This window comes from Rhodococcus phenolicus, from assembly GCF_001646785.1.
Classification (GTDB): domain Bacteria; phylum Actinomycetota; class Actinomycetes; order Mycobacteriales; family Mycobacteriaceae; genus Rhodococcus; species Rhodococcus phenolicus.
In genome coordinates this window covers 1-52,293 of sequence record NZ_LRRH01000054.1, presented here as the reverse complement: position 1 = coordinate 52,293, position 52,293 = coordinate 1, and the positions used below count along the sequence as shown (strand labels likewise).

46 protein-coding genes, 3 tRNA genes and 1 pseudogene are annotated in these 52,293 nt (G+C 68.4%); 23 read left to right on the top strand and 27 right to left on the bottom strand.

Annotated features, from left to right (window positions below):
* A partial coding sequence (locus A8G15_RS15600; RefSeq protein WP_068161168.1) for an arabinosyltransferase domain-containing protein occupies positions 1-3,023 on the bottom strand: 3,023 nt, incomplete at its 3' end.
* A gap of 64 nt (positions 3,024-3,087) precedes the next feature.
* Entirely contained in the window at positions 3,088-6,381 is a 3,294-nt protein-coding gene (locus tag A8G15_RS15595; RefSeq protein WP_068161166.1) for an arabinosyltransferase domain-containing protein, read from the bottom strand.
* A gap of 114 nt (positions 6,382-6,495) precedes the next feature.
* On the opposite strand from A8G15_RS15595, the gene A8G15_RS15590 reads away from it, so the two are divergent.
* Positions 6,496-9,339 (top strand): FAD-binding and (Fe-S)-binding domain-containing protein, encoded by a 2,844-nt coding sequence (locus A8G15_RS15590; protein ID WP_082899932.1) that lies wholly within the window; start codon positions 6,496-6,498, stop codon positions 9,337-9,339.
* A gap of 175 nt (positions 9,340-9,514) precedes the next feature.
* The gene (locus A8G15_RS15585) at positions 9,515-9,934 is read left to right on the top strand and encodes a DoxX family protein (RefSeq protein WP_068161163.1); all 420 of its coding nucleotides are present in this window, start codon (positions 9,515-9,517) and stop codon (positions 9,932-9,934) included.
* Here the strand turns inward: A8G15_RS15585 and A8G15_RS15580 are convergent.
* Positions 9,912-11,945 (bottom strand): galactan 5-O-arabinofuranosyltransferase, encoded by a 2,034-nt coding sequence (locus tag A8G15_RS15580; RefSeq protein WP_082899931.1) that lies wholly within the window; start codon positions 11,943-11,945, stop codon positions 9,912-9,914. The genes A8G15_RS15585 and A8G15_RS15580 overlap by 23 nt on opposite strands.
* A 111-nt stretch (positions 11,946-12,056) precedes the next feature.
* Between A8G15_RS15580 and A8G15_RS15575 the strand changes: the two genes are divergently transcribed.
* Complete coding sequence (locus A8G15_RS15575) at positions 12,057-12,377, top strand: hypothetical protein (protein ID WP_068161160.1); 321 nt, start codon at positions 12,057-12,059, stop codon at positions 12,375-12,377.
* 57 nt (positions 12,378-12,434) lie between these two features.
* On the opposite strand, the gene dprE2 is transcribed toward A8G15_RS15575, so the two are convergent.
* The 3 genes from dprE2 to A8G15_RS15560 are packed head-to-tail and all read right to left on the bottom strand — an operon-like array spanning position 12,435 to position 15,045.
* On the bottom strand, positions 12,435-13,196 hold the full coding sequence (gene dprE2, locus A8G15_RS15570; RefSeq protein WP_068161158.1) for a decaprenylphospho-beta-D-erythro-pentofuranosid-2-ulose 2-reductase: 762 nt from the start codon (positions 13,194-13,196) through the stop codon (positions 12,435-12,437).
* Positions 13,196-14,617 carry a decaprenylphosphoryl-beta-D-ribose oxidase gene (gene dprE1, locus A8G15_RS15565; RefSeq protein ID WP_068161180.1) on the bottom strand — a complete coding sequence of 474 codons (1,422 nt, stop codon included), beginning with the start codon at positions 14,615-14,617 and terminating at the stop codon, positions 13,196-13,198. The genes dprE2 and dprE1 overlap by 1 nt, the downstream gene beginning before the upstream one ends.
* A gap of 50 nt (positions 14,618-14,667) precedes the next feature.
* Positions 14,668-15,045 carry a VOC family protein gene (locus A8G15_RS15560; RefSeq protein WP_068161154.1) on the bottom strand — a complete coding sequence of 126 codons (378 nt, stop codon included), beginning with the start codon at positions 15,043-15,045 and terminating at the stop codon, positions 14,668-14,670.
* Between A8G15_RS15560 and A8G15_RS15555 the strand changes: the two genes are divergently transcribed.
* Complete coding sequence (locus A8G15_RS15555) at positions 15,044-15,589, top strand: GtrA family protein (RefSeq protein WP_082899930.1); 546 nt, start codon at positions 15,044-15,046, stop codon at positions 15,587-15,589. The two genes, A8G15_RS15560 and A8G15_RS15555, sit on opposite strands and share 2 nt — an antisense overlap.
* Here the strand turns inward: A8G15_RS15555 and A8G15_RS15550 are convergent.
* The 3 genes from A8G15_RS15550 to rfbA form a co-directional block, all read right to left on the bottom strand.
* Positions 15,586-16,461 (bottom strand): DUF559 domain-containing protein, encoded by an 876-nt coding sequence (locus A8G15_RS15550; RefSeq protein ID WP_068161149.1) that lies wholly within the window; start codon positions 16,459-16,461, stop codon positions 15,586-15,588. The two genes, A8G15_RS15555 and A8G15_RS15550, sit on opposite strands and share 4 nt — an antisense overlap.
* Before the next feature lie 95 nt (positions 16,462-16,556).
* Positions 16,557-17,138, bottom strand: coding sequence for a dTDP-4-dehydrorhamnose 3,5-epimerase (gene rfbC / locus A8G15_RS15545; RefSeq protein ID WP_068161174.1), 582 nt, complete (start codon positions 17,136-17,138; stop codon positions 16,557-16,559).
* On the bottom strand, positions 17,138-18,013 hold the full coding sequence (gene rfbA / locus A8G15_RS15540; RefSeq protein ID WP_068161147.1) for a glucose-1-phosphate thymidylyltransferase RfbA: 876 nt from the start codon (positions 18,011-18,013) through the stop codon (positions 17,138-17,140). The genes rfbC and rfbA overlap by 1 nt, the downstream gene beginning before the upstream one ends.
* A gap of 33 nt (positions 18,014-18,046) precedes the next feature.
* Between rfbA and rfbB the strand changes: the two genes are divergently transcribed.
* From rfbB to A8G15_RS15525, 3 genes are all read left to right on the top strand, one after another.
* The gene (rfbB, locus tag A8G15_RS15535) at positions 18,047-19,054 is read left to right on the top strand and encodes a dTDP-glucose 4,6-dehydratase (RefSeq protein ID WP_068161145.1); all 1,008 of its coding nucleotides are present in this window, start codon (positions 18,047-18,049) and stop codon (positions 19,052-19,054) included.
* A gap of 155 nt (positions 19,055-19,209) precedes the next feature.
* Positions 19,210-21,114 carry a glycosyltransferase gene (locus A8G15_RS15530; protein WP_068161142.1) on the top strand — a complete coding sequence of 635 codons (1,905 nt, stop codon included), beginning with the start codon at positions 19,210-19,212 and terminating at the stop codon, positions 21,112-21,114.
* 3 nt (positions 21,115-21,117) lie between these two features.
* Positions 21,118-22,650 (top strand): glycosyltransferase family 39 protein, encoded by a 1,533-nt coding sequence (locus tag A8G15_RS15525; RefSeq protein WP_068161139.1) that lies wholly within the window; start codon positions 21,118-21,120, stop codon positions 22,648-22,650.
* Here the strand turns inward: A8G15_RS15525 and wzm are convergent.
* The gene (gene wzm, locus A8G15_RS15520; protein WP_068161135.1) at positions 22,638-23,486 is read right to left on the bottom strand and encodes a galactan export ABC transporter permease subunit Wzm/RfbD; all 849 of its coding nucleotides are present in this window, start codon (positions 23,484-23,486) and stop codon (positions 22,638-22,640) included. The two genes, A8G15_RS15525 and wzm, sit on opposite strands and share 13 nt — an antisense overlap.
* Positions 23,487-23,667: 181 nt before the next feature.
* On the opposite strand from wzm, the gene A8G15_RS15515 reads away from it, so the two are divergent.
* Entirely contained in the window at positions 23,668-26,145 is a 2,478-nt protein-coding gene (locus A8G15_RS15515; RefSeq protein ID WP_068161130.1) for an ATP-binding protein, read from the top strand.
* Positions 26,146-26,205: 60 nt separating this feature from the next.
* Here the strand turns inward: A8G15_RS15515 and A8G15_RS15510 are convergent, their stop codons facing one another.
* Positions 26,206-27,987 (bottom strand): AMP-dependent synthetase/ligase, encoded by a 1,782-nt coding sequence (locus A8G15_RS15510; protein WP_068161127.1) that lies wholly within the window; start codon positions 27,985-27,987, stop codon positions 26,206-26,208.
* A gap of 329 nt (positions 27,988-28,316) precedes the next feature.
* Here A8G15_RS15510 and A8G15_RS15505 point away from each other — a divergent pair, with 329 nt between their 5' ends.
* Positions 28,317-28,739, top strand: coding sequence for a hypothetical protein (locus A8G15_RS15505; RefSeq protein ID WP_156665419.1), 423 nt, complete (start codon positions 28,317-28,319; stop codon positions 28,737-28,739).
* Between the two features lie 47 nt (positions 28,740-28,786).
* On the opposite strand, the gene glfT1 is transcribed toward A8G15_RS15505, so the two are convergent.
* The 3 genes from glfT1 to A8G15_RS15490 all read right to left on the bottom strand — a co-directional run bounded on the left by glfT1 (position 28,787) and on the right by A8G15_RS15490 (position 31,182).
* Positions 28,787-29,683, bottom strand: coding sequence for a galactofuranosyltransferase GlfT1 (gene glfT1, locus A8G15_RS15500; protein ID WP_068161171.1), 897 nt, complete (start codon positions 29,681-29,683; stop codon positions 28,787-28,789).
* Positions 29,676-30,533 (bottom strand): galactan export ABC transporter ATP-binding subunit Wzt/RfbE, encoded by an 858-nt coding sequence (wzt, locus tag A8G15_RS15495; RefSeq protein WP_156665421.1) that lies wholly within the window; start codon positions 30,531-30,533, stop codon positions 29,676-29,678. The genes glfT1 and wzt overlap by 8 nt, the downstream gene beginning before the upstream one ends.
* Positions 30,534-30,612: 79 nt before the next feature.
* Positions 30,613-31,182 (bottom strand): bacterial proteasome activator family protein, encoded by a 570-nt coding sequence (locus A8G15_RS15490; protein WP_068161121.1) that lies wholly within the window; start codon positions 31,180-31,182, stop codon positions 30,613-30,615.
* Between the two features lie 155 nt (positions 31,183-31,337).
* Here A8G15_RS15490 and A8G15_RS15485 point away from each other — a divergent pair, with 155 nt between their 5' ends.
* Positions 31,338-32,543, top strand: coding sequence for a cysteine desulfurase-like protein (locus tag A8G15_RS15485; protein WP_068161120.1), 1,206 nt, complete (start codon positions 31,338-31,340; stop codon positions 32,541-32,543).
* Between the two features lie 12 nt (positions 32,544-32,555).
* Here A8G15_RS15485 and A8G15_RS15480 read toward each other — a convergent pair whose 3' ends face one another.
* Complete coding sequence (locus A8G15_RS15480) at positions 32,556-33,539, bottom strand: NAD(P)H-quinone oxidoreductase (protein WP_068161116.1); 984 nt, start codon at positions 33,537-33,539, stop codon at positions 32,556-32,558.
* A 238-nt stretch (positions 33,540-33,777) separates the two neighbouring features.
* Here A8G15_RS15480 and A8G15_RS15475 point away from each other — a divergent pair, with 238 nt between their 5' ends.
* Positions 33,778-34,182: a MarR family winged helix-turn-helix transcriptional regulator gene (locus tag A8G15_RS15475; protein ID WP_082899933.1), complete on the top strand. Its 405-nt coding sequence runs from the start codon at positions 33,778-33,780 to the stop codon at positions 34,180-34,182.
* Positions 34,183-34,207: 25 nt separating this feature from the next.
* Positions 34,208-34,292 (top strand) — tRNA-Ser (locus A8G15_RS15470).
* A gap of 84 nt (positions 34,293-34,376) precedes the next feature.
* Here the strand turns inward: A8G15_RS15470 and A8G15_RS15465 are convergent.
* Positions 34,377-35,156: an enoyl-CoA hydratase/isomerase family protein gene (locus tag A8G15_RS15465; RefSeq protein WP_068161110.1), complete on the bottom strand. Its 780-nt coding sequence runs from the start codon at positions 35,154-35,156 to the stop codon at positions 34,377-34,379.
* Between the two features lie 218 nt (positions 35,157-35,374).
* Here A8G15_RS15465 and A8G15_RS15460 point away from each other — a divergent pair, with 218 nt between their 5' ends.
* Positions 35,375-36,358 carry an alpha/beta hydrolase gene (locus A8G15_RS15460; RefSeq protein WP_068161107.1) on the top strand — a complete coding sequence of 328 codons (984 nt, stop codon included), beginning with the start codon at positions 35,375-35,377 and terminating at the stop codon, positions 36,356-36,358.
* Here A8G15_RS15460 and A8G15_RS15455 read toward each other — a convergent pair.
* Both A8G15_RS15455 and hisC read right to left on the bottom strand, forming a co-directional pair.
* A complete protein-coding gene (locus tag A8G15_RS15455; protein WP_068161105.1) occupies positions 36,345-38,030 on the bottom strand; it encodes a bifunctional metallophosphatase/5'-nucleotidase in 1,686 nt (561 codons plus the stop codon). The two genes, A8G15_RS15460 and A8G15_RS15455, sit on opposite strands and share 14 nt — an antisense overlap.
* Positions 38,031-38,138: 108 nt before the next feature.
* The gene (gene hisC, locus A8G15_RS15450) at positions 38,139-39,218 is read right to left on the bottom strand and encodes a histidinol-phosphate transaminase (protein WP_068161102.1); all 1,080 of its coding nucleotides are present in this window, start codon (positions 39,216-39,218) and stop codon (positions 38,139-38,141) included.
* A gap of 9 nt (positions 39,219-39,227) precedes the next feature.
* Here hisC and A8G15_RS15445 point away from each other — a divergent pair.
* From A8G15_RS15445 to A8G15_RS30685, 6 genes and pseudogenes are all read left to right on the top strand, one after another.
* A pseudogene (locus A8G15_RS15445) lies at positions 39,228-39,990 on the top strand (dienelactone hydrolase family protein).
* A gap of 76 nt (positions 39,991-40,066) precedes the next feature.
* A tRNA-Ser gene (locus tag A8G15_RS15440) sits at positions 40,067-40,158 on the top strand.
* A 43-nt stretch (positions 40,159-40,201) separates the two neighbouring features.
* Positions 40,202-40,274 (top strand) — tRNA-Arg (locus tag A8G15_RS15435).
* Between the two features lie 276 nt (positions 40,275-40,550).
* A complete protein-coding gene (locus A8G15_RS15430; RefSeq protein ID WP_169833897.1) occupies positions 40,551-41,267 on the top strand; it encodes a RelA/SpoT domain-containing protein in 717 nt (238 codons plus the stop codon).
* On the top strand, positions 41,264-41,491 hold the full coding sequence (locus A8G15_RS15425) for a hypothetical protein (RefSeq protein ID WP_068161094.1): 228 nt from the start codon (positions 41,264-41,266) through the stop codon (positions 41,489-41,491). The genes A8G15_RS15430 and A8G15_RS15425 overlap by 4 nt, the downstream gene beginning before the upstream one ends.
* A gap of 513 nt (positions 41,492-42,004) precedes the next feature.
* Positions 42,005-42,208 (top strand): hypothetical protein, encoded by a 204-nt coding sequence (locus tag A8G15_RS30685; protein WP_156665418.1) that lies wholly within the window; start codon positions 42,005-42,007, stop codon positions 42,206-42,208.
* 101 nt (positions 42,209-42,309) lie between these two features.
* On the opposite strand, the gene A8G15_RS15415 is transcribed toward A8G15_RS30685, so the two are convergent.
* On the bottom strand, positions 42,310-43,203 hold the full coding sequence (locus A8G15_RS15415; RefSeq protein ID WP_068161089.1) for a TIGR03619 family F420-dependent LLM class oxidoreductase: 894 nt from the start codon (positions 43,201-43,203) through the stop codon (positions 42,310-42,312).
* Here A8G15_RS15415 and A8G15_RS31110 point away from each other — a divergent pair.
* The 4 genes from A8G15_RS31110 (at position 43,175) to A8G15_RS15400 (ending at position 46,214) form a co-directional block, all read left to right on the top strand.
* Positions 43,175-43,312, top strand: a complete 138-nt coding sequence (locus tag A8G15_RS31110; protein ID WP_169833896.1) for a hypothetical protein — start codon at positions 43,175-43,177, stop codon at positions 43,310-43,312. The two genes, A8G15_RS15415 and A8G15_RS31110, sit on opposite strands and share 29 nt — an antisense overlap.
* A gap of 155 nt (positions 43,313-43,467) precedes the next feature.
* Entirely contained in the window at positions 43,468-44,700 is a 1,233-nt protein-coding gene (locus A8G15_RS15410; protein WP_068161086.1) for an acyl-CoA dehydrogenase family protein, read from the top strand.
* Positions 44,700-45,848 carry an acyl-CoA dehydrogenase family protein gene (locus A8G15_RS15405; protein ID WP_068161082.1) on the top strand — a complete coding sequence of 383 codons (1,149 nt, stop codon included), beginning with the start codon at positions 44,700-44,702 and terminating at the stop codon, positions 45,846-45,848. The genes A8G15_RS15410 and A8G15_RS15405 overlap by 1 nt, the downstream gene beginning before the upstream one ends.
* Positions 45,849-45,905: 57 nt before the next feature.
* Entirely contained in the window at positions 45,906-46,214 is a 309-nt protein-coding gene (locus tag A8G15_RS15400) for a DUF2510 domain-containing protein (protein WP_082899928.1), read from the top strand.
* A gap of 27 nt (positions 46,215-46,241) precedes the next feature.
* On the opposite strand, the gene A8G15_RS15395 is transcribed toward A8G15_RS15400, so the two are convergent.
* From A8G15_RS15395 to A8G15_RS15360, 8 genes are all read right to left on the bottom strand, one after another.
* Positions 46,242-46,664, bottom strand: coding sequence for a very short patch repair endonuclease (locus A8G15_RS15395; RefSeq protein WP_068161078.1), 423 nt, complete (start codon positions 46,662-46,664; stop codon positions 46,242-46,244).
* Between the two features lie 12 nt (positions 46,665-46,676).
* Positions 46,677-47,822: a DNA cytosine methyltransferase gene (locus A8G15_RS15390; protein WP_068161076.1), complete on the bottom strand. Its 1,146-nt coding sequence runs from the start codon at positions 47,820-47,822 to the stop codon at positions 46,677-46,679.
* Between the two features lie 97 nt (positions 47,823-47,919).
* On the bottom strand, positions 47,920-48,678 hold the full coding sequence (locus A8G15_RS15385; RefSeq protein WP_068161074.1) for an ESX secretion-associated protein EspG: 759 nt from the start codon (positions 48,676-48,678) through the stop codon (positions 47,920-47,922).
* Positions 48,675-50,141 (bottom strand): hypothetical protein, encoded by a 1,467-nt coding sequence (locus tag A8G15_RS31105; RefSeq protein ID WP_068161071.1) that lies wholly within the window; start codon positions 50,139-50,141, stop codon positions 48,675-48,677. Before A8G15_RS31105 ends, A8G15_RS15385 begins: the two co-directional genes overlap by 4 nt.
* A 3-nt stretch (positions 50,142-50,144) precedes the next feature.
* Positions 50,145-50,516 carry a hypothetical protein gene (locus A8G15_RS15375; protein ID WP_156665417.1) on the bottom strand — a complete coding sequence of 124 codons (372 nt, stop codon included), beginning with the start codon at positions 50,514-50,516 and terminating at the stop codon, positions 50,145-50,147.
* A gap of 11 nt (positions 50,517-50,527) precedes the next feature.
* Positions 50,528-51,061 (bottom strand): DUF3558 family protein, encoded by a 534-nt coding sequence (locus A8G15_RS15370; RefSeq protein ID WP_068161065.1) that lies wholly within the window; start codon positions 51,059-51,061, stop codon positions 50,528-50,530.
* Positions 51,062-51,126: 65 nt separating this feature from the next.
* Entirely contained in the window at positions 51,127-51,498 is a 372-nt protein-coding gene (locus A8G15_RS15365; protein WP_068161063.1) for a hypothetical protein, read from the bottom strand.
* A 14-nt stretch (positions 51,499-51,512) separates the two neighbouring features.
* A complete protein-coding gene (locus tag A8G15_RS15360; RefSeq protein ID WP_068161058.1) occupies positions 51,513-52,046 on the bottom strand; it encodes a DUF3558 family protein in 534 nt (177 codons plus the stop codon).
* Positions 52,047-52,293 lie beyond the last annotated feature (247 nt).

The following is a 52,293-nucleotide window of genomic DNA, read 5'->3' as shown; positions in this document are numbered from 1 at the left end:
CCGTAGCGGTGGTCGAACGGACGCTGGCACGGGAACTGCAGGCCCACGGCCCAGTCCAGCAACACCGGCTGCTCGGAGCCGACGACCGAGTTCAGGGTCTCGAGGGTCGGCACACGCGGCGGGGTGAACGCCAGCCACTGGTCACCGGTCAGGTTCGGGTCGTTCGCGACGATCCGCACCACGTCCGTGTTCTCCGGCAGATCCGCCAGCGGCACCCGCAGGTTCCGCCACGTCGGTGCCGGACCGATGTCGCGCGGCAGGTAGGTGCCCTGGACCTCGACCGTTCCGTCCGGCTGCCGGGTGCCGTACTCCACGAGCAGCGACTGCCCGTACGTGGTGGCGCCGGTGTCGTCGACCGACCAGATGCGTCCGGCCGCGGAGATCACGATGAGCGGTGCGTCGTCGCTGCGTTCGGGCAGCCGGTACCAGCTCGACGTGAGCTTCGCCGGTTCCTGGACGCCCGTCTGGTAGCTGCCGAGGATCGGCGTCACGGCGGGATCCAGGCCGAACGGCAGCTTCGCGGTGCTGCCGTTGACGGTGACGGCACCGGAACCGCCGGTGGTGCCACCGCCCGCGCCGGTCTCGAACCGCGGACCGATGCTCTGGCTGTCGGTGTTGCCCTGCCCCGGCTTGACCTCGACATAGTCGGCGGTCAGATCGGAGGGCACCCCGTCGGGGCTGAAGCCACGCGGTGCGCCACCGGCCAGCGCATCACCGTTCTGCGGCGGGACGGCCGGGTCGATGATCGGTTCGAGCCTGCCCTCGTTCGGATCGACCTCGACGAGCACGTCGTTCGCGAGCCCGCACGTCTGCCCGGCGAGCGCGCCGATGTTGGATCGCGCCAGCGAGTACGCCGGATACTGCGACACCGCACCCTTGACCAGGGACAGCACCTCGAACAGCACCATCGCACCGGCGACGACGGTCAGCGGTGCCGCGGCGAACGCCCGGATGCGCCTGCCCTTCGGCGACGACGGCTTCTCCGGTGGTGGTGCGTAGCCTTCGCGCAGGTACTGCCACGCGACGAGCGCGAGGGACAGCGCGAACAGCACCAGGAACAGCGAGCTGGACTGGTTGCCGTTGAGCGAGACCGTCTTGTCGAACCACGGAATGCCGTAGCTCGACACGTACCACCAGCCGTTGATGCCGGCGAACGACACGGCCAGCACGAACAGCAGACCGGCCAGGAAGATCGTGCGGTTGCGCCGCGACCGCAGCGCACTCGCGGACACCACCACCGCGGTCAGGGCGCCGAGCGACCCGGCGATGCCCGCGTACGCCCCGAAGTGGTGGGTCCACTTCGTGGGGTTGAACATCATGAAGAAGATCGTCCCGAAGACGATGCCGAGGAGCCGCCACGACGGGCTCACCGCGACACCCGGGATGCGGCGGCGGCGCAGCAGCACCAGCAGGCACGTGAACAGGCACAACAGCATCACGAGGAACGCGAAGCGGCGCGACAGCGACCCGTCGACGGTCTGCACCATCAGGTAGTAGTAGCGGAGGAAGTCGTTCCACCACTCCTCGTTGGGGCCGATGATGGTGCGCACGCGGGTGGCCTCGAGGACCGACGCGAGGGTCTGGTCGGAGAACACGACGACGAGCACCAGGGTGCCGGCCGCGGCGATCGGCGCCAGCAGCGGCAGGGTGCCGACCTGACGGTGCCGACGCACGACGATCCGCGTCATGGGCCGGATGCCGGCGAGCAGCGCGGCCACACACATCAGGCCGGTGGGGGCGGCGGCGAGCGTGAACGCGCCGATCAGCACTGCCGTCGCGGCGGGCAGCAGCCTGCCGGTGGCGATGGCCCGCTCGATGGAGCACCAGGTCAGCAGGGCGCCGAGCGCGACGATCGGCTCGGGCCGCAGGCCGTTGTTGTAGGGCAGCCAGAACGCGAGGAACACCAGGCCGCCGGTCCACAGCGCGATCCGGTTGGTGCGCACCGCACGGCCGAGACGCGGCACGACCTCGCGGCTGATGACCATCCAGCACAGGATCGCGGCGATCAGGGCGGGCAGGCGCATCCACGGGCTGGCGGTGGAGATCTTCGCGAACACCGCCAGCACGTCGTAGTACCAGCCGAACGGGGCTTCGGGGACACCGAACCAGCGGAAGTAGTTGGCCATGTAGCCGGAGTGCTCGGACACCCGCGCCATCGTCAGCAGGTAGCCGTCGTCGGAGGTGTTCGCACCGAAGAAATGCCAGCCGATCAGCGTCGCGACGACCACGATGTCGACGCCGGTGAACTTCCACCACCGGGCGGGCAGGAACCGGCGGTGCCCGCGGCCGTCCGTGCCGTCGAGCTTGGCGAGCGCGCCCAGGGCCAGCGCCGTGAACAGCACCGCCAGGATCATCGCGAGCAGTTTCACGACCGTCGGCGACGACGAGAACCGCGAGTCGACGTCGATGGACACGTTCAGCCCCGGCACGTCGGTGCGCAGGTCGCTGAACACACCGACGACGAGTGGCCGCAGGTCGCCGCTCAGTTCACCGGCGCGGGGGTTGCCGTTCTCGTCGCTGAGACCGACGAACTCGGCGGTGGTGCGGTCGACGTCGGACGAGATGGTGATCTCGCTGCAGGCGCCGGACTCGACCTCGCTGCGCGGGGCGGTCGCGACCACGACGTTGCGGTCCAGGACGTCGACGTTCTCGTCGCCGACCCGCACGAACATCGCGTTGAGCGCGGCGCTCTCCCCGTCGGCGGGCGCGGTCGAGAGCAGCATGCCGCCACCGGCGGGCAGTTCCGCGACGGCGGAGCACGGCACGGTCGCGGAGAGTCGCAGCGGGACCTGCGACATCAGCGGAGAGGTGACCGCTCCGGTCGAGCCGTTCTGCGGCCACGTCACGGTCGCTTCGGTGACACGCACCGGCAGGAACGGGGTGGCCACGGCGAGCAGCACACCCAGTAGACCTGCGACGACGGCGACGAGGCGCGCAGTGCGGAACTGCGCGCGCAGGTCGGTCGCGACCGGTGGCCGCTGGGCGGCAGGAGGAGCGGTGGTCGTCGTCACGTCGTCGGGCACGATTGTCGATGTTATCTGCATGTGACCTGTGACGACACGCCCCCTTACCCGTGCGTAGCCTGGGTCACTCGATCAATTTCGGAACACCGTCGCGAATCGGACCGGGCGACCACAGCCCGGAACGGGTGACCTCGGCGACCTGGATGTCGGCGGTCGTCGCGGTCGGATCGATCGGGGTGTACCGCTCCAGCGAGCCCCAGTCGCGATCCCAGTCGTGGTTCAGATAGGTGGGCATCGTCTGCGCGTTCAGCAGCAGCGGGATCCAGCCGAGCGGACCTCCCCCGATGTGGTCCTGCCAGCCGTTGGTGGCGTCCGCGCCGACCCGGTCCGGCAGGATCCGGAAGTCGGGGACCTCGGCGACCCCGTAGCGGTGGTCGAACGGACGCTGGCAGGGGAACGCCAGCCCCACCGACCAGTCCAGCAGCACCGGCGCCTGATCGCCGACCACCGTGTTCAGCGTCTCCAGCTGCGGCATCCGCGGGGGCGTCACCGCGACCCACTGGTCGGGCGCGAGATCGCCGTCGGTGACGACCAGGCGAACCGCGTCCGCGTCGGCAGGGATCTGTTCGCGCGGTACCCGCAGGTTCCGCCACGACGGGGCCGGCCCGATGTCGATGGGCGCGACCTCCGCGATCGGTTCGACACCGCCCTGTCCGGCACCGCCGCCGGTCCGGCCGAATTCGAGCCGCACGTCCTGGCCGGGGCTGATCACCCCGTCCGGGTCGACGTACTTCACGCGGCCGGCCGCGGTGACGACGAGCAGCGGCGTCGCGTCGGTGCGTTCGGGCAGCGCGTACCAGCCGGATTCGAGTTCCGCGCTCTGTTGCGCGCCGGCGCGGTAGCTGCCGAGGACCGGGGTGGTCGCCGGGTCCAGCCCGAACGGAAGTGCCACCGTGCTGCCGTTGACACCGGCCTCACCGCGTCCGCCGCCGGTGCCGGCGCCGGTCGAGGTCGTGGTGCCGCCTTCGTCGGGGTCGATGGTGTTGGCGCCACCGCTCGTGGTGGTTTCCGCGTCGGCGGTCAGGTCGAGGGCCACCCCGTTCGGGGTGAACCCTTCGTCCCGGCCCGCGCCGAGCGCGTCCGCGACGGACCCGTCGAGCGGAACCAGCGCCGTCGCGTTCGGGTCGGATTCGACGAGCACGTCGTCGGCGAGACCGCAGTTCCCGGCCAGCGACGCGAGGTTGGACCGGGCGATCGAGTAGGCCGGCCCCTGCGCGACCGCGCCCTTGAGCAGCGACAGCACCTCGAACAGCACGACGCACGCCGCGACCACGGTCAACGGTGCGGACGCCAGGGCCCGGATCCGGCCGTCGCGGTCCGGCTTCGGGGTGGTGAACGGTTCGCGCAGGTGGAACCAGGCGGCGAACACGAGCGCGACACCGGTCAGCGCGAGCAGCGCCGTGGAGAACGCGTGGCCGGAGATCGACGGCGGCTTGTCCCACCACGGGATGCCGTAGCTCGAGACGTACCACCAGCCGTTCGAACCGGTGAATGCCATCGCCAGCACGAACAGCACCCCGGCCGTGAACAGGGCACGGTTGCGGGGCGAGCGGATCCCGGCAGCGCCGACACCGACCGCGGCGAGCGCCGCCACCGACCCGGCCAGGCCCGCGTACACCCCGAAGTGGTGGGTCCACTTGGTGGGCGTGGCCATCATCAGCAGCAGCGACGCGAACACGATGCCGAGGATCCGGCGCGACGGACCGATCGCGGTACCCGGGATGCGGCCCTTGCGCAGGATCAGCATCACGCACACGACCAGGCACAACAGCATCACGAACACGCCGAAGCGGCGGGCCAGCGATCCGTCCGGTGACACGGTGAGCAGCGCGTCCCAGCGCAACCGCTCGTCGAACCACGGCACGTTCGGGCCGACCGCGGACCGCACCCGGGTCGCCTCGAGCACCGAAGCGAGGGTCTGGTCGGCGAACACCGCGACCATCACCACCGTCCCGGACGCGAGGATCGGAGCGAGCGGCGCGAACCACCCCACCAGCCGCCGCCGCGCCACGAGCACCTTCACGAGCGGGCGGGCACCGGCGATCAGTGCCGCGACCGCGATGAGCCCGGTCGGGCCGGCGGCCAGGGAGAACGCGGCGATCAGCACCGCGATCGCGGCGGGCAGCATGCGGCCCGTCGCGATGGCCCGCTCGATCGAGCACCAGGTCAGCAGGGCACCGAGCGCGATGATCGGTTCGGGGCGCAGACCGTTGTCGTAGGGCAGCCAGAACGCGAGGAACACCAGCCCGGCCGTCCACAGCGCGATCCGGTTCCGCCGCACCGCGACGCCGAGACGCGGGATGACCTCGCGGCTGATGACCATCCAGCAGGCGATCGCCGCGATCAGCGCCGGCAGCCGCATCCACATGCTCGCCGTCGACACCTTCGTCATCAGCACGAGCACGTCGTAGAACCAGCCGAACGGGGCTTCCGGCACCCCGAACCAGCGGTAGTAGTTGGCCATGTAGCCGGCGTTCCCGGACACCCGGGCCATGTTGAGGATGTAGCCGTCGTCGGAGGTGTTCGCCCCGATCACGTGCCACACCAGCAGGGTGCCGACGACCGTGACGTCGGCGAGCGTGACCCGCCACCACCGGGCGGGAAGCACCCGGCGGGCACCACGGCGATCCACGCCGTCGAGACGGTGCAACGCCACGAGGGAGAGCAGCGTCGACAGGACGCACGCGATCATCGCGACGAGCTTCACGGTGGTCGGAGTGGAGGTGAACCGCGAATCGAGTTCGGCGCGCACCGACAGCCGCTCCGCATCCGGCCCGGTCGTCAGGTCCCGGGGGGCGCCCTGAAGGTCGGAGAAGATCCCGACCATCTGGGGGCGCACATCGCCCTCGACCGTGGTGACGGGCTGGTTCTCTTCGGGACCGACGATCTCGGCTGCCGTCCGCTCCGCGTTGGACGCGACGGTCACCGCCGTGCACGGCCGATCCACCGGCGCCGACACCAGCACCGAATTCCGCAGGACCGCCTCGATGGTGTCCGGTGCGCCGTCCCGGCCGGGCACCGACCGGATCAGCAGCGCATTCTCGGTGGCGTCGGGCGCGTCCGGCGGGACGGTCGAGACGAGAACCCCGCCGTCGTCGCCGAGCAGTTCGACCGCCGAACACGGGACGCTCACGCGCAGTTCGAGCGGTGAATACGTGACGAGGGGAACCTCGAGATTGACGAGACTGTCGTTCTGCGGCCAGCTCACACTCGCCGATTCCTGCTTCACCGGCAGAAACGGCAACGACAGGGCGAGGACGAACCCCAGCAACCCGGTGACGATCGCGACCAGGCGTGCCGTCCGCACGGTCACAGCGGCAGAAGCGGTCGTTTCGGGCGAACGGGAATCGGCGGGCACAAGGCTCGATGCTAGGCGAGTACACGGCCGACGGTGCCGACCCCGTCCGGCCCGGCCGTTTCGGCTTCGCGGTCCGGGCTTCGGCGGCCGGTCGCGGGACTAGCATCGTCGGGTATGGCCCGCGCGACCGAACCCGTCGACGCAGTGCGCTCCGGAGGTGTGGTCGCGGCACTGCACGCCGGAGGTGTGGTCGCGGCACTGCGGGCCGCCGGGGTGAGCGACGTGAAGGGCGACACGACCACCCGGGCCCTGTACTCGTCCGACGCCTCCCTCTACCGGGTTCCCCCGCTCGCGGTCGTGCGGCCACGGGCCACCGACGAGGTCGCCGCCGTCCTCGCGGTGTGCCGCGACCAGGGTGTGCCGCTGACCGCGCGCGGCGGCGGCACATCCGTCGCGGGCAACGCCGTCGGCCCCGGAGTGGTGATGGACTTCTCCCGGCACCTGAACCGGGTGCTCGAGGTCGACCCGGCCACGCGCACGGCGCGGGTGCAGCCGGGCGTCGTGCAGGCCCGGTTGCAGCGCGCGGCGACCCCGCACGGATTGCGGTTCGGGCCCGACCCGTCGACCCACAACCGCTGCACCATCGGCGGGATGATCGGCAACAACGCGTGCGGCGCCCGCACCCTCGGCTACGGGCGCACCGTCGACAACGTGGTCGGGCTCGACGTGATCGCCGGGACCGGGGACGTTCTGTCGCTGCCGGGGCCGGGGTCGCTGCTCGAGCAGTTGCGGACGGTCGCGGGCGCTCATCTCGCGACGATCCGCACCGAGTTCGGCCGGTTCGGGCGGCAGGCGTCCGGTTACGCCCTCGAACACCTGGCGCCGGAGAACGGCTTCGACGTGCGCCGCATGTTCGTCGGCAGCGAGGGCACGCTCGGTGTGATCACCGAAGCGACCGTGCAACTGGTCGCCGACCCGCCGGTGCGGATACTGGTCGCGCTCGGCTACCCGGACATCGCGACCGCCGGCGACGCCGCGCACACTCTGCTCGCGTTCGGCCCGACCGCGTGCGAGGGGCTCGACTCGCGGATCGTCGACGTGGTGCGTGCCCGGCGCGGTCCCGGGGCGGTGCCGCCGCTGCCGCGTGGTGCGGCGTGGCTGTTCGTCGAACTGTCCGGCGACGAGGCCGGTGAGGTTCGCGAGCGCGCTGCGTCGCTGGAACGGGCTGCGGGGGCTGTCGATTCGCTGATCGTGGAGGACACGCAGCGGGCGGCGGCACTGTGGCGGATCAGGGAGGACGGCGCGGGACTGTCCGGGCGGAGTCCGGCCGGGCTCCCCGCGCACGCCGGCTGGGAGGATGCCGCGGTCCCGCCGCAGCGGGTCGGAGCCTATCTGCGCGAATTCGAAGTGCTGCTCGAGGGTTACGGGATCACCGGGTACCCGTACGGGCACTTCGCCGACGGCTGCCTGCACATCCGGCTCGACATCCCGCTCGAGGTTCCCGGGCTGCTTCGTGAATTCCTGTTCGCGGCAGGTGAACTCGTCGCGTCCTACGGGGGCTCGATGTCGGGGGAGCACGGCGACGGCCGTGCCCGCAGCGAACTGCTGCCGCTGATGTACTCGCCGGCGGCGCTGCGGTTGTTCGGTGCCGTGAAGGCGGTGTTCGATCCCGACAACATCCTCGGGCCCGGGGTCCTCGTCGACCCGGCGCCCGTCGACCGGGATCTGAGAGTGCCGGCCGCCCAGATCGTCCGGAAGAACCTGGCGTTCCGGTACGAGGACGACGACGGTGACTTCACCCGTGCGGTGCACCGCTGCACCGGTGTCGGCAAGTGCCGCGCCGACATCACCGCCACGGGTGGCGTGATGTGCCCGTCCTATCTGGCGACGCGCGAGGAGAAGGACTCCACCCGGGGGCGCGCGCGGGTCCTGCAGGAGATGCTCAACGGCGGTCTGGTCACCGATTCGTGGCGGTCCCGCGAGGTGCACGAAGCGCTCGACCTGTGCCTGTCCTGCAAGGGTTGCGCGTCCGACTGTCCCACCGGTGTCGACATGGCGACGTGGAAATCCGAAGTGCTGTACCACCGTTACCGGCACCGTCCACGTCCGGCCGGGCACTACACGCTGGGCCGGTTGCCGCGCTGGGCGGCATGGGCGAGCCGGGCACCGCGTGTGGTCGACGCCGTCACCCGGATACCGGGCGTCGCCGCGGCGGGACTCACGATCGCGGGACTGGACCGGCGGCGCCACATCCCGCGCTTCGCTCCGCGCACCTTCCGCCGTTGGTTCGCGGACACGGCGGCCGGGCGGTCCCGGAACGGCGACCCGGTGCTGTTGTTCGTCGACACCTTCACCGACTTCTTCACACCGGAGGTCGGGGTCGCCGCCGTGCAGGTTCTCGAGGCGGCCGGGTTCCGGGTGCGTGTCACCGACCGGCGGCAGTGCTGCGGTCTCACCTGGATCACCACCGGACAACTCGACGCTGCACGAAAGATCCTGGGCCGCACCGTATCCGAACTTTTCCGGACCGGAACGCCGATCGTCGGGCTCGAGCCGTCGTGTACCGCGGTGCTGCGGTCCGACGCCGTCGAACTGCTCGGGTCGCAGCCGGCGCAGGTCGTCGCGCAGTCGACAGTGACGCTCGCCGAACTGCTCGCCGACCGCCCGCTGCCGTCGCTGTCCGGCACCACCGTCGTCGCACAGCCGCACTGCCACCACCACGCCGTCATGGGCTGGGGAACCGACGCGGACCTGCTGCGGCACGCCGGTGCCGACGTCACCAGGCTCGGTGGATGCTGCGGCCTCGCAGGGAATTTCGGCGTCGAACGCGGTCACTACGAAGTGTCCGTCGCGGTCGCCGGACATCAGCTGCTGCCGGCGGTCGAAGCGGCGGCGGAGGATCACATCGTCCTCGCCGACGGCTACTCGTGCCGCACCCAGATCGCCGACCTCACCGATCGCCGCGGTGTCCACCTCGCCGAACTCCTCGCCTCCCGCATCCCCCCGCCCTCCGGGTGATGGGAACCAGTATTCGGTCCATCCGGCCGAAGGTTCCCATCACCCGGGGCGGAGGTCGCCGGCGGCGTCGGGCAGATCGGCCCCCGCCGGGGACGAGAGCGCGGGAACGATGAGTTTCCGTATGCGACCCGGTCTGTATCCCCGACACCACTGCTGCGACTCTGGGGAGACCGTCATGACCACAACCACCGTGTCCACCACCACGACCGCCCCGTCGAAGGGCGCCCGTACCGCCGGGCTGATCGTCAGCGGCCTTGTCGTGCTGTTCCTGCTCTTCGACTCCGTGATCCATCTGCTGAACACGTCCCAAGTGCAGGAAGCCATGGCCGATCTCGGTTTCGATCCCGGCCTCAACCGCGTGTTCGGTGTCGTGCTGCTCGTGTGCCTGATCGCGTACGTGGTCCCGGCGACGTCGATCCTCGGCGCCGTGCTGCTCACCGGCTACCTCGGCGGGGCGGTCGCGACGAACCTGCTCACCGAACAGCCCGTCGTGAGCACCACACTGTTCCCGATCTACACCGGCATCTTTGTGTGGGGCGGCCTGTGGCTGCGCGACCTCGAGGTCCGGCGGATCATGCCGCTTCGGCGCGGGTGACCACGACGAACGGACCGACCTCGGTCACGATGAATCGCGGATCGTCGAACAGTGCCTTCGGGAATGTGACCGTGTAGCGGCGCACGTTCGGGTCGTTCGGGTACACGTCTTCGGCAAGCCGGAGCGTGTACCCTTCGGCGTTCTGCCGGAACACCACCGCGTCGGGTGCGCGCCACGGTGCGGCGTCCCACGCGGCGAGCAGTTCGTCGGGAGTGCCGAGTTCCGACCATTCCGCGATGGCTGCGGCCCGCGCCGGGAAATCCGCCAGCGGGTTCGCGTAATGCGAAGTGAGAGCCTGGAATCCGTAGTACGGGTAGTACGCGAGGAAGGTGGTGTCGGCGGTGAGGACCACGATGTCGTCGCGGTCGCGGCCGAGTTGCGAGGTGATCGTCTCGTCCACCTCAGCGAAGTACGACGCCGCGCCCGGCGGCCGCTGGTCGGCGCGTTCGCCGTTGCCGTCGGTGTCGGTGTAGGCGAGGGTGATCTCGCCGGTGAGGACCTGCGGGATGTTCTGGGTGAACGCGAGAGCGCCGAGGGCTCCGACGGTGACGAGGGACCACCGGACACGACGGTTCTCGCTCGTGGTCAGCACGATCCAGCGGGTGAAATCGACGAACGCGAATGTGCCTGCGGCGCCGAGCAACACCAGCAGGATCACTTCGAGCCGGAACGCCAGGAGTGTCGTGCCGATCGCGGTCACCGCCATCGATGCCAGACACCACAGGTACACGGCGACGACACCGAGCCCGAGCGCCTGCGCCCGCCGCGACGACGATGCCCGGCCGACGAGCCACACGGTGCCGAGCAGGCAGAGCAGTCCGATGAGCGAGGCGTGGAACATCGGCAGCGGCAGACGTGCCCCGGCGTCGGGAAGGTAGTGGGTGGCGGTGCCGGACCCGGCGAGCGACGCGCCACCGAGCACATCGAGCGCGAACGGCAGCCAGACGATCAGCGCCACCAGCACCGAGATCGCAGCGATGACGGCCAGCCGGATCAGGACGGGAATCGTCGCACGCCACGTTCCGGCGGCGCGCCACGCGAGCGCGCCCGCGACGACCGCCATCACCACCACCGCGAACGCGGCCAGCCCCAGGTAGAGGGTGTAGAAGGTTGCGGCCAGGCCGAGGAACAACCCGGTGCCGACCACCGCCCCCCACCCCTGCCGTGCGCGTTTCCGGTAGCGGTCGCTACCGGAAACGCGCACGGGAGCGAAGGCGCCCCACGCCAGTACCAGTGCGGCGGGCAGCAGCAGCGCGATGACCGCGCCGTACGGCTCGGGGGAGCCGTACGCGAGCACGATCGCGGTCGTCGCGGTCGTGACCAGCACGGCCAGATCCGACCGCACCAGTTCCGACCACAGCACCGCGGCGATCGCCGCCGCGACCGCGAGCGACGCGATCGCGTACGGCTTGAACGCCTCCCAGCCGTCCATGCCGAGCACGTTCGCGACGCGCCCACCCACCCAGAACCAGCCCGCCGGATAGAACGGGGGCAGGTCCGTGTACGTCATGTCGTGCAGTGCAGCCGAATCCGTGAACCGCGTCAGGTACTCGGTGCGGAACTCCTGGTCGACGGAGATGCCGTGCAGATACAGCTTCGTCGCAGCCAACGGCATGCCCAGCGTCACCGTCACCAGAGCGGACAGGCCCGCCCACGACAACACCCGAGCCGCCAGCGGCCATCGGTGCCGGCGCAGCATCCACACCGACACCGCGAGCACCGCCAGCGCCGCGACCTGCAGCACCGTCGTGATCGCCTGTGTCACGTTCGACGAATTGAACGCCGGCCACTGCACCCGCGCGAACGCGAACAGTCCGACACCCGCGACCGCTGCGGCGACGACCGCAGCGCACACGAACTGCACGAGCGTCGAGAGGACGCGGCGTGCGGGGGCTACTTCGGAGGCGGTGAGCACCACCCGAGCATAGGGGGGTGCGCGATGCCGGCCACGGCGCGGCAACCCGGATTCGAGTAGTGCAGACACTGGCACTTCCACCCCTGCGCCCCGCATGCTTGACGGAAGCGACGGTGGCCGCAGGTGCCACCGACAGGAGCAGGGTCGCCATCGCGTCGGGGGTCACCCGGAAATGCCGGGTGAAGTCGAACGGAAGGCTGAACACTCATGACACGAACGTCGGTTCGCGCGTTGTTCGCTGCCCTGATGGCAGCACCGCTTCTCGTGGTCGGGGCCGCACAGGCCGCGGCGGACCCGGTGATCCTGCCGGGCGATCCCGGAGGGCCGATCGACGGACAGTTGTCCGACGACGAAGACGTCGAGCCGTATCAGTGTGTCGTCGTCGGTCAGCCCGGCGCCGGCTACGCGTCGAACGAAGCCGGGGAAAGCGGCGACGTGAACGGCGTGTTCACCAACGAGGGCTACGTCAACCACGCGTGTTATGGGCCGAACGACGGCTTCTCGACCGGAGTCGGCTACCTGCAGTAGCGACGCGGCTGCCCCGCCGGATCGGGAACCCGGCGGGGCAGCGGCGGATGCGGGACCCTAGACCGGCAGCTTGCGGAAGATCGCCCGCGGGATGTGCCGCAACGCGATCATCACGAAGCGGAACGGGCCGGGCGCCCACACGATTTCCTTGCCCTTGTCGGACGCGGCGACGGCGAGCGCAGCCACGTCCTCCTTGTTCACGGTCAGCGGTGCTTCCTTGACGTGCGCGCTGAACTTGGTGCGCACCATGCCCGGTCGCACGACGGTCACCTTCGGGCCGAACGGCGCAAGCGCCTCGCCGAGACCGAGGTAGAAACCGTCGAGGCCGGCCTTCGTGGAGCCGTAGACGAAGTTGGCGCGCTTGACGCGCTCACCGGCGACCGACGACATCGCGATGATCCGGCCGAAGCCCTGCGCCTTCATCTTCTCGCCGACCAGCACACCGACCGACACGGCCGCGGTGTAGTTGACGTTCGCGACGAGCACGGCCTTGCGCTGGTTCTGCCACAGTTCCTCGGCGTCGCCGTCGAGCGCGAACGCGACGATGGCGATGTCGACGTCGCCACCCTGCCACGCCTCGTCGATGACCTTGGGGTGGTTCTCGGTGTCGAGGGCGTCGAAGTCGACGAGGTCGACCTTCGTGGCGCCCGCGGCCCGCACCTGCGCGACCGCGGCCTCGCGCAGCGGATCGTTCGGCAGCGCCGCGAGGATCACGCGGGCCGGTGCCTTGCGCAGGTACTCCTCGACGATGGCCAGGCCGATCTCGGAGGTGCCACCGAGCAGCAGCAGGGTCTGGGGGTTACCGACGGCATTGATCATCAGTGCAGTTCCAACCTTCTGGACATATCGGAGGCGAAGACGTTGGTGGGGTCGACGGAGCGGCGGACCTTGAGCCACTCACCGATCCGCGGGTACATCGCGTGGAACGTCTCGGCGGTGGTGCGCGAATCCTTCGCCGTGTAGAGGCGACCGCCGAATTCGAGGACGCGCTTGTCGAGTTCGGTGACGAACTCGTTGAGGCCAACCTTGATCGGGAAGTCGACGCAGATGTTCCAGCCCTTCATCGGGAAGCTGAGCGGCGCCTTGTTGCCCTCACCGAACACCTTGAACACGTTGAGGAACGAGACGTGCCCCGATGCCTGGATGTCGTGGATGATCTTGCGGAATTCGTCGACGGCCTCCGGCGGCACCACGAACTGGTACTGCAGGAACCCCTTCGAACCGTAGGCGCGGTTCCATTCACCGAACAGGTCGAGCGGGTGGTAGAACGCCGTCAGATTCTGGACCTGACCCGTCGCGTTCTTCGTCTTCCGGTAGTACAGCTCGCCGACGATCGTGAAGTCGAACTTGTTCGCCAGACCGTTGGGGAAGATGTCGGGGAACGTCAGCAGCGTCGAGCCGGAGAAGCGCAGCGGGTCCTTCTGCAGCTTCTTCGGCAGCTGGTCGAGCTTGGCGAGGCTGCCTCGCGACACGGCTGCGCGACCGAGCTTCGGCGGCGCGGAGATCGCGTCGAACCACGCGCTGGAGTAGTCGTAGTTGTCCTCGGAACCGTCGCTGTGCAGAGCGATCGTTTCGTCGAGCGACTCGGTCCGCACACTGTCGGCGATGAAGTACGCCGTCTCGGTCGGCGTCATCTCGATGGTCGCGCGCAGGATGATGCCGGTCAGGCCCATGCCGCCGACGGTCGCCCAGAACAGCTTCGCGTTGCGACCGCCGGGGGTGATCGTCCGGACCTGCCCGTCGGCGGTGAGCAGGTCCATCGAGCGCACGTGGTTGCCGAAGCTGCCGGCGCTGTGATGGTTCTTACCGTGGATGTCGGAGCCGATGGCACCGCCGATCGTGACCTGCCGGGTGCCCGGCAGCACCGGAACCCACAGACCGAACGGCAGCGCGGCCTTCATCAGCTGGTCGAGGGTGACGCCGCCGTCCACCGTCACCAGGCGCGTGTCCCGGTCGATGGTGTGGATCTTGTTCAGTGCCGTCATGTCGACGACGAGACCACCGGCGTTCTGCGCGGGGTCGCCGTAGGAGCGGCCGAGGCCACGGGCGATGACGCCGCGACGCAGGTGCGCCGGCTTGGACTCGTTCTGCTCCGCGACCCGAGCGACCGCTGAGGCGATCAGCTCGACGTCGGGGGTGGACAGCACTTCCGCGGTGGTCGGCGCGGTGCGCCCCCAGCCGGTCAGGGTGCGGGTCTGGGTGGGGAGCGGCGCAGGCGCCGGCTCTGCAGTCGTGGACATCGGCATAGAGGCTACCCGCGCGTACGGGCAGGTCCGCAAGATGCCGTTTGTCACCCGCCGTACGGTCGCGTGAGGATTTCGAGGCTGTGACCGTCCGGATCCGACCAGTACACGCCCCGGCCGCCGTCGTTCGTGTTGATCTCGCCGGGGCGTCGATGTCCCGGATCGGCCCAGTGGTCGAGGCCGCGCTCGCGGATGCGTCCGAAGATCTCGTCGAACTCGGAGTCGCCGACGAGGAACGCGTAGTGCTGGGGCCGGACGGGTCCGCTGCCGCCCATGAAGTCCAGGGAAACGTCGTTGTCGACCTGCACGACCATGAACGGACCGAACGGTTTCGGAGCGGCAAGCCCGAGGATGTCGGCGAGGAACCGTGCGGAGGCGTCCCGGTCGGTGGCGTGGACGATGGTGTGGTTCAGTTCGACGGCCATGAACCGATCCTGCAACCTCGAGTCGGCTCGAGGTCAAGGCCCGCGCGACCTGGGCGTTACTCTCGACGTCGTGCCCGAAACCCACGACGTGTCCGAGCCCGAGCACCGGGCGCCGCTGCCGGTCGAGATTCCCGTCACCGAGAACACCGCGGACGACGCTCTCGACCTGAAGACCCAGGTCGTGCGGTTCGTGCTCACCGGCGGACTGTCGGCGGTCGTCGACTACGGCCTGTACGTGCTGCTCATGGCGTTCGGCGTCACCCGCGACCTCGCGAAGGCGATCTCGTTCGTGGCAGGCACGACGACCGCGTACCTCATCAACCGCCGCTGGACGTTCAAGGCGGAACCGAGCCGGGCGCGGTTCGTCGCGGTGGTCGCGCTGTACGCCGTCACATTCCTCGCGCAGGTCGGCATCAATCGGGTGCTCAACGAGTCGCTGCCCGACGAATGGTGGCGCGTCCCGTTCGCGTTCGTGGTCGCGCAGGGCACGGCGACGGTCATCAACTTCGTGGTGCAGCGCGCGGTGATCTTCCGGATCCGCTAGCCGCGCACGCCCAGCGCGGCCCGGATCTGTTCCAGCACGCCGTCCGGGTCCCGGGTCAGGGAGTGCCAGGTGAATCGCAGCACGTGCCAGCCGGCGTTGACGAGTACGTTCTGTCGTTCCGTGTCGCGGCGGTGACGATGCGCGTCGCGGTGCCACGCCCACCCGTCGACCTCCACGGCGACGCGTTGCGTCTCGAACGCCACGTCGATCTCGTAGCCGCAGCTCCACACGTGGGCACGCCACCCGGTCAGGCCCGCCTCGCGGAGCAGTCGGTGCAGGATGCGTTCGGCCTCCGAATGACCGCCGGCGCCGGCCGAGCACAGCAGCAGCGACGCCGAGCGCGCACCGTGCCGCCGGGAGTTCCGGCGATGCACGCGCTGGAGGACCTCCAGCGACGTGTGCCGTTGCAACGCCCGGTCCATGAGAACCGGTCCGTCGGGTATCTCGACCGCGGCCTCGAGGACGGTGAGCGGCAGCGCCGTCACATGCAGGCCCCGGACCAGGACCACGTCCTTCCAGTGCAGGTCACGGCGGCGGAGGCGGATGTCCCGACCGCGCGGACGGGTCCGGTGCCTGGGAACGGTGACGTAGTGCCGGGCCGGCGGGTGTTCGAGGATGCCGTGCCACCACGCGGCGCTCGGACCCCAGGCCACGGCGTCCGGTCCGGCACCGTAGACGGCGGCACGCAGCATCACCGCCTCGGTGCGTTCCCGATCGGCTCGCAGATAGACGCCCGGTTCGAGCGTCGTCCACTCGCCCGTGGCGAGCTGCCGCGTCACTGTCGACGGGCTCATCCCGTGCTCGAGTGCCTGCGCGCGGGTGACGACCCCGTCCTGGCGGGCCATGATCGCGTGGATTTCCGTCCGGTCCATGCCTCGTTGGACGCGAGCCGGCCGGGTCCGGTTCCGGGCCCGCATCTTCTGTGTGGATTCGTGTTCGCGTGGCGGACGAAAATCCACACAGAACGTCAGAACCTCGGGAGCCGGCCGCCGTCCCTGGCCTCTGCGAGGGTGGGCGCGGCCCGGTCCTTCGCCGACAGCTCGTACTCGAGCGGCCTGCCGTCGGGCCCGGTCGTCGGCCACTCGATGCCGATCGCCGGGTCGAGGGGATGCACCTCGTGTTCGCGTTCCGGGTCGTAGCCCGTGGAGCACAGATAGACGACGGTCGCGTTGTCCTCGAGGGCGAGGAATCCGTGACCGAGACCCTCGGACAGGAAGATCGCACGCCGGTCGACGGTGTCGAGCAGCACCGAATCCCACCGCCCGAACGTGGGGGAGCCGACCCGCAGGTCGACGACCACGTCGAGCACAGACCCCGACACACACGTCACGTACTTGGCCTGCCCGGGCGGCACGTCCGCGAAGTGGATTCCGCGCAGCACCCCGGCCGCCGACACCGAGCAGTTCGCCTGCTGCAGGTCCAGCGACCGTCCGGTGGCCTCGGTGAACGTGGGGTGCTTGAACCACTCGAGGAACACCCCGCGGTCGTCGCCGAACTGTTTCGGCGTGATCTCCCACGAGCCGGGCACGCTCAGTTCGCGGTACTGCATCACAGGTCCTTCCCGCGTTCGATCAGATCGAGCAGATAGCCGCCGTATCCGGATTTGAGCAGCGGGTGGGCGAGGGCGGCGAGCTCGTCGTCGGTGATGTAGCCGCGCCGCCACGCGACCTCCTCGGGTGCGCCGATCTTCAGGCCCTGCCGGTCCTCGATGGTCCGCACGTAGTTGGAGGCGTCGAGCAGCGAGTCGAAGGTGCCGGTGTCGAGCCAGGCCGTACCCCGCGGGAGCACCTCGACCTGCAGTTTCCCGGCGTCCAGGTAGGCGAGGTTGATGTCGGTGATCTCGTATTCGCCGCGCGCGGACGGGCGCAGCCCCTTGGCGATCTCGACGACGTCGTTGTCGTAGAAGTACAGCCCGGGCACCGCGTAGTTCGACTTGGGGTCGGCGGGCTTCTCCTCGAGCGACAGTGCGCGACCGTCCCCGTCGAATTCGACGACGCCGTACGCGACCGGATTGGACACGCGGTACGCGAACACGGCACCGCCGTCGATCCCGTCGAAGCGGGTGAGCTGGGTGCCGAGCCGGGGGCCGTGGAAGATGTTGTCGCCGAGGATCAGGGCGGCGGTTTCGCCGCCGAGGTGGTCGGCGCCGAGAACGAAGGCCTGCGCGATGCCGTCGGGTCGTTCCTGCACCACGTAGCTCAGGTTCACCCCGTACCGGGAACCGTCGCCGAGCAGCCGCCGGAACTGCTGTGCGTCGTGCGGGGTCGTGATGACGAGGATGTCGCGGATGCCGGCGAGCATCAACGTGGAGAGCGGGTAGTAGATCATCGGTTTGTCGTGGACCGGCAGCAGCTGTTTGCTCACCGCGAGGGTGAGGGGATGCAGTCTCGATCCGGTACCGCCCGCCAGGATGATTCCGCGCATGCCGGTCAGTGTCCCATGAGTAGGGTTGGCCGAATGAGGCTGCTCGTCACCGGTGGGGCCGGATTCATCGGCGCGAACTTCGTGCACCGGACCGTGGAGGACCGCCCCGACGTGCGGGTGACCGTCCTGGACAAGCTCACCTACGCGGGCAACCGGGCGTCCCTGCAGCCGGTCGCCGACCGAATCGAGTTCGTGCACGGAGACGTCGCCGACGCCGGGCTCGTGGATCGGCTCGTCGCCGACAGCGACCTGGTGGTGCACTTCGCGGCGGAATCCCACAACGACAACTCCCTCCGCGACCCGTCCCCGTTCGTGCACACCAACGTCGTCGGGACGTTCACGCTGCTCGAGGCGGTGCGCAGGCACGGGGTGCGCTACCACCACATCTCCACGGACGAGGTGTACGGCGACCTCGAACTCGACGATCCGGCGAAGTTCACCGAGTCGACGCCCTACAACCCGTCGAGCCCGTATTCGTCGACGAAGGCCGGCTCGGATCTGCTGGTGCGCGCGTGGGTGCGGTCGTTCGGGGTGGCCGCGACCCTCTCGAACTGCTCGAACAACTACGGCCCGTATCAGCACGTCGAGAAGTTCGTGCCCCGCCAGATCACCAATGTTCTCGACGGCGTGCGTCCCCGTCTCTACGGGACCGGCCGCAACGTGCGCGACTGGATCCACGTCGACGACCACAACAGCGCGGTGTGGACGATCATCGAGAAGGGTGAGATCGGCCGGACCTATCTGATCGGGGCGGACGGCGAGACCGACAACCGCACCGTCGTCGAAACCGTTCTCGAGCTGTGTGGCCGCGACCCCGGCGAGTTCGATTTCGTCACCGATCGTCCCGGACACGACCTGCGCTACGCGATCGATTCGTCGCGGTTGCGCACCGAACTCGGGTGGGAGCCGCGGTACCGCGATCTCCGCTCCGGACTGGCCGCGACCGTCGAGTGGTACCGCAGCAACGAGGACTGGTGGCGACCGCAGAAGGACGCCACCGAACGTGCCTACGCTCGCACGGAGACGATCGTCCGACCCTGACCAGCGCAAACCGAGGCTTTCCGGCAAAATGCGCAATTCGGAAATATTCCGGTGGGCGGACCGTCGGGTCGGCGCGCGTCCTGCAGGTATCCCGGTTGGGCGCTGATACTGTCGCATCCGGACCGCATCAGGATCGACCACACGGGAGTAGCTCGATGGAGCAGGCGACGGCCGGCGACACGACACCGATCGACAGCAACATCGACGCCCTCGAGGACGTCCTCACCGAACCCGCCGGCCGCGACCGCCTGATCGTTCAGCGTGGACTGTTCGCCTCCCTGTCGCCGCGGGTGCCGGAGAAGATGTACGTCTTCACCAAGGGTGCCGCTGCCGCCGACCGCACCGGCCTGCAGCTCGCCGACGGCGCGTCCGCACACACCAACACGTATTTCGGCCGGTTCCCCGCGAGCTTCTGGCAACGCTGGACCGACGTCGACACAGTCAACGTCGAGCTGTCCTACGCGTCGTCGGGATCGGCCACGTTCTCGGTGTGGGCGTCCGACGCCCGCGGCCGTGAACGCCTCGTCACCGTCGAGAAGGTCTCCGGGTCGGGGGAGCTCGACCTCGATCTGACCATCGAACGCTTCGTCGACGGCGGAGCCCTGTGGATCTCCGCGGAGGCCACGTCGGGCTCGCTGAACATCTCCGACGTGCGCTGGACCGTCGCCGCTCCCGAGCACCTGCGCCCCGCCGCCGTCGTCATCTGCACCCACAACCGCGCCGACGACTGCTCCGTCACCGTCGGCACGCTCGCCTCCGACGAGGGCGCGATGGCCGACATCGATGCGGTGTGCGTGGTCGATCAGGGCACCGACCAGGTGCAGACGCGCGCGGCGTTCCGCGACGTCGCCGACCGTCTCGGCAGCAAGCTCATCTACATCACCCAGCCCAACCTCGGTGGCGCCGGCGGTTTCTCCCGCGGCATGTACGAGATCACGGGTTCGCCGAACTCGGCGCACGCCAACGTCATCCTCATGGACGACGACATCCTGTGCGAACCGGAATCGGTGCTGCGCATGAACGCGTTCGCGAACATGACCGTCGAGCCGACGATCGTCGGCGCGCAGATGCTGTCGCTGAGCAACCCGCAGATGCTGCACGTCAGCGCCGAACGCGAGGTGCTCGACGAGATCAAGGCCGGCGAGCTGACCCCCGGTGCGCGCATGGGCATCGACCTGATCAAGAAGAAGCAGGACGCGCGTTTCGACGCCGGCTGGAACGGCTGGTGGACGTGCCTGCTGCCCGCCGAGATCATCGCCGACTGCGGTCTGCCGATCCCGCTGTTTTTCCAGTGGGACGACATCGAATACGGCATCCGCGCACGGTTCGCCGGCCACCCCACGGTCACCCTGCCCAACGCCGGTGTGTGGCACGCCGACTTCTACCTCAAGGACTACGACGACTGGGCGCGGTACTTCAGCATCCGCAACGGCCTCATCGTCTCGGCGATCTACGGCCGGTTCGACGCGAACGACATCTCCAAGTACCTGTTCCGCAAGATCAGCGAACTGATCGTGTCGATGCAGTACGGCCTGGCGGCGACGTTCATCAAGGCCGCCGAGGACTTCCTGACCGGGCCGGACTTTCTGCACGACGGGGGCCAGGCGGTGCTCGGTGAGCTGCGCGAGCTGCGCGCCCGCTACCCGGAGACGCAGCCGCAGTCCGCGGCGAAGGTCGGGGCCGCCTCCGATCCGCACACGCAGATGTCGGTGTGGCAGTTCGAGCCGCAGAAGGACCGCGAGGGTCTCGTGTTGCTCAAGCGCGCCGTGCAGCAGTTCACCGGTCGGGTCGAGCGTCGCCCGGTGACCGTGCCCGCCCACTTCGCGGACTGGTGGCACGTCTCGTTGTTCGACAACGCCGTCGTCACCGACTCCTCGCAGAACGCGGTGCGGGTCCGGCGCCGTGACAAGGACACCGCGATCGACCTGACCAAGCAGGCGGCGAAGGTGTGCTGGCGGCTCCGCAAGGAAGCGCCCCGGATGAAGTCGGTGTGGCAGGAAGCCCTCCCGCAGCTCACCAGCCGCGAGAACTGGGCGCGGCTGTACGGCATCGCGGAGTAGCCCGTGCGTGCGTGGCCGGTGCCCGTGGTCGTCGGCATCGGTACTGCGCTGATCGGAACCGCCTTCTCGTGGGTTCCGTCCCTGTGGTGGGACGAGGCCGCCACCATCTCGGCCGCGAATCGTCCCCTCGGCGAACTCGCCGACGTGCTCGCCGAGTGGGACGCCGTCCACGGCCTGTACTACCTGGTGATGCACGGCTGGTTCCAACTCGTCGGCATCAGTGAATTCACTGCCCGGCTGCCCGGCGCGCTGATCCTCGGTGTCGGGGGTGCCGCGGTCGCGGCCGTCGCACAGACGCTCGCCGGCACCAGAGCCGCGGTTGCGGCGGGGGTCGTGTTCGCGGTGCTGCCGCGCGTGACGTGGGCAGCTACCGAGGCCCGCTCGTATCCGTTCGTGATCGCCGGCGTCGCCGTGCTGTCGTGGTTGCTCGTCGTCGCGCTGCGCGCCCGGACGACACCGAAGCTGATCCTGTGGTGGACGCTGTACGCCCTGGTCGCGGCGCTGGCGACGGTGATGTTCCTCTACAGCGTCACCGTGCTCGCCGCCCACGCCGTCACGGTGTGGGCGGCCCCGGCCCGCGACGGCCGACGCTGGCGCGCCCGCAGCGGATTCGTGCTCGCCGCGGCGGTCGCGTCGGTGATCTCCGCGTCGTTCGCCGCGCTCGCGATCGCACAGTCCAAGCAGGTCTCGTGGATCCCGCCGATCGACCGGACCGTGGTGAACGTCGTCCTCGTCGAACAGTGGTTCCCGCAGGCGCCGTGGCTGGCGGCGATGTGCGGTGTGCTCGTCGCCGCCGGGGTCGCGACGCGGCGCGCGCTGTCGCCGGGGGAGCGAACCCTGCTGTGGCTCGCGGTGCCCGGCTTCGCGGTCCCGATGATTCTGCTGCTCGCGTACTCGCTGTTCTTCCGCAACGTCTACCTGGACCGCTATCTGTCGTTCACAGCGCCGGCCGCGGCGTTGCTCGTCGGCTGGGCGGTCGCGCGGATCGCGCGGCGCTGGTGGGCGGTCGTCGCCGTCCTGACCGCGACCGCGGTCGCCGCGGCACCCGCCTACGCGCAGCAGCGCCAGCCGTTCGGCAAGGCCGGCGGCATGGACCACAGCGCCGTGGCCGACCGGCTGATCGAGGTGTCGCAGCCGGGCGACTGTGTGGCGTTCGAACCGACCATCTCGTGGCAGCCGACCTCACCGCGGTCGATCGCCGATGCCCGGCCCGACGCGTTCGCCGGCCTCGTGGACATCGGTCTCGACCGTACCGCCGTCGAACGGGACCTGCTGTGGTCGACGGACGTGCCGCCGGACGTGCTCGCCCGTCGGGCGGCCGGCTGCACGCGGCTGTGGGTGATCGCCGACGGTGAGCGCGACCACGAGTGGTCGCTGCTGCATCCGAACAACGTGTCGTGGCGGTTCGCGCCGTACCGGTTCACCGACACCGAGACCTTCCGGGCGCTGGCGGCCGCGGGATTCGAGATCACCGGGCGTGAACGCACCCACCGCATGCAGATCGTGCGGCTGGAACCGGCGGATCAGACCCAGTAGGCGACGCGCGAGCGGTAGTTGCGCAGCGCGAGCAGCGCCAGAGTCCAGCCGACGACGGTCACGGCCAGCACGATCACCCAGTGGTAGAGCTGCTGGTCGCCGCCGAGCAGCGGGGTCCGCACGATGTCGAGGAAGTGGTACAGCGGGTTGATCTCGGCGATCCGGGCGCGGCCCTCGTTGCCGGTGCCCTCGAGGGTCTTCTCGGTCCAGATGATCGGCGTCATGAAGAACAGCAACTGCACGATGCTGCCGAGCAGCGGCGCGATGTCCCGGTAGCGGGTCGCGAGGATGCCGAACACCAGCGACACCCACACCGCGTTGATCGCGATCAGGGCGAGCGCCGGGATCGCGAAGATCGCCGTCCACTTCAACGGCTGCGGGAAGATGATGAGGATGACGAAGTAGATGACGATGTTGTGGGCGAACAGGATCATCTGCCGCCACACCAGCCGGTACACGTGCACGCTCAGCGGCGTCGGCAGCTGTTTGATCAGGCCCTCGTTGGACATGAACACGTCCGCGCCCTCGAGGATCGATCCCTGGATCAGATTCCAGATGATGAAGCCGAGCGTGACGTACGGCAGGAACTCGGCGATGTCCAGGTTGAACAGCGTGCCGTACAGCAGACCCATCGCGACCGCCGATACAGCGGTCGCGATCGTGATCCAGAACGGGCCGAGCACCGAACGCCGGTACCGCTGCTTGATGTCCTGCCATCCGAGGTGGAACCACAGCTCACGATGGTTGAAGCCCTCGCGAAGATCCTGGAGCGCACGCTTGAAGGTGCGCGAGGACGATTCGATCGGGGCTTCGTCGACGACGAGTGGGGCAGACACGGGTACCGAGGGTACTCGGGGCGCGGCCGCCCCCGATCCGGAGAGGGCGCGGTGAGCGCGCTCGCGTGGCGTTCTGTGTGGATTCGTGCCCACCTGACGAACACGAATCCACACGGAAACGATCGGCATCGGTCAGCCCGATGCGGGGTACAGTCCGGCAGGACGAGCGGAGGAGCGCACCTTGGAATCGGAACCCCCGCACTGCGGCTGGACCGCCGAACGGCTGTTCGCCGGTCCCGGAGATGCCCGCGAGCGGCACCGGAACACCGATTGGTCGGCGACCGCGCTCGGACCGGTCGAGACCTGGCCTCCGGAACTGCGGATGGCCGTGAACACCGTACTGCCGTCGGAAGTGCCGATGCTGGTGTGGTGGGGACCGGAACTGATCCAGATCTTCAACGACGCGTTCGTCCCCATTCTCGGCGACAAATATCCCGCCGCGGTCGGGCAGCGCGCGGCGGACTGCTGGCGCGAGATCTGGCACGAGGTCGGTTCCCTCGCCGACGAGGCGTGGGCCGGCCGGGCCACCTTCACCGAGAACGAACAGCTGTTCCTGCAGCGCCACGGTTTCGTGGAGGAGTCGTACTGGACGTTCTCCTACAGCCCGATCTTCGACGACACCGGAGCGGTGGCGGGGGTGTTCGTCGCCACCGCCGATACGACCCTCGCGGTGCTCGGTGATCGCCGACGCGAAGCGATGAGCAGCCTCGGCACCGTCGAGATCGCCGATGCCGGCAGCTCCGTCGCCGACATCTGCCGCAAGGCACTGTCGGTCCTCGAACCGAGCCGGTTCGACGTTCCCCTCGCGGCGATCTACCTCGATTCACACCTCGACGACCCCGATCGGGCCGCATCACCCGCCTGGGATCCGGTCGCGGTCCTCGGCACGACCGTCGACGGGGCCGGCCGTCTTCTCGGGCCCGACACCCGGCGCGTCCTCGGCGACGCGGCGGTGAGCACCGAGCCGGTGGTGTTCACCGGCGTCGCCGAGCATTCCTCCGACGTCGTCGATCCCACGCGGCTGCCCCACGAGCAACAGCTCGACACGGTGGTGCTGCTTCCGCTGACCGTTCCCGGCTGCGACACCGCGCTCGGTGTGCTCGCGGTGGGGCTGAACCCCAACCTGGCGTTCGACGCCAACTACTCGGCGCTCGTCGAATTGATCGCCGCGAGAATCTCGGGTCTGCTGCGCGACAGCATCGCCTTCGATGCCGAACGTCGCCGCGCCGACGCGCTCGCCGAGGTCGACAAGGCCAAGACCCGTTTCCTGGAGACGGTCGGTCACGAGTTCCGGACCCCGTTGATGTTGCTGCTCGGGCCACTGCAGAGCGTCCTCGCCGACGACGCCGCCCTCACCGACGAACAGCGCGAATCCCTCGAGACGGCGCGGCGTGCCGTGGTGCGCTTGCAGCGCCTCGTCGACGTGCTGCTGGAGGCGACCCGTGCCGAGTCGTATCAGTTGCGTCCGCGTCTGCAGCCGTCCGACGCGGCAGCCCTGACCGCGGCGTGTGTCGAACTGTACGAGCCGGTCGTCCACCGTGCCGGGCTGGACCTGACGACCCGGATCGCCGCTGCGGCCGCCGAGCCGACCGATCTCGACGCCGAGATCTGGTCGCACATCGTGTTCAACCTGCTGTCCAACGCCGTCAAGTACACGCCCGCCGGGTCGATCACCGTCGAGTTGCGTGCCGACAGCGACCGGCTGGCGCTGACGGTGACCGACACCGGTGTGGGGATACCTCCGGACGAGGCCCCCCGGATCTTCGAACGGTTCCACCGGGTGGAGGGCACCTCCGGCCGCAGCGGCGAAGGCGTGGGCCTGGGTTTGTCGCTGGTGTCGGATTGGGTGCACGCACTCGGCGGGACGGTCGGGGTGACGAGCGAACCCGGCGTCGGGAGTACGTTCACGGTCGCTGTGCCCCGCGGTGCGAGTGGTGCGGAACCTGTGGCAGTGGACGGTGTTCCGGTCGCGCTGAGCGGGGCGTATCTCGCGGAGAGCGCGCAGTGGGCGGACGAGCCGGCCGACCCCGCCGCGGCGGGCAGCGGCGGCGACCGGCCCCGCATTCTCGTGATCGACGACAACGCCGACCTGCGGAACTACCTGACCAGGTTGCTGCGTCGGCAGAACTGGCACGTCGAGGCGGTTGCCGACACCGGCACCGCGCTGCAGCGCATTCAGGAGTCGCCGCCGCATCTCGTTCTCAGTGACGTGATGTTGCCCGGCCCCGACGGGCTGGACCTGCTCGAGCAGGTGCGCAACGATCCCGCGACCGCCCGGCTGCCGGTGATTCTGCTGACCGCGCGCGCCGGAACGTCGGCGACGGTCGGCGGTCTGCAGGCCGGCGCCGACGATTACATCACCAAGCCTTTCGAACCCGACGAACTGATCGCCCGGGTGCGGGTCAATCTCGAACTGTCCCGGTTGCGGGAAGAGCTCATCGCGACGAAGGAACGCGAATCCGGCCAGCTGCGCTCGGCGCTGGAGAGCAGAACCATGCTGAGCGAGGCGGTGGGTCTGATGATGGCGACCTTCCGGTGCGACGCGGACACCGCGTTCGAGAAGCTCGTCGCCTTCTCGCAGCACCGCAACACGAAGCTGCGCGTGATCGCGGCGGAGATCGTCGAGTCCCACACCTCGTCGCTGCACGAGACGAAATGACATCGTTCTGTGTGGATTCGTGCCCGCTCAGCGAACACGAATCCGCACAGAACGCGTGCGTCAGGCGTTCGTGTACAGCTTGCCGATCTCCTCCGCGTATTTCGCGTCGATCGGCTTGCGCTTGAGCTTCATCGTCGGGGTCAGTTCGTCGCCGGACGGTTCCCAGACGTTCGGCAGCACCGCGTACTTCTTGATCTGTTCGACGCGGGACAGTTTCGCGTTCGCGACTGCCACGGCCTTCTCGATCGTGTCGACGACGACGGGGTCCTTCGCCAACTCCTCGTGCGTCCCGGTCAGTCCGTGTTCGGCAGCGAACGCGGTCAGCGCGTCCGGGTCGAGGGCGAGCAGGGCGACGTTGTAGGGACGGTCGTTGCCGATCGCGACGGCACCGCCGAGCATCGGACACGCGGCACGCAGAGCGCCCTCGATGTTGGCGGGTGACATGTTCTTGCCTGCCGCGTTGACGATCAGCTCCTTCTTGCGGTCGATCAGCCGGACGTAGCCGTCGGCGTCGATCTCCGCGATGTCGCCGGTGTGCAACCAGCCCGCGGCGTCGACGGCCTCGGCGGTTTTCTCCGGGTCGTTCCGGTAGCCCTTCATCAGCAGGGGACCGCGGACCAGGAGCTCACCGTCCTCGGCGATCTTGATCTCCACACCGGGCACGGCCTGACCGACGGTGCCGATGCGGATGGCATTCGGCCGGTTGAGAGTCACCACGCACGACGTCTCCGACATACCCCACACCTCGGAGCAGGGGATGCCGAGGGCGAGGACGAATTCGAGCACCTCGGGGGAGATGGCGGCGGCCCCGGTGACGGCAGCCCGCACCTGGTCGAGCCCGAGCTTCTTCCGGATCGCGGACAACACCAGCCTGTCGGCGAGCGCGTGCTGGAGCTCGAGCGTCTTCGGGACCGGTTTTCCGTCCGACATCAGTCGTGCACGTCGGCGCCCGACGTCGATCGACCACAGTGCGAGCTTCTTCTTGACGGCACTGGGTTCGTCGGCGAGGGTCTTGTCGATTGCCGCCTTGAGCTTGTACCAGACCTGAGGCACCGCGCCGAAGATCGTCGGCCGCACGGTCGGCAGAACCGCGATGGCCTGCTTGAGGTCGTCGAGGGTGGTGATCTGCAGGCCCGTGTAGATGTTCGTGTAGTGCGCACCCCACCGGTTGGCGATGTGGGCGTCCGGCAGATACGACACGATGCGGTCGTCCGGGCCGGGTTCGAGGATGGGGGCGGTCGCTTCGATCTCCGCGATGAGGTTGGCGTGGGTGAGTTCGACACCCTTGGGCGGTCCCGTGGTGCCGGAGGTGTAGATCAGCGTCAGCAGATCCGACGGTTGCACCGCCTGCCACGTCGCGTCGAAGTCGAACGACGGGTCGGCGGCGGCCTCGACGTCGTCGAGCGTCACGGTGCCCTCGGGGTTCCCGTCGATGCACACCAGTTTCTCGATGGACGTACCGGGAATCGCCTGCTGCAGCACCGGGACGAACTGCTTTTCGCAGATCATCACCTTGTTGCCGGCGTTGCCCAGCACGAACGTGATCTGTTCGGCGGTGAGCGAGTTGTAGATCGAGAACGGCGCGGCCCCGGCGTGCATGGCGGCGGTGTCGACGAGATGGAACTCGGGCCGATTGGTCAGCATCAGGCCGACGGTGTCGCCCGGCTTCACGCCGAGCCCGGCCAGGCCCGCGGCGAGCGCGCGGACCTTGTCGGCGTAGGCGCGCCACGTGTAGCTGACGGAGTCGTCCGGGGTGCGCAGGGCAACCCGATCGGGATACTTCGCGGCGGTCGCCTGGAACGCCTGGCAGAGAGTGGTCGGTGCGGCATTGCGTGAATTCATCGGAATTCCCCCAGGTCGGATGTGGCGGAAAGTGTAAGACGAAGTGCCAACGCCTGTGGGCGGATTTACCGGATCGGTTCTTTCGTCCACACCGCCGGATCGTCTGTGATCGATCTGTCCATTACCTGAAGGTGTGGTGTAACGGCCCGATCGCGAGCATCGATCCCGAGTTGTTCGGTTCGGAACAAAAGGAACAAACCGAAGCGGGAATCCGACCGATCCGAACGCGAATCGCTGTGGGGCAGTCACAGCGCCATCTCGCGGACCTTCGGGGCTGCACGACAACCGGGGCAAGCGACATGCGCTCCGCCCTGGAAAAGGAACCATCGATGACCGAACCGACGCAGGGCTGGGAGCCGACCGCGAAATATCAGCGGGACCTGGAACCCGGGGAGCTCGAGGAGCTCAACCGACTGCGCGCGTGGCGAGAGCACCACCAGAGGGAAGCCGAAGCGCAGCAACTGCAGGCACATCACCAGCAGCGGGCCCTGGAGGAGCAACAGCGGCGGATCGCGGAGCAGCAGCACCAGCTGTACCAGCAGCAACGCATGGCCGAGCAACAGCGCCACATGTATCAGGCCCCGCCTCCGCCGCAGCAGTTCGCGCCGATCCAGCAGGTCATCGTCAACAACAGTGTCCAGAACCGATCGGCATTCCCGCACACGCTGCACCTGATCCTCACCTTGGTCACGTGTGGTGCGTGGCTACCGGTGTGGATCATCCACGCGATCATCGTTGCGGTGAGGAACTGACAGTCCGAGACGGAGGCGAGTCGGCTCCGGCTCGCCTCGTGACGGATTCAGGGCCGCTCGAACTGCTCCTGCCGGCCCAGCCTCCGCAGCCGCATCCACTCGCGCAGGCCCGCGGGGTCGCGCCGCGTGACCAGGAAGTACCAGCCGAACCGCACCCACTCCTGCGGCAGCAGCTTGCGCATGCCCGGCTGCGACAGCAGGTAGCCACGGTTGCGGTAGGTGAAGAAGCGTTTCGACTCGTTGTCCGGGTACTGCGTGTGCATGCGACCACCGAGAATCGGCTTGAACTCGTCCGCACCGTCGGGATGCAGGTAGGCGGTCTGCAGACACGTGCCGAACGGCAGGCCCGACCGCACCAGGCGGCGATGCACCTCGACCTCGTCCCCGCGCACGAACAGCCGCAGGTCCGGCACGCCCACCGCGTCGATCGCGGCAGCGGTGAACAGGGCACCGTTGAACAGCGACGCGATGCCGGACAGCAGGTCCTCGTCGCCGAGTTCGCTGCGCCGGCGGCGCCACACGACACCGCGCCGCAGCGGAAACGCGAGCCGGTCGGGGTCGGCGATGTCGCACACCACCGGGGACACCTCGGCCAGGCCGTGCCGGTTCGCGCACGCCAGCAGAGTCTCGAGAACTTCGGGGCCCTCGGGGCGGCCGTCGTCGTCGGCGAGCCACACCCGGTCCGCGCCGATCGCGAGCGCGTGGAGGATGCCCAGCGCGAAACCACCGGCACCGCCCAGATTGTGCTTGGACCCGATGTAGGTGGTCGGCAGATCGGCGGATTCGACGAGCACCCGCACATCGTCTTCGTCGGCGTTGTCGACGACGACCAGATGATCGAGCGGTCGGGTCTGCGACGACAGCACCTTCAGCGATTCGGCGAGCAGCTCCCGGCGTTTGTGGGTGACGACCACCCCGACGATCCGCTCCGGACTGTCAGGCACCGCCCGCACCCGTCGCCGCCGTGCCGTTCGAAACGACACCGTCCGATTCCGCGCGTTCGCGTTCGAGTTCGGCGATGATCGTGCGCACGTGATCGCCCGCGTCGTCGCCCTCGTAGGCGCGCACGACCTGTTCGATGCCGCCCTGCTCACGGATCTGCCCGTGGTCGATCCACATCGCCTGGTCGCACAGCTGGGCGAGGAATTCGTTCGAGTGGCTCGCGAACACGAGGATGCCGGAGCGTGCGACGAGTTCCTGCAGCCGCACACGGGCCTTCTTCATGAACTCGGCGTCGACCGCGCCGATGCCCTCGTCGAGCAACAGGATCTCCGGGTCGATGCTGGTCACCACGCCGAGGGCGACACGCACGCGCATGCCGGTGGAGTAGGTGCGCAGCGGCATCGACAGGTAGTCGCCGAGTTCGGTGAACTCGGCGATGTCGTCGACCTTCTGCAGCATCTGCTTGCGGGTCATGCCCAGGAACATGCCGCGGATCAGGATGTTCTCGTATCCGGAGATCTCCGGATCCATGCCGACACCCAGGTCGAAGACCGGGGCCACGCGACCGCGGACACGTGCGGCCCCGCGGGTCGGTTCGTAGATTCCGGACAGCAACCGCAGCAGCGTGGACTTGCCGGCACCGTTGTGTCCGACGAGCCCCACACGGTCGCCTTCCTTCAGCGACATCGTGATGTCACGCAGCGCCTCGACGACGACGACGTCCGAGTCGTTGCGGCCGATCGCTCCGCCCGCCTTGCCCAGGAACGCCTTCTTCAGCGAGCGGGTCTTGGCGTCGAAGATCGGGAAGTCCACGCACGCATTGCGCGTTTCGATGCTGACCCGGCTCACGATGCTGCTCCAGATACTGACACGGGTTCCGAGGGTACCGGGCGTGCTCGTGGGCACGCCCGGCCCGGACCCCCAAGAGTGACTACAGGTACTGCCCGGTGCCCGGTGCGCCGGGATTGTGCGACTGGTGGTCGTCGGGATTGTGCAACTGCCCGCCCAGGCCGGGCGGCAATGCGCCCTGACGCATCTGCTCGAGCTGCGCCCGGGCCGCCATCTGTTGCGCGAACAGCGCGGTCTGGATTCCGTGGAACAGTCCTTCGAGCCAGCCGACGAGCTGGGCCTGCGCGATGCGCAGCTCCGCGTCCGACGGCACCGCGTCCTCCCCGAAGGGCAGCGCGAGGCGTTCGAGTTCTTCCCGGAGCTCGGGGGCCAGGCCCTGCTCGAGCTCCTGGATCGACGACCGGTGGATCTCCTTCAGCCGGGTGCGGCTCGCGTCGTCGAGCGGAGCTGCCCGCACCTCCTCGAGCAGCTGCTTGATCATCGTGCCGATCCGCATGACCTTCGCAGGCTGTTCGACCATGTCGGCGAGGGACTCGCCGTCGCTTTCCTCGGCCTTCGCGGCCGTGTCGCCGTTCGTGCCGGGCCGGGGGACCGCGACCGGCCGACCGTCGGGACCGATCACGAGGACGGGCTCGTTCTCCGGGTGCGTCATACATCCATCTTGTCTCGTCCGCGCGAACGGTGCCGCGCCACCCCGGATCGGGTGTGGAATGTCCGCTGTTCGGGGACGGCCGTACCGTTCTCCTCGTCGCGCTCGTTCGGGGAGCGGGCACCACGTCATTGACAGCGGGATTTAGAGTGTCACGCATGGCTTACGACGTTGCCCGGATCCGGGGGTTGATTCCCTCGCTCGGCGACGGGTGGACCCATTTCGATCCGCAGGCCGGCATGCAGATTCCCGATGCGGTCTCCCGCACGGTGTCGACGGCGTTCCGGAATTCCACCGCGTCCTCGTCGGGTAGGCACATGTCCGCTCGCCGCAGCGCAGCGATGCTCCAGTCGGCGCGGGAGGCGATCGCCGATCTCGTGGGGGGCGAACCCGCCGGGGTGGTTCTCGGTTCCGACCGGTCGGTGCTCCTGGGGTGGCTGGCCGAGGCGCTGAGCTCCCGGCTCGGCCTGGGCACAGGGATGGTGCTGTCGCGGCTGGACGACGAGGCGAACATCGCGCCCTGGCTGCGCGTCGCCAGTCGTTACGGCGCGCAGGTCCGCTGGGCCGAGGTCGACATCGAATCCTGTGATCTGCCGAGCTGGCAGTTCGAGGAACTCATCACGTCGACGACCCGGCTGGTCGCGCTGACCGCCGCGTCGTCGGTCGTCGGATCGGCCCCGGACGTGCGGGTCGTCGCCGACCGCGTGCACGAGGTCGGTGGCCTGATGGTCGTCGACGCCGCCGGCGCCGCCCCGTACGCGCACATCGACCTGGACGATCTCAGTGCCGACATCCTCACCGTCAACGCCTCCGCGTGGGGCGGACCGCAGGTCGGCGCGCTGGTCTTCCGCGACCCCGCGCAGCTCGACCGCATCCCGTCGATGTCCCTCGACCCGAACGCGCGCGGCCCGGAACGGCTCGAGGTCGGCGGTCACCAGTACGCGCTGCTCGCCGGGCTCGTCACCTCCATCGACTTCCTGGCATCGCTCGACGACGAAGCGACCGGCACTCGCCGCGAGCGGCTCGTCACGTCGATCAGTTCGATGCAGGACTATCAGGACCGGTTGTTCGACCGGCTCACCCGCCAGCTCGACAACCTGCCCGGTGTCATGGTGATCGGCCGCGCCGAGAGCCGCGTCCCGACGCTGAGCTTCACGGTTCCCGGCCTGCCCGCGGAGAAGGTCGCCGCGCACCTCGCGGACCGCCGCATCGCGACCGTCACCACCGGCCGCGGATCCAGCCGACTGCTCGATTCGCTGGGGGTCGGCGAGGAGGGTGGTGCCGTGAGCATCGGTCTCGCTCCGTACACCACGCGATACGAGATCGACCAGCTCGTTCGCGAGCTGCGCGCGATGACGGAGTGAGACCGGACCGCATCACCGGTTGATCGTCAGCACCACCTTGCCGACCGTGTCGGACGCGTCGAGCATGTCGTGTGCCGCGCCGGCCTCGGTGATCGGCAGCTCCGCGTGCACGACGGCATGCACCTTGCCCTCCTCGATCAGCGGCCACAGGTTCTCGCGGACCGAGGAGACGATCTCGGCTTTTCCGGAACGTCCCGAATCGGGCCGGCCCCGCAGACCGGTCGCCAGGACGTGCCCGCGCTTGGCCAGGAGCTGACCGAGGTTCAGTTCGCCCTTCGATCCGCCCTGCATGCCGATCACGACGAGCCGTCCGTCGGGCGCCAGCACGTCGATGTTGCGGGGCAGGTACTTCGCACCCATGTTGTCGAGGACGACGTCGGCGCCACCGAACGCCGCGCGCACCTCCTCCACGAAGTCCTGGCTGCGGTAGTCGATCGCCAGGTCGGCGCCCAGTTCGCGGCAGCGATCGAGTTTGCCCGCCGACGCAGTGGTCGCGACCTTCGCGCCGAGGGCCTTTGCGACCTGGATGGCGTGGGTGCCGATGCCGCCGCCACCGCCGTGCACGAGGAACGCGTCGCCTCGTTCGAGTCCGGCGGCCATGACCACGTTCGACCACACCGTGCAGGCGACCTCGGGCAGCGACGCCGCGACCGCGACATCCATTCCCTCGGGCACGGGAAGGAGCTGCGACGCGGGCACCGCCACCTGTTCGGCGTAGCCGCCGCCGGCCAGCAGCGCGCACACGCGGTCGCCGATGTTCCAGCCTGTGACGCCCTCGCCGAGTTCGGCGATCACGCCGGAGCATTCGAGGCCGAGGATGTTGCTGGCCCCGCGCGGCGGCGGGTACAGGCCGCGCCGCTGCAGCAGGTCGGCACGGTTGACGGCGGTCGCGGCGACGTCGATGAGGACTTCTCCGGGGCCGGCGACCGGGTCGGGTTGCTCGGCCCATCGCAGGACGTCGGGTCCGCCGGGTTCGGTGACAACGATTGCGTGCATGTGTTCGAAACTATCGTGTCGCCGTTCACATCCGCCGGACATGTGGATTCGCGCGTGTGTGTCCCGGGCGACAGGACGCGTCGGGGGAGGTGTTGCCGCCGATCGGCGCCGTTTCGGGGAATGAAACCGACCGGCCGGTCACGAAACGGTCAATCCTGACTACAATTCCCGCGTGAGCGCCGAACACGACGAGCCGAAATGGTTGACCGCCGACGAGCAGCACGCCTGGCGAACCTACATGGACGGCAACCATCGGCTCATGGACGTTCTCAACCGTGACCTGCAGGATGCGCACGGGCTCACCCTCGCCGAGTACCGCATCCTGGTGCTGTTGTCGGAGTCCCCGGAAGGCCGGTTGCGCATGAGCGACCTCGCCGACGGCGTGCTCTCGTCCCGCAGCCGTCTCACCCACCAGATCCGTCGCATGGAGGACCAGGACATGGTCTCGCGCAGCGCGTGCGTCGAGGACGGTCGCGGGGTGCTGGCCATCCTCACCGACGAGGGACGCCGGCGCCACGCCGAGGCCGCACCCACCCACGTCGCCAGCGTCCGGCGCAATCTGATCGACCTGCTCAGCAAGTCCCAGATCAAGGCGCTCGCACAGATCTTCACGAAGGTCGAGGCAGCCGTCGGCGACAGATGATCGCCCTATGGTTAGGATTTGCGACGGAAGCGTGGCAGAGCGGCCGAATGCACTCGCCTTGAAAGCGAGCTTGGGTAACACCAACGGGGGTTCAAATCCCTCCGCTTCCGCCGAGAAACCCCTCACCTGTTCGCAGGTGAGGGGTTTCTTCTCGCCCGCCGCGGGCGGAGGTCGTCCCGGAAACGGGCGGCTCGTCAGCCCGGCAGGTTGTCCGGAATCCAGCTCGGATTGCGCTTCTCCATGAAGGCGCGCATCCCTTCCCGCGGTTCGGGGGAGGTTTCGAGTGCGCCGAGCATCGTCTCGTAGTCGAAGAGCCCGTAGCGCTCGTTGAGCATCCGCTTGACCTGCGCCCGAGCGACGGGGGGCGTCTGCAGGACCTCCCGGGCCGCCGTGAGCGCGGCTTCCCTCAGTTCCTCGTGCGGCACCACTCGCGAGATGACACCCAGGCGCTGGGCTTCGGCGGCGTCGAACCGTCGCGCCGAGAGCATCAGGTCGCGCGCGACCGCCACCCCGACGTGCGCGGGCAGGGCGGCGGCGAAGGTCGCGTCGGGGATGCCGCGGAGGAGCTCGGGCACGCGGAAGGTCGCGCGGTCGCTCGCGACGGCGATGTCCGACATCATCGCGACGAGCAGTCCGCCTGCCTGGCAGATGCCGTTGACCGCGGCGATCACCGGTGCGCGGCTGTCGCGGATCGTCAGGAACGGCAGGATGTCGTGCCCGATCCCGTCCGGCAGGTTGTCGCCGGGTTCGGCGCGTCCGCCGAGGTCGCCGCCGGGTGCGAAGACGTCGTCGACGCCCGTGATGATCAGCGCGGCCAGGTCCGGGTCGGAGTTGACGAGCCGAACCGCTCGTTTGAGCCCGTAATACATCGCCGGGGTGAATGCGTTGCGCGCTGCCGGCCGATCGATGATGCACCAGCCGATCGGGCCCTCGCGTTCGAAGCGCAGGCCACCGGCTCCAAGGTCGTCTCCCATCCCCGCAGCATAGCCAATTCTCGTGAAATGAGAACGATATATCCGGCCGAGTTCGGGGTTGCTTATCACACCGATTGCGTTTGCAGGGCCGACATCGGATTCCTCACCACGCCGTCCGCGCAGGGTTGGTGTCACAGGCGGGTCGGCTTGACCCGGGACCCCGGCGCGGGGAAGGGTGGTCGGGACTCGAGACCGCCGTCGGGGGACCAGGGAGCTCGATGCCCAGAAGAACGATCGCCGTATTCGTCGTGACCGTGCTGTTGCCGTTGCTCGGTGTGACGGCGGCGCACGCCGATCCGCCGGCGCCGGCCGTCGCCCGGCTCGACCACACCGAGCACATCACCGATCGCCGGACCGCACTGTTCGTGTACTCCCCGTCGATGAACCGGGTCGTGCAGGTTCAGGTGCTGCACCCCTCATGGCAGGGGCCGCGGCCGACGCTGTACCTGCTCGACGGTGTCAGCGCGGGAGCCGAATCGGACTACCGCGAGAGCACGTGGACGCAGAAGACCGACATCGTCGACTTCTTCGCGGACAAGAACGTCAATGTCGTGCTTCCCGTCGGCGGCACCGCCAGCTACTACACGGACTGGCGCAATCCGGACCCGGTGCTCGGCACGAACCGGTGGGAGACGTTTCTGACGCGGGAGCTGCCGCCGATCGTCGACGCCGAGTTCTCCGGCAACGGGACCGACGCGATCGGCGGGTTGTCGATGGGCGCGACGGGTGCGATGTCCCTGATCACCCGGCATCCGGACCTGTATGAAGGGGTGGCGGCGCTCAGCGGCTGCCTGGACACCTCGCGCGATTCGACGCGGGACTCGGTGCGCGGCACCGTGGCGTACAAGGGCGGCAACCCCGACAACATGTGGGGCGCCCCCGGCGACCCGGCGTGGAAGGAACACGACCCGTACGTGAACGCGGAGGCCCTGCGCGGCAAGGACATCTTCATCAGCACCGGCAACGGCCTGCCCGGACCGTACGACCTGGGCGCGACCAGCGACGTGCTGACGGTCGGTGCCCCGCTCGAGGCCGGAGCGTTCGCCTGCACGATCACCTTCGACCGCCGGCTGCGCGAGCTGCGCATTCCCGCGACGGTCGAATACCGGCCGTGGGGCACCCACTCGTGGCGGTACTGGCAGGACGATCTGCGGTCGGCGTGGCCCACGCTGGCCCGCGCGCTGGGACTCAGCGCACGCTGATGCGATCGGCCGGGGGCGGTGAGACCGGCCCTCGTGTCGACAGGTAGTGGTTCAGTGCCTCGAGGTCCGCACCGGCGCCGGCTGTTCGCCGCGCCTCGGTGAACGCGGTGAAGCCGTCGCCGCCGTCGGCGAGGAAGTCGTTGGCGATCACGACGTACATCGCGGCCGGATCCAGCGGCTGTCCCGCGACCGTCACGTCCTGGATTCGTCGGCCCGGCGGTGCCGCCCGGTCGATGGCGTAGTGCAGCGTGTGCGACGGCGCGAGAATCCGTTCGAACGATCCCCCGAACACGTCCGTCTGGAACTGTTGCTCGAGGATCGCGACGAGCTGCGCGCCGCTGAGTTCGAGGCGCTGCAGGCGATTCCCGAACGGCTGCACGGCGTAGCTCTCCCCGAAGGTGACGACACCGTCGTCGGCGTGGGCCAGATCCGCGCGGATGCCGTCCGGGTTGGTCAGGGCGATCTGCGCACCGAGCGGTTCGGCCACGGCTAGCTGCGCGTCCGCGATGACGTCGCCGAGGCTGGACTCGCCCCCCGCCGACTTCTCGCGCGTGAGATCGGCGGTGATGGTCCCGACGGGCTGCCCGGCGACCGCGGCGGACTCGTCCACGGCCCTGTCCACGAAGTCCTTCGTCCTCGGATCCGGTGCGATGTCGTGCGTGACGATCTGGTTGAACGAGGCGGTGCGGTCGCGGATCACGTCGCGACTCTCGCGGTCGATGACGAGGTCGGTGACCGAGATGATGCGCCCGTGGGAGGCGCCCTGGACGACGGTGCGCGGCCTGCCGAGCGGGTCGGTGAAGCTGCAGTTGAACGGGGCGTCGCCGTCGGAGGTGACGATGACGTCGAACTTCGGTGACACCCGCGTGGCGACGGCCGCGGCGGGACCCGATTCCGGATCGCACACGTCGTGGCCGGTCGGTACCGGCAGATCCCCCTTGTAGAGCAGGACGATCGACCGCACACCCAGCGAATCGAGGATGTCGGCGGTGCGGTCGGCGGCTTCGATCTCGTCGCCGAACCGCAGTCCCTCGACGGCTTCGGCCCGGATCACGTCCGGGGTGTTGCGGGGGAGCACGCCGACCACGCCGACGGGCACCCCGTCGATGTAGTCGACGCTGAACGGGAGGGCGGCGGGCGAGCCCTCGGTCGTGGACAGATTCGCGCCGACCACCGGGAACTTCGCACCCTCGAAGGGGTCCGCGTACCGGCAGCCCTCGGCGTGGCAGCCGCCGTCGCGCAGACGGCGCAATTCGGCGACGCCGTGATCGAATTCGTGGTTGCCCAGGGCCAGGGCGTTCAGGTCCAGAGCGTTGAGCAGTTCGACGGTCGGTTCGTCGTGGAACATCGCCGATTCGAGCGGCGACGAACCCCATGCGTCGCCCACCGAGTACAGCACCGAATTCTCGGCCTGCCCCCGCAACTGCCGGACATACGCGGCGAGATAGGCAGCGCCACCTGCGGGAACGGACTCGCCGTCGGACCGGACGACCTCGCTGCGGGCACCGTGCGGGGGCAACAGACTGCCGTGGAGGTCACCGAAGGCGATCAGTCGCAGCGGCACGATCTCGGGGGGCCGGGCAGCCGCCGATCCGGCGCCGGTCGCGGCCCACAACACCGCGGTCGCGCAGGCCAGGGACAGCGCGCGTCGACGCGATACGCGACCACCCATCCAACGTCCTCCGCGCTCCCGCCGTCGTGCCCTGTGAGTGTGCCAACGGCGGATCACGCCTCCGCCACCCGCAGGTAACGGTTACGTCTCGTTCGCGTGGAGGTAGATCTATTCGAGACCCGCCAGGGCGCGGCCCGGTCCGGTGGCGAACGCGAGGAACGCGTCGTTCTCGTGCGGATCACCGATCGTCACCCGGGTCCCGTCGGTGCCGTAGTGCCGGATCACGACCCCGGCCTCCGCGCTGGCCTCGGAGAACGCGGCCGACCGGTCGCCGAGGGGCAGCCACAGGAAGTTCGCGGCGCTGGCCGGCACCGGGTATCCGGCGGCGGTCAGCGCGTCGAACACCCGGATGCGTTCGGCGACGACCTGCTCGGTGCGGTCGAGGAGTTCCCCGGCCGCCGCCAGCGACGCGATCGCCGCGCTCTGGGCGAGCGAATTCACCGCGAACGGCGTGTGGACCTTCCCCAGCGCGGTGATGATCTCGGGATCGGCGACGGCGTACCCGACGCGCAGACCGGCGAGACCGTACGCCTTCGAGAACGTCCGCAGGACGACGACGTTGCGCCGGCCCTCCGCGAGGGCGAGCCCGTCGGGCAGGTCCTCGCCGGGCGCGGGCCGCACGTATTCGAAGTACGCCTCGTCCAGCGCCACCACGACGTGCGACGGCACCGCGTCGAGGAACTTCTCGAGTTCGTCGCGGCTCAGCAGCGATCCGGTGGGATTGTTCGGATTGCAGACGAAGATCAGGCGGGTGCGGTCGGTGATCGCGGCCAGCATCGCGGGGAGGTCGTGCCCGTGCTCGGCGGTGTTCGGCACCGGCACCGCCGACGCGCCCGCCACTGCGGCGACCACCGGGTACGCCTCGAACGACCGCCACGAGTAGACGACCTCGTCGCCGGCGTTGCACGTGATCTGAACGAGTTCCTGGCACAGGCTCACCGAGCCGCATCCGACGGCGATGCGCTCGGACCCGACACCGAGCCTCCCGGACAGGGCGCCGATCAGCGCCGCCGCGGAGTTGTCCGGGTACCGGTTGAGAGTCGTCGTCGCCTCGGCGATGGCCTCCCGCACGCTCGGCAGCGGACCGAGGGTCGTCTCGTTGCTGGCCAGCTTGACCGCCCCCGGAAAGCTCCGTCCGGGAACGTAGGCGGGAATCGAGGCGAGGTCGGGACGAGTGCGTGGAGTCACCAGGCGATTATGCGCCCGGTGATGCCGTGCGCATACGCGGTGGTCGTGCGATCGTGGACAGCATGCAGGTGATCAGCACCGTTTCGGCTCCCTTGCCCGGGGGCGCGGGGCAGGTTCCGCTGACGGTCGTCCGTCCGGATCGAGCGGTGCGCGGCGCAATCGTGCTCCTCCACGAGTCACGGGTGTTCACGCCGGCGCTGCTGCAGTTCATGGACGCGCTGGCCGGGGAACGCTGGCTCGTCGTCGCACCGCATCTGTTCCATCGCGAGCCGGCGCATTCCGACGTCGAGGTGTTCGGCGACGATCTGTTCGCCGACGCCGACGCCGCATTCGAGTGGATCGCCGGTGGCGGAGTGCCCGCCGACACGATCGGGGTCGTGGGGTTCGACGATGCCGGTGTCGCCGCGCTCGTCGTTGCCACACAGCGGCGGGTCGGTGCGGTGGTGAGCGTCGCCGCCCGTGGAATCGCGACGCCGGTGCATCCGGACGCGCCGGCGCTGGTGTCGATCGTCGGTTCCCTGCAGGCGCCGTGGCTGGGTCTGTTCGGGGAAGATGACCCGGGCACACCGCCCGCCGATGTCGAGCGCCTGCGGAGGTCGCCGCCGGGGCGGACGCGCCGACACTCGTGGTCGGTTATCCGGGACTCGCGCACCGTCCGGACGAACCTCCGGTCGAGCACGCGACGGCCGATCCGGAATCGGATCCGAGCGAGGCCGCGATCGTCGATGCGCGGCGCAGAATCTTCGACTGGTTCGACGCACACATGCGCTGACCAGCTGTTTTGCATTTACCGACGAAGCATGTGTAATGTTTCGGTCCGGCGGTTCGAGAGAATCGAAACCCCCCGAGGAGGCGTGCCAGAGCGGCCGAATGGGACTCACTGCTAATGAGTTGTCCCCCTTACAGGGGACCGGAGGTTCAAATCCTCTCGCCTCCGCCACGTTGGTGTATGGTTCACCGGCGGAACAAATGAATACAGTTATGCGCCCGTAGCTCAACGGATAGAGCATCTGACTACGGATCAGAAGGTTAGGGGTTCGAATCCCTTCGGGCGCACAGCAGAAAGCCTCTCACCAGCAGTAATGCAGGTGAGAGGCTTTCTCGTCAACCGTTGCCGGGTCGCGACGACACGGAATCGACACGATTGCTTGGCGGGATGCAGCGGCATCTTGTGGGTATCTTCACTCCGCGAGAGGCGGTCTACGCGACTCCACGAAGGCAGGACGAATCTTGCAAGACCGGCCATGGTCCAACAAGCAGATGGAGATGTTGGCTCAGTGCCTCCGTGACGATGTCGCGTCGCCGGAGGGAACCCCCGCCTACGACGATGTCATGATCTGGTACGACGAGCTGGCGGCTGAGGTTCACGGCATCGTCCAGGCCATGCCGTGGAAGACGATCCTGCCTTATTCCCATTCCGAAGTGGACATAACGTACCGAGCGAAGACGATCGACACGCTCCGCGACAAACTCAACCGCCTCTCCTCGGGGCCTCTGAACAACATCGTCGATATCGCCGGTGTTCGGGTTGATGCAGAGATGACGTTGCGTGAGCAAGACGCAGTTGCTGCCGCCATTGCTCGGGCCTTCGGGATGGACCCCGCGAAAGCAGTAAAAGATCTACGGGTTGAGCATCACAACGGCTACCGCGCCGTCCACGTCCATCTGAAGCTTCGGCGCGCGATGGCGGAAGTTCAGGTTCGTACGCAGTTGCAGAGCAAATGGGCAAACACATACGAACGGTTGGGCGACTTGGCTGGTCGAGGGATCAGGTATGACAACGTGACGGAATCTGACAGTTGGAGTGCGATCGCGTCGCGACTCCAGGAAATCTCGGTGACACGGATCCGCCCGATCGAGGAGGCTAAGGACGCGATCGCCGAGATACGCCCGAATTCTGGCTATGTCTGGCAGAGTCTGGAAGAGCTTCCCGATGAGCTTCGTGAGATCGGGTACAAGGTACTGGAAGACGAGGCTGAGCTCTCTACTATGCTCGATGATGTAGAGGTGCTGTTTCGAGACGCATTGCGGAAGGGGACGAGACAGTGACAGCTTTTGTGATTGAGTACAACCGGAAGACTGCCGACCGGACGGTTACGTCGTTCCCCGGCGTCGAGGGACGACGTGCTGCTATGCGTCGGCGGTTGGAGCTCGAGAAGACTCGAACAGACACAGATGTGGAGATTGTCTCGCTGGTCAGCGACTCCATCGAGACGCTTCGCCGCACGCACTCCAGGTACTTTCAGGGCCGGGAACTGGCCGCAAACGCCTGATGCAGACGACCCCCGTCCAGAGCGGGGGTCGTTCCATGACGTGCCCAGCTGGTCGAGCACGCCGGTCAGATTCGGGGCGGCCGCGGCTTTCTCGATGTAATGCTTCCGGGTCACCGCGGTGCCGCTGTGCCCGAGCTGGTTTGCGGCATCCTCGGTCGACGATTCCCGATCGATCAGCGTCGCCACCGTCCGCCGGACGCGGTGCGGGGTGACCCACGGAACCGCTCACTCCGAGCGCCCCGCCACTGCCGCCGGACATTGTGCGGTTCCCGCAACGTATCGGACGACGACGGAGAGACCAGATCGTTCGCCTTGGGCTTGGCGTCCACTGACAGCCGCAGCAGCGTGTCCCGAGCGAACCGGGGGAGCTACACCCACCCGATACCCCGCGTCCGTCTTCGTTCGTCCCTGACGAACCAGGCCGCCACCGTCGGCCATGCGCCCCGGCAACCGCACCACGGTCCCCGAGATCGTCAACGTGGCCGGTTCCGTGGCGAGGTCGACGTTCGGCCAGTGCAGCGTCAGAACCTCGCCGATGCGGGCACCGGTGGCGAGCAGGACGTCGACGAGGTCCAGCAGTCCACGGGCGCGTGGCCGTCCGGTGTGCTGCGCGCCGTCGTCCCCGATCGGTGCTCCGGACCCCCACAACCTCACGTGCCGGCGGAGCACCTCAAGCTCGTCGAGCGTGAGGGCTCGTTTACGACACGAATTGCTTGATATGAGATGGAATGAATCGGGACGGCTCAGGGCGTAAAGCTGCGGATCAGGCCAGGAAGCTGAGGTTTTCTGTTGCTGGGCACCTGAGCGTGACAGCGCCTCTACCGCAGCTTCGCCACGATCTCCTCGGCGAACCGCTCGATGGGTTCCCGGTAGCGTTCGGCGGGCTGCTTCAGATGCCCGTGATCCCCGGCGTGGGTGCGCTCCCAGTTCGCCCACGGCGAGACCATCACGCCGGTGATGCCGAGTTCCGCGGCGCGCTCGTAGAGGTCCGGGCTCGGTTCGCCGCGCACGGTCGCGATGATGTCGAACGGTTCGTTCTCTCGTCCGTGCTCCCGCCGGTAGCGGTTGAGCCGCCCGATCACGTGTTCGGCCTCGTCGAGGGTGTAGGCGGTACCGACCCAGCCGTCGCAGAGCCGGGCGGCACGTTCGAGCGCGGCGTCGGATTCGCCGCCGCACAGGACGGGCACCGGTGCGGGCGGATGCGGTTCGATCGTCATCTCGGGGATGTCGTAGTACCGGCCGTGCCACGACACCCATCCGCCCTGCCACAGCGCGCGCAGGGCGTCGATCATCTCGTCGAGTCGCCGCCCGCGGTTGCCGAACTGCTGGCCGAGCAGTTCGAACTCGTCGCGCATCCAGCCCGCGGACAGTCCGACGGACACCCGGCCCCCGGCGATCGCTGCGGCGGTCGCAACCTGTTTGGCGACCTCGAGCAGTGGCCGCGCCGGGGCGATGTAGACGTTGTTGCCGAAGTGCAGGTCGGTGGTGACGGCGGCCATTGCTCCGATGAGCACCCACGCGTCCGGCCATTCGGTTTCGGGTGGCCAGAACAGCTTGCCGTCGGGCGTGGCCGGGTACGGCGTCTTCATCTCCTTCGGGTAGACGAGATGGTCGGAGACGAGAATTCCGTGGTAGCCGGTCTCGTCGAGCATCCGCGCCACGGCCGGCATCTCGGATGTCGTCATGAACGCGGTCCCGCACCAGAACTTCATGCAGTTCCTCTCTGAACGGTCGTCGAAGATCAAGGTTTCCGATTTCGAGAATGTTATTCCGATCGAGGTCGTGCAGGGGGTGTTCGGCGGGTTCGGTGGCCAGGTGTGAGCCGGTCTTCCTCGGGCTACCCGAGCGGAACGACGATCGGAAGAATCGGTTGACGTGGGGTATGAAACCTCGGTAGATTCCGCCCGAGCTCGATAAGTTAATGGGAATTCTCATCGCTCGTCGTCGACGGCGAGCGCCCAGAACCGGGAGTATCGATGGATCTTTCGTGGTCAGAGGCCGATTCGGCCTTCCGGGACGAGGTACGCGCGTTTCTCGAAGAGAAGCTGACGCCGGAAATACGTCGCGCCGGGAGGTCGGCGACGAGCGTCTACCCGGATCACGAGGCCAGCATGGAATGGCAGCGCATCCTGCACGAGCGGGGATGGGCGGCCCCGGCCTGGCCCGTCGAGCACGGAGGATGCGACTGGACGCTCACCCAGCACTACATCTTCAGCCGTGAGTCGATCCTCGCCGGAGCGCCCTCGCTCTCGCCGATGGGGATCCGGATGGTCTCGCACGCGATCATGGCGTTCGGCACCCAGGAACAGAAGGACTTCTTCCTTCCCGGCATTCTCACCGGCGAGGTCTTCTTCTGCCAGGGCTACTCCGAGCCGGAGGCGGGTTCGGACCTGGCGGCGCTGTCCATGGCCGCGGTCGACGACGGCGACGACCTGGTCGTCACGGGCAGCAAGATCTGGACGACGCACGCCACCGAGGCGAACTGGATGTTCGCGCTGGTGCGCACATCGCGGACCGGTCGGAAGCAGCAGGGCATCACGTTCGTGCTGATCGACATGAACTCGCCCGGCATCGAAATCCGCCCGCTCGTGATGACCTCCGGTGAAGAGGTCCAGAACCAGGTCTTCTTCGACGCCGTCCGGGTGCCGAAGGCCAACGTCCTCGGCAAGATCGACGAGGGCTGGACGGTCGCGAAGTACCTGCTGATCTTCGAACGCGGCGGCGGCGCCGCGGCCCCGGCGCTGCAGGTGATGGCGGAAAGGCTGGCCGCGGTCGCAGCCGAGCAGCCCGGCCCGGCCGGTGGCGCGCTGCTCGACGACCCGGCGTTCGCGGCAAAACTCGCCGACGCGCGCATCCGCACGGAGGTCCTCGAGATCCTCGAATACCGGACGATGTCCACGATGTCGTCGGGCGGCGACCCGGGGCCGGCCGCGTCGATGCTCAAGGTGCTCTCCACCGAACTGAGCCAGACCCTGACGGAGCTCACGCTCGAGGCTGCGGGGCCACGCGGTCGCGCCTACCAACCGCACCGGGCGAAGCCCGGTGGTCCGGTCGCGGACTTCGTTCCTCCCGCCGACGACTACCTCAGCGGTGAGGAATGGCAGGCGGTCGCGCCACTGCGTTACTTCAACGACCGCGCCGGCTCGATCTACGCAGGCAGCAACGAAATTCAGCGAAACATTCTGGCGAAAGCAGCATTGGGGCTCTGATGGACTTCAGTCTGACCAAGGAACAGGAACTGCTGCGCGACTCGATCGCCAAGTTCCTCGCATCGCGCTACGACCTCGCGGACAGCCGGAAGGCGGCGACGGTCGGTGCCGGCTACCAGCCGCACATCTGGCGGGCCTTCGCCGAGGAACTCGGCATCCTCGGTGCCACCGTGCCGGAGGAGTACGGCGGTCTCGACGGCGGTCCCGTCGAGTTGATGATCGTCGCCGAACAGCTCGGCTACGCCCTCGTCGTCGAGCCGTATGTCGACACCGTCGTCCTCGGCGCCGGGTTGCTCGCCCGTGCCGGCGGCGCACGCGCAGCGGCGGTCCTCGAGAACATCGTCGCGGGTGAGGCCGTCGTCGCGTTCGCCGCGACCGAACCTACCTCCGGGAACGTGCTGCACGACGTGACCACGACGGCCCGCCGCGACGGCGACTCGTGGGTGCTCGACGGCGGGAAGATCGTGGTCACCAGCGCCCCGTGGGCGCAGAAGCTGCTCGTGACCGCCCGGACCTCGGGAGAGCGCCGGGACACCGACGGGATTTCGCTGTTCCTCGTGGACTTCGACGCCGAGAATCCGCCCGCGGGTCTCGAGGTCCACAGCTACCGGACCATCGACGATCGCCGCGCCGCGGACCTGGTATTCACCGGGCTGCGGGTGCCGGCCGACGCGCTGCTCGGTACCGAAGGTGGTGCGTGGGAGTCGGTCGATCGAGCCCTCGACGAGGCGACCGCCGCGGTGTGTGCGGAAGCCGTCGGTCTCATGCGGAAGGTTCTGGCCGACACGGTGGAATACGCGAAGCAGCGGCAGCAGTTCGGTCAGTCCATCGGATCGTTCCAGGTACTCCAGCACCGCATGGTCGACATGTACATCGAGCTCGAACAGTCGATCTCCGCGGTCTACCTGGCCGTCCTCAACCTGGAGTCGGAGCGGCCGGTGCGTGCCCGCGCGGTGTCGGCGGCGAAGGTGACCATCAGCCGCGCGGCGCGGTTCATCGGTCAGAGCGCGGTCCAGTTGCACGGTGGCATGGGGATGACCGAGGAGTTGGCGGTCGGACACTACTTCAAGCGGTTGACGGCGCTCGAGCACGAGTTCGGCTCCGCTGATCAGCATCGTGCGCGGTACGCCGCGTTGACCAAGGAGTGAGGGCCACTCGGCGGCCGCGTCACTAGGTTTCATACAACCTGTATGTAAAATGGCCGGGTGAGCTTCCTGTGGGTTTTCGCCGCGCTTGTGGTGCTACTCGGTCTGCTGGCCGCCCTGGCCCTGCTGAGTCCGCGCCTTTTCGGATCGAAGTCGAATACCGCGGCGTCCACGTCGACGGTTCGTGCCGACGATCCGGCGTCGTCCGCGACCCCGGATTCCGAGGCCCCGGCCCGCCCCGCCGGCTGGTACAGCGACCCCGGACACCCGGCGTTCGTACGCTGGTACGACGGAACCGAATGGACCGACCGTTTCCAGCCCGCCGGTCACCACCGCAACACCGGCGGCGGGATGCAGCAGCCCCACTGATTCATGTCGACGCGACGCCGCCGTCCTTCAGGACGGCGGCGTCAGTGCGTTCTGCACCCTGTCGGCTGCGAGCACCGGATCCTCGTGCTCCCAGATCCGCACGACCGTCCAGCCCGCCGCCGCGAGACGCGCATCGGTGTCACGGTCACGGGCGACATTCCCGGTGAGCTTCGCGGACCACCATTCGGCGTTGTTCTTCGGGGCGGTCGCGTGCACGGGGCAGCGATGCCAGAAGCACCCGTCCACGTACACCGCGACACGACGGCGGGGGAACACCAGATCCGCGCGGCGCCGCAAGCCCGGCAGGGGAGCGCGGTCGACGAAGAACCGCGCCCCGCGACGATGCAGTTCGCGACGCAACGCCACCTCGGGTGCGGTATCGCGCCGCCGCTGCCGGCTCATCCGGGCACTCGTCACCGGATCGGTGCCGGGACGTTCGGAGGCTGACATCGCTGATGCCCGTCAGGCCGCTGCCTCGGGAAAACCACCCATCCGATCGAGGTGGCTCTCCACGTCGTCCAGGAAACCCGGGACGAAACGAAGGTTGCCCGACCGTGCCCGGCGCAGGAAACCAGCGGTCGCGCGTGCGGACAGCAGCCGCGAATCCTCCAGGAATCCACCCAGATCCTCGTACGGTTCCTGCACCGGCCACTGCGATTCGTGCACGCGGAACGCCCGGCGGTTCGCGCCCCACGCGGCGCTCGGCCACGGATCGCCGGGACGCAGCGGCGACTGATGATCGGGGGCGTAGTCGATCCGATTCGCCAGACGATGCCCCACCCACGACGCCATCCGTACGCTCACGGCGTTACCGACCAGACGCCACCGATGCCCGGTCCGCACGCCCGGCGCGTCGGTGGCCGGTGCCGTCCAATCCGGATCGAAACCCTGCAGGCGTTCCGCATCGACGAGGCCGGGGGTGACGATCTCACCGGACGGCAACCGCACCGCGGGGGGACTGGCGATACCGACGGTCGATCCGCCCTTGAGTGTCGGGACCGCGTTGACCGCCCAGCCCAGTCCGCGCACACCCTCGGTCCAGTAGAAGCCGCACGGGTACGCCGTCGGATCCCCCTCGGTGGGGGCACCGGCGTCCTCGCCGAACAGCACCGCGCGCGGATCGTCGGTGCGCGAGGCGACCATCAGGACCCGCTGGCGACGCTGCGGCAACCCGAACGCCCGCGCATCCACGACCCGGTACGCCCATGCGTACCCGAGATCCTCGAGCGCGTCGGTGATGTGCCGCATCGCCGATCCCCGCGCGAGCTGCAGCATGAACGGCACGTTTTCGATGACCAGCCAGCGCGGCCCGTTCTTGCGCTTGACCAGCCGGAACACCTCGTCGACGAGGCTGGAGCGGGGGCCGGTGATACCCGCGGTGCGGCCTGCCTGCGACAGGTCCTGGCACGGGAAGCCCGCGGCGACCAGCTCGGTGCGCTGGGGCAGCGACCGCAGTCGCGTGACGTCGGAATGCAGCGGCACCTCCGCGAACCGGGCACGCAACACGGCCTGAGCGCCGGCGTCGATTTCGCAGAGCAGCTCGGTACTCCAGCCGTGGCCTCGTAGTCCCAACTCGAGTCCGCCGATCCCGGCGAACAACCCCACCATGTTCCCCGTCGACGTCACGGCATCCTTCCTTGCTCAGCTCACGGAGAACGTTACTCGAGTTTTTCCGTGGTCCGTACGTCGACGGGTGATGCGCTCGTCAGAACGTCCCCGAACGATCCGAATGGACGCGCCCGGCACGGTCCACCAAGCGGAGAATCTGCTGTTCGACGTCGCGCGGCCCGGCGGGAACCGCCTCCGTGTGATCCACCCGACGCACGAGATAACGACCGTCCCCGGTGAAATCCGTCCACCCCAAACTTTCAGTACCGACCGCGTTGCGTGCGTCGATCGCGCTGCCCGGTGTCACCGCGATCACTCCGGTGGAGTCCCGGGGCCGGTCGAAGAATTCGGTGACCACCTGACGTCCGGATCGGTACCGGCTCTCGCGCAGTACCCCGCCGGCGTCCGGTTCGGGACCGGGACGATGCAGGGCCGGCCGCTGCCCCCGCGCGGCGGCAGGCAGCAGTTCCACGACCCGGCGTGGGGCGATCCCCGCAGGTACGAGGTCCACATCGAGGACGAAGCCGTCCGGGCGGGTGCTCTCGGCGACGACGACGGCCCGACCGCCGCGCAGTGCCGCGTGGATACGGACCGCGGATTCGTGGGCCGTGGCCGGCCGGTCCAGGCCGAGGGCTTCGACGCGGACCGACGGATCCGCGAGGATCGCGAACGCCGCGTACAGGTCTTCGTCGAGGATCTGCCGCATCCGCGCCGCCGCGACCGCCCTGGACGCCGACGCCTCGGCGACGGTGCGGTCGGTGCTGCGGAACTGGAACGGGAACGGTGGGCGGTCCCGACCGAACAGGTGCCAGATCGTTGCGAACTCGGGTTGCGTCAGTCGCCATGTCGGGTTCACGCGCCGAGCACCGGGGGAGTCGTGGCGGGCATGTCGCCGATCAGCTCGCTGCCGTGCTCCTCGGTGACGAGGTAGCCGGGGACCGAGCGCTTCTCGTCGTCGCCGGAACGGGCGCCGGGCGGCATCATGCCCATCGGCATCGGAGTCATGCGGCCGCCGCCGCGACCCGTCCCGGATGCGGCACCCGCGGAAGGCGGTGAGGCTGCGGCCCCGGGAACGAATCCGGGTGGGACCGCGCCCGGCGACCCCGGTCCCGGTGATCCCGCCCCGGCACCGCCACCGAAGGTATTGCCGGATCCGGGAGATGTACTGCCCGGCCATGCCGCTGTCGAAGCGGGCACCGCGTTTCCGGGATCGGCGGATGCTGCCGTGGTGCGCGCGCTGTCCGGAACACCGGCGTCCCGAGACTGTGAACCCGACGCCCCGGATCCGTCCTGTGCTCCGGGTTCTCGTGGCCCGGGGCCCTCCGGTGCCTGATCACCGCTACCACGGTCGCTGCCCCCACCGCTGTCATCGTCGCCACCGAAGGCCGTCGTGGAAGCCACCGCATCCTCGGTTCCGCTGTTCCACCGGCCGGCCCCCGACGAACCGGCCCCGCCGCCGGCTCCCGGATAACCCGCCGAACCGGCGGTGCCATCGGCCGTCGGGTCGAACGCGGGCGGCAGCACCGGAACTCTCGAATCCGCGGTCGTGACCGTCGGCGCGTAGTCCTCCTGCATGATGCGCACGGCAGCGGCCCGCGCTTCTTCCTCCTCGTGGAAGAGGCTGCTCACACGGGAAGCGATGTTCTCGGCGGACAGCGTCGCCGTGGCGATCGAGACACCGCGAAGCCAGTCCGACCACGTCGACTGCGGAGGGTCCGGGATCCGCTGCTTGACCTGCTCGATGCCCACGCTCGCGTAGCCCAGGCTGTTCGTCACGTGCGCGAGCGCACCCGTGAGCTGGGTCAGGCTCGTCGAATAATCGGATACACCGCGGCCGGCGGCGCTCGCGGTGCTTCCCGTCCAGTGCTCCGCGAACACCGCCGAGATCGCACCACGGAACACCTCGAGGTTGTCGTCGAGAAGGACCTGCGCGCGGCCCCACCCTTCGACGCTCTCCTGCATCCGCGCCGGTTGCATCACCTCGACGAACTCCACGATCTCCGCGTGGGACATTCCGTCGAAGAAATCCATCTCCGCCACCGACCGCGGCTCGAAATCACCGGTGAAGCCGGTTGCAGCCGTGCCGTAGGTCGACTCCAGTTCTGCCCGGCCGGCCTCCCCACGGCCGAGCGCCACACGATCGCGCGCCCATCCGGCCATGTCGGTCCCGTTCACCGCATCGAGGAACGCGACGGCAGCACGAGTGGCACCGGTGGACGAATCGATCGTGGCAGCAACATCCGGCATGACCAGCGCGCCACGAGCGACGGCCTGCATCGACAGTCCGATCAGAATGTCGGTGAACGAAGGGAAACCCATCGGTCATCTCCCGCCGGTGATGGTCGCGAAAGCACGGACGTTCTCGCCCTCGGCCTCGATATACGCCTTGCCGGCAGCCTCGAACAGGTCCTTCATACGAGTGACCGTGTCGATGTGCTGCTGGAGAACCTCGGCGAAGCCACCCGGGCCGATGGCCTTGTCGTCGAACTTCTGGCCCAGGGCTCGGGCGGAGGGGAGATGCCCGAACGCTTCCTTGCAGCAAAGCCGGTCCGTCTGAATAAGCAAGGTGTTCAGTACTTCGAGGAAGTCCGTGCATGCCTGGGCGCATGTCGAGGCGGCGTCGGGCTCCAGAAACAGGTGACCGCCCGCTGCTTCCTTCGCCAGTTCGGTGAACAATGTCTGTGTGGGGCTCATGACGCTCCTGGTCACTCGGGGATGTAGGGGTCGAGGGTTGTGGCGGCGCGAAGCACGAGTGCACACGGGTCCTCGCGCATCCCGTCCCCACGCATGAGTTCCGTCCCTTGGGCACCTGCGCGAATGAGGACGGTTCCGCGAGAGCTCGCGTACACGAGATCGCACAGACCGCGTTGACTGTCGGCTGTACTGCGAAAGGTGGACGCTTCGCGGTTCCCGAGGTCCACGGAACGGAAATCGGTGGTGCGTGGACGCGCACGAAATTCTTCGACGGTGGCGTCGGTGACGAACACGGTGATGTAGAACCAGTCGGCTTCCCAGCCGCAGACTTCCCAGCCTTCGGATTGGACTCCCATGAAATCGGGGGATTCGGTTTCCGGGTCGACACCGATGGAGTGCAGAGCGTCGTCGGGAAGAGTGCAGGGATCGAAGAGCGCGGCAGGAACGGTCTTGGTTGCGTGCCCTCGAATCTCGGTGTCGAGCGAGCATCCGGCGACCGTCACGACCAGGGTGGCGAGCAGGACAGCGTTGAGTGCTGCGCGCATCCGTCGTCCTCCCTCGATGGTGGTGCCTATCGGGTTGGACGCAGCGAAGCGGTCGCCGGTTCCCTCTATTCGACGGGGTGGGCTGCGGCGATGCGGTCGCGTGTTTCTGCGTCGGTCTCGATGTAGGCCTTGCCGGCTGCGTCGAAGAGGGCCTTCATGCGGGTGACGGTGTCGATGTGCTGCTGGAGGACGTCGGCGAAGCCGCCGGGGCCGATGGCTTTGTTGTCGAACTTCTGGCCGAGGGCCTGGGCGGAGGGAAGCGTCCCGAAGGCTTCCCTGCAGGCGAGACGGTTGGTTCGGGCTCGGAGCTCGTTGAGAACAATCAGGAAGTCTGCGCAGGCTTGCGCACAAGTTGCGGCGGCGTCGGGTTCGAGGAGGAGATGACCGCTCTCGGCTTCTTGGGCGAGTCGAGTGAAGAGCGACTGGGGATTGCTCATGCGTAGTCCTGGGATCAGTAAGGGATGAAGGGATCGAGGATGGCGGCGGTGTGCAGTACGACCGCACACGGATCTTGGGGAGGTCCTTCCTCACGCAGAAGTTCCGTCCCCTTGATATCGGCGCGGAACATGACGGTGCCTTGGGAGCTCGGATAGACGAGATCGCAGAGTCCGCCCTGTGTTTCTGCGGTGCTCCGGAAGGTGTAGGCGTCGCGTGTGCCTATTTCGGCGGGACGGAAGTCGGTAGTTCTCGGCCGTGCGCCAAATTCTTCGACGGTGACTTCGGCTGTCGCTGCGACGGTGACGTAGTACCAGTCTGCTTCCCAGCTACACACTTCCCAATCCGTGAAGTGGACGCCCACGAAGTCGGGCTCAACTGTGGCGGGATCGACGTTCACCTTCCGAAGCGCGTCGTCGGGGAGGGTGCAAGGGTCGAAGAGTTCGGCGGGTATTTCCTTCGTCGCCCTTCCCGTCACCGAGTTGGAGACAGCGCAGCCGGCCGACAGCAGCGAGGTCGCCAGCGCGACCATCGCGAAGACCCGCCGCATCCGCGCTCCTTCTGTCGAGTGCCCTCAACAGGTTCGACGCACGTACTCCGATTCCGGTTCCATCGCACGCTCCGGCGACGAAAAACGTCGCTTGACCTGGCGATTTGGTGTTCCGTGCCGGCGTCGCGTAACTTATTCCAGGTCAGAGCGACACGGACACCGACCCGGACCTGAGGGACCGGGACAACGAGGTTGGACGAAGGCGCCTGCGAATTTCACTGGTTCGAAACCTTCTGGTAGGGTTTCG

Bases quoted from the DNA above. Each gene is read 5' to 3' on its own strand.
- A8G15_RS31110 (WP_169833896.1), top strand. From the start codon at position 43,175: ATGAACGCGGTCCCGCACCAGAACTTCATGCAGTTCCTCTCTGAACGG.
- rfbC (WP_068161174.1), bottom strand. From the start codon at position 17,138: ATGCAGTACCGCGAACTGAGCGTGCCCGGCTCGTGGGAGATCACGCCG.
- A8G15_RS15555 (WP_082899930.1), top strand. From the start codon at position 15,044: ATGAACCGATCCTGCAACCTCGAGTCGGCTCGAGGTCAAGGCCCGCGC.
- A8G15_RS15455 (WP_068161105.1), bottom strand. From the start codon at position 38,030: ATGGGTGGTCGCGTATCGCGTCGACGCGCGCTGTCCCTGGCCTGCGCG.
- A8G15_RS15560 (WP_068161154.1), bottom strand. From the start codon at position 15,045: ATGGCCGTCGAACTGAACCACACCATCGTCCACGCCACCGACCGGGAC.
- A8G15_RS15390 (WP_068161076.1), bottom strand. From the start codon at position 47,822: ATGGTGGGGTTGTTCGCCGGGATCGGCGGACTCGAGTTGGGACTACGA.
- A8G15_RS15530 (WP_068161142.1), top strand. From the start codon at position 19,210: ATGGAGCAGGCGACGGCCGGCGACACGACACCGATCGACAGCAACATC.
- A8G15_RS31105 (WP_068161071.1), bottom strand. From the start codon at position 50,141: ATGGGTTTCCCTTCGTTCACCGACATTCTGATCGGACTGTCGATGCAG.
- A8G15_RS15415 (WP_068161089.1), bottom strand. From the start codon at position 43,203: ATGAAGTTCTGGTGCGGGACCGCGTTCATGACGACATCCGAGATGCCG.
- A8G15_RS15510 (WP_068161127.1), bottom strand. From the start codon at position 27,987: ATGAATTCACGCAATGCCGCACCGACCACTCTCTGCCAGGCGTTCCAG.
- dprE2 (WP_068161158.1), bottom strand. From the start codon at position 13,196: ATGATCAATGCCGTCGGTAACCCCCAGACCCTGCTGCTGCTCGGTGGC.
- A8G15_RS15370 (WP_068161065.1), bottom strand. From the start codon at position 51,061: ATGCGCGCAGCACTCAACGCTGTCCTGCTCGCCACCCTGGTCGTGACG.
- A8G15_RS15585 (WP_068161163.1), top strand. From the start codon at position 9,515: ATGACCACAACCACCGTGTCCACCACCACGACCGCCCCGTCGAAGGGC.
- A8G15_RS15480 (WP_068161116.1), bottom strand. From the start codon at position 33,539: ATGCACGCAATCGTTGTCACCGAACCCGGCGGACCCGACGTCCTGCGA.
- A8G15_RS15405 (WP_068161082.1), top strand. From the start codon at position 44,700: ATGGACTTCAGTCTGACCAAGGAACAGGAACTGCTGCGCGACTCGATC.
- A8G15_RS15410 (WP_068161086.1), top strand. From the start codon at position 43,468: ATGGATCTTTCGTGGTCAGAGGCCGATTCGGCCTTCCGGGACGAGGTA.
- dprE1 (WP_068161180.1), bottom strand. From the start codon at position 14,617: ATGTCCACGACTGCAGAGCCGGCGCCTGCGCCGCTCCCCACCCAGACC.
- A8G15_RS15375 (WP_156665417.1), bottom strand. From the start codon at position 50,516: ATGAGCCCCACACAGACATTGTTCACCGAACTGGCGAAGGAAGCAGCG.
- A8G15_RS15365 (WP_068161063.1), bottom strand. From the start codon at position 51,498: ATGAGCAATCCCCAGTCGCTCTTCACTCGACTCGCCCAAGAAGCCGAG.
- A8G15_RS15505 (WP_156665419.1), top strand. From the start codon at position 28,317: ATGACCGAACCGACGCAGGGCTGGGAGCCGACCGCGAAATATCAGCGG.
- rfbA (WP_068161147.1), bottom strand. From the start codon at position 18,013: ATGCGCGGAATCATCCTGGCGGGCGGTACCGGATCGAGACTGCATCCC.
- A8G15_RS15430 (WP_169833897.1), top strand. From the start codon at position 40,551: ATGATCTGGTACGACGAGCTGGCGGCTGAGGTTCACGGCATCGTCCAG.
- A8G15_RS15580 (WP_082899931.1), bottom strand. From the start codon at position 11,945: ATGCGGGGCGCAGGGGTGGAAGTGCCAGTGTCTGCACTACTCGAATCC.
- A8G15_RS15590 (WP_082899932.1), top strand. From the start codon at position 6,496: ATGGCCCGCGCGACCGAACCCGTCGACGCAGTGCGCTCCGGAGGTGTG.
- A8G15_RS15485 (WP_068161120.1), top strand. From the start codon at position 31,338: ATGGCTTACGACGTTGCCCGGATCCGGGGGTTGATTCCCTCGCTCGGC.
- A8G15_RS15475 (WP_082899933.1), top strand. From the start codon at position 33,778: ATGGACGGCAACCATCGGCTCATGGACGTTCTCAACCGTGACCTGCAG.
- A8G15_RS15490 (WP_068161121.1), bottom strand. From the start codon at position 31,182: ATGACGCACCCGGAGAACGAGCCCGTCCTCGTGATCGGTCCCGACGGT.
- A8G15_RS15575 (WP_068161160.1), top strand. From the start codon at position 12,057: ATGACACGAACGTCGGTTCGCGCGTTGTTCGCTGCCCTGATGGCAGCA.
- A8G15_RS15465 (WP_068161110.1), bottom strand. From the start codon at position 35,156: ATGGGAGACGACCTTGGAGCCGGTGGCCTGCGCTTCGAACGCGAGGGC.
- A8G15_RS15550 (WP_068161149.1), bottom strand. From the start codon at position 16,461: ATGGACCGGACGGAAATCCACGCGATCATGGCCCGCCAGGACGGGGTC.
- A8G15_RS15395 (WP_068161078.1), bottom strand. From the start codon at position 46,664: ATGTCAGCCTCCGAACGTCCCGGCACCGATCCGGTGACGAGTGCCCGG.
- A8G15_RS15360 (WP_068161058.1), bottom strand. From the start codon at position 52,046: ATGCGGCGGGTCTTCGCGATGGTCGCGCTGGCGACCTCGCTGCTGTCG.
- rfbB (WP_068161145.1), top strand. From the start codon at position 18,047: ATGAGGCTGCTCGTCACCGGTGGGGCCGGATTCATCGGCGCGAACTTC.
- A8G15_RS15460 (WP_068161107.1), top strand. From the start codon at position 35,375: ATGCCCAGAAGAACGATCGCCGTATTCGTCGTGACCGTGCTGTTGCCG.